General features: G+C 58.9%; 55 protein-coding genes, 2 tRNA genes and 1 riboswitch (1 of these 58 only partly in view). Of the genes, 16 read left to right on the top strand and 41 right to left on the bottom strand.

Annotated elements, in window-relative coordinates; all coding sequences use genetic code 11:
* The 4 genes from TRL7639_RS18310 to TRL7639_RS18295 all read right to left on the bottom strand — a co-directional run.
* On the bottom strand, positions 1 to 1008 hold the 5' portion of the coding sequence (locus tag TRL7639_RS18310) for a glutamate--cysteine ligase (RefSeq protein ID WP_085797332.1). It extends 363 nt beyond the left edge of the window; 1008 of the gene's 1371 nt are visible here — the first part of the coding sequence; it begins with the start codon at positions 1006 to 1008; its stop codon lies off the left edge, out of view.
* Between the two features lie 67 nt (positions 1009 to 1075).
* On the bottom strand, positions 1076 to 1603 hold the full coding sequence (locus tag TRL7639_RS18305) for a hypothetical protein (protein ID WP_085797331.1): 528 nt from the start codon (positions 1601 to 1603) through the stop codon (positions 1076 to 1078).
* Positions 1600 to 2445, bottom strand: coding sequence for a GNAT family N-acetyltransferase (locus TRL7639_RS18300; RefSeq protein ID WP_085797330.1), 846 nt, complete (start codon positions 2443 to 2445; stop codon positions 1600 to 1602). Before TRL7639_RS18300 ends, TRL7639_RS18305 begins: the two co-directional genes overlap by 4 nt.
* Complete coding sequence (locus tag TRL7639_RS18295; protein WP_085797329.1) at positions 2442 to 3167, bottom strand: 16S rRNA (uracil(1498)-N(3))-methyltransferase; 726 nt, start codon at positions 3165 to 3167, stop codon at positions 2442 to 2444. Before TRL7639_RS18295 ends, TRL7639_RS18300 begins: the two co-directional genes overlap by 4 nt.
* Before the next feature lie 12 nt (positions 3168 to 3179).
* Here TRL7639_RS18295 and ubiA point away from each other — a divergent pair, with 12 nt between their 5' ends.
* From ubiA to TRL7639_RS18280, 3 genes are all read left to right on the top strand, one after another.
* Positions 3180 to 4142 (top strand): 4-hydroxybenzoate octaprenyltransferase, encoded by a 963-nt coding sequence (ubiA, locus tag TRL7639_RS18290; RefSeq protein ID WP_085797328.1) that lies wholly within the window; start codon positions 3180 to 3182, stop codon positions 4140 to 4142.
* A gap of 65 nt (positions 4143 to 4207) precedes the next feature.
* The gene (locus TRL7639_RS18285) at positions 4208 to 6136 is read left to right on the top strand and encodes an OmpA family protein (RefSeq protein ID WP_085797327.1); all 1929 of its coding nucleotides are present in this window, start codon (positions 4208 to 4210) and stop codon (positions 6134 to 6136) included.
* A 1-nt stretch (position 6137) separates the two neighbouring features.
* On the top strand, positions 6138 to 6449 hold the full coding sequence (locus tag TRL7639_RS18280) for a hypothetical protein (RefSeq protein ID WP_085797326.1): 312 nt from the start codon (positions 6138 to 6140) through the stop codon (positions 6447 to 6449).
* Between the two features lie 253 nt (positions 6450 to 6702).
* Here TRL7639_RS18280 and TRL7639_RS18275 read toward each other — a convergent pair whose 3' ends face one another.
* From TRL7639_RS18275 to pgsA, 3 genes are read right to left on the bottom strand one after another with little or no spacing between them, the layout of a single operon-like run.
* Entirely contained in the window at positions 6703 to 7146 is a 444-nt protein-coding gene (locus TRL7639_RS18275; protein WP_085797325.1) for a molybdenum cofactor biosynthesis protein MoaE, read from the bottom strand.
* A gap of 4 nt (positions 7147 to 7150) precedes the next feature.
* Positions 7151 to 7396, bottom strand: coding sequence for a molybdopterin converting factor subunit 1 (gene moaD / locus TRL7639_RS18270; RefSeq protein ID WP_085797324.1), 246 nt, complete (start codon positions 7394 to 7396; stop codon positions 7151 to 7153).
* Positions 7397 to 7399: 3 nt separating this feature from the next.
* Complete coding sequence (pgsA, locus tag TRL7639_RS18265; RefSeq protein ID WP_085797323.1) at positions 7400 to 8062, bottom strand: CDP-diacylglycerol--glycerol-3-phosphate 3-phosphatidyltransferase; 663 nt, start codon at positions 8060 to 8062, stop codon at positions 7400 to 7402.
* 143 nt (positions 8063 to 8205) lie between these two features.
* Between pgsA and TRL7639_RS18260 the strand changes: the two genes are divergently transcribed.
* Positions 8206 to 9102, top strand: a complete 897-nt coding sequence (locus tag TRL7639_RS18260) for a DMT family transporter (protein WP_085797607.1) — start codon at positions 8206 to 8208, stop codon at positions 9100 to 9102.
* A 152-nt stretch (positions 9103 to 9254) separates the two neighbouring features.
* Here the strand turns inward: TRL7639_RS18260 and uvrC are convergent, their stop codons facing one another.
* The 8 genes from uvrC to TRL7639_RS18225 form a co-directional block, all read right to left on the bottom strand.
* Positions 9255 to 11129, bottom strand: a complete 1875-nt coding sequence (gene uvrC, locus TRL7639_RS18255) for an excinuclease ABC subunit UvrC (protein ID WP_085797322.1) — start codon at positions 11127 to 11129, stop codon at positions 9255 to 9257.
* Positions 11130 to 11419: 290 nt separating this feature from the next.
* Entirely contained in the window at positions 11420 to 12199 is a 780-nt protein-coding gene (locus TRL7639_RS18250) for an SDR family oxidoreductase (RefSeq protein WP_085797321.1), read from the bottom strand.
* 24 nt (positions 12200 to 12223) lie between these two features.
* A complete protein-coding gene (locus tag TRL7639_RS18245) occupies positions 12224 to 13186 on the bottom strand; it encodes a calcium/sodium antiporter (RefSeq protein WP_085797320.1) in 963 nt (320 codons plus the stop codon).
* The gene (locus tag TRL7639_RS23130) at positions 13183 to 13356 is read right to left on the bottom strand and encodes a hypothetical protein (RefSeq protein WP_165759848.1); all 174 of its coding nucleotides are present in this window, start codon (positions 13354 to 13356) and stop codon (positions 13183 to 13185) included. The genes TRL7639_RS18245 and TRL7639_RS23130 overlap by 4 nt, the downstream gene beginning before the upstream one ends.
* Position 13357: 1 nt before the next feature.
* The gene (locus tag TRL7639_RS18240; protein WP_085797606.1) at positions 13358 to 14155 is read right to left on the bottom strand and encodes a S49 family peptidase; all 798 of its coding nucleotides are present in this window, start codon (positions 14153 to 14155) and stop codon (positions 13358 to 13360) included.
* 158 nt (positions 14156 to 14313) lie between these two features.
* Positions 14314 to 15075, bottom strand: coding sequence for an ABC transporter permease (locus TRL7639_RS18235; protein WP_085797319.1), 762 nt, complete (start codon positions 15073 to 15075; stop codon positions 14314 to 14316).
* Positions 15072 to 16001: an ABC transporter ATP-binding protein gene (locus TRL7639_RS18230; RefSeq protein ID WP_085797318.1), complete on the bottom strand. Its 930-nt coding sequence runs from the start codon at positions 15999 to 16001 to the stop codon at positions 15072 to 15074. Before TRL7639_RS18230 ends, TRL7639_RS18235 begins: the two co-directional genes overlap by 4 nt.
* 91 nt (positions 16002 to 16092) lie before the next feature.
* The gene (locus TRL7639_RS18225; RefSeq protein ID WP_085797317.1) at positions 16093 to 16605 is read right to left on the bottom strand and encodes an SRPBCC family protein; all 513 of its coding nucleotides are present in this window, start codon (positions 16603 to 16605) and stop codon (positions 16093 to 16095) included.
* Between the two features lie 176 nt (positions 16606 to 16781).
* On the opposite strand from TRL7639_RS18225, the gene TRL7639_RS18220 reads away from it, so the two are divergent.
* Entirely contained in the window at positions 16782 to 17762 is a 981-nt protein-coding gene (locus TRL7639_RS18220) for a DMT family transporter (RefSeq protein ID WP_085797316.1), read from the top strand.
* 80 nt (positions 17763 to 17842) lie between these two features.
* Positions 17843 to 18925, top strand: a complete 1083-nt coding sequence (locus TRL7639_RS18215; RefSeq protein ID WP_085797315.1) for a CaiB/BaiF CoA transferase family protein — start codon at positions 17843 to 17845, stop codon at positions 18923 to 18925.
* A gap of 64 nt (positions 18926 to 18989) precedes the next feature.
* Here the strand turns inward: TRL7639_RS18215 and hemE are convergent, their stop codons facing one another.
* Complete coding sequence (hemE, locus tag TRL7639_RS18210) at positions 18990 to 20033, bottom strand: uroporphyrinogen decarboxylase (RefSeq protein WP_085797605.1); 1044 nt, start codon at positions 20031 to 20033, stop codon at positions 18990 to 18992.
* A gap of 104 nt (positions 20034 to 20137) precedes the next feature.
* Here hemE and hemC point away from each other — a divergent pair, with 104 nt between their 5' ends.
* The 3 genes from hemC to TRL7639_RS18195 all read left to right on the top strand — a co-directional run bounded on the left by hemC (position 20138) and on the right by TRL7639_RS18195 (position 22643).
* A complete protein-coding gene (gene hemC / locus TRL7639_RS18205) occupies positions 20138 to 21097 on the top strand; it encodes a hydroxymethylbilane synthase (RefSeq protein ID WP_085797314.1) in 960 nt (319 codons plus the stop codon).
* An 83-nt stretch (positions 21098 to 21180) separates the two neighbouring features.
* Positions 21181 to 22125: a fatty acid desaturase family protein gene (locus tag TRL7639_RS18200; protein WP_085797313.1), complete on the top strand. Its 945-nt coding sequence runs from the start codon at positions 21181 to 21183 to the stop codon at positions 22123 to 22125.
* Between the two features lie 104 nt (positions 22126 to 22229).
* Positions 22230 to 22643: a hypothetical protein gene (locus tag TRL7639_RS18195; protein WP_085797312.1), complete on the top strand. Its 414-nt coding sequence runs from the start codon at positions 22230 to 22232 to the stop codon at positions 22641 to 22643.
* Positions 22644 to 22813: 170 nt separating this feature from the next.
* Here the strand turns inward: TRL7639_RS18195 and hemF are convergent, their stop codons facing one another.
* The 4 genes from hemF to clpS are packed head-to-tail and all read right to left on the bottom strand — an operon-like array spanning position 22814 to position 25877.
* Positions 22814 to 23698, bottom strand: a complete 885-nt coding sequence (gene hemF / locus TRL7639_RS18190; RefSeq protein WP_085797311.1) for an oxygen-dependent coproporphyrinogen oxidase — start codon at positions 23696 to 23698, stop codon at positions 22814 to 22816.
* Positions 23699 to 23711: 13 nt separating this feature from the next.
* Complete coding sequence (locus tag TRL7639_RS18185) at positions 23712 to 24512, bottom strand: SDR family NAD(P)-dependent oxidoreductase (RefSeq protein ID WP_085797310.1); 801 nt, start codon at positions 24510 to 24512, stop codon at positions 23712 to 23714.
* A 36-nt stretch (positions 24513 to 24548) separates the two neighbouring features.
* Positions 24549 to 25526, bottom strand: a complete 978-nt coding sequence (locus tag TRL7639_RS18180; protein WP_085797309.1) for a class I SAM-dependent methyltransferase — start codon at positions 25524 to 25526, stop codon at positions 24549 to 24551.
* Positions 25527 to 25535: 9 nt separating this feature from the next.
* A complete protein-coding gene (gene clpS, locus TRL7639_RS18175; RefSeq protein ID WP_085797308.1) occupies positions 25536 to 25877 on the bottom strand; it encodes an ATP-dependent Clp protease adapter ClpS in 342 nt (113 codons plus the stop codon).
* 86 nt (positions 25878 to 25963) lie between these two features.
* Between clpS and TRL7639_RS18170 the strand changes: the two genes are divergently transcribed.
* From TRL7639_RS18170 to thiC, 3 genes are all read left to right on the top strand, one after another.
* Entirely contained in the window at positions 25964 to 26671 is a 708-nt protein-coding gene (locus TRL7639_RS18170; RefSeq protein WP_085797307.1) for an HAD family hydrolase, read from the top strand.
* 210 nt (positions 26672 to 26881) lie between these two features.
* Positions 26882 to 28297 carry a D-alanyl-D-alanine carboxypeptidase family protein gene (locus TRL7639_RS18165; protein ID WP_085797306.1) on the top strand — a complete coding sequence of 472 codons (1416 nt, stop codon included), beginning with the start codon at positions 26882 to 26884 and terminating at the stop codon, positions 28295 to 28297.
* A 347-nt stretch (positions 28298 to 28644) separates the two neighbouring features.
* Positions 28645 to 28766: riboswitch (TPP riboswitch) on the top strand.
* A gap of 113 nt (positions 28767 to 28879) precedes the next feature.
* Complete coding sequence (thiC, locus tag TRL7639_RS18160) at positions 28880 to 30679, top strand: phosphomethylpyrimidine synthase ThiC (RefSeq protein ID WP_085797305.1); 1800 nt, start codon at positions 28880 to 28882, stop codon at positions 30677 to 30679.
* Between the two features lie 114 nt (positions 30680 to 30793).
* Here thiC and TRL7639_RS18155 read toward each other — a convergent pair whose 3' ends face one another.
* The 8 genes from TRL7639_RS18155 to TRL7639_RS18120 form a co-directional block, all read right to left on the bottom strand.
* Entirely contained in the window at positions 30794 to 31555 is a 762-nt protein-coding gene (locus TRL7639_RS18155; protein WP_085797304.1) for a LamB/YcsF family protein, read from the bottom strand.
* Complete coding sequence (locus TRL7639_RS18150) at positions 31552 to 32565, bottom strand: 5-oxoprolinase subunit C family protein (RefSeq protein WP_085797303.1); 1014 nt, start codon at positions 32563 to 32565, stop codon at positions 31552 to 31554. The genes TRL7639_RS18155 and TRL7639_RS18150 overlap by 4 nt, the downstream gene beginning before the upstream one ends.
* On the bottom strand, positions 32562 to 33311 hold the full coding sequence (locus tag TRL7639_RS18145) for a 5-oxoprolinase subunit B family protein (RefSeq protein ID WP_085797302.1): 750 nt from the start codon (positions 33309 to 33311) through the stop codon (positions 32562 to 32564). The genes TRL7639_RS18150 and TRL7639_RS18145 overlap by 4 nt, the downstream gene beginning before the upstream one ends.
* A complete protein-coding gene (locus TRL7639_RS18140) occupies positions 33298 to 34221 on the bottom strand; it encodes a hypothetical protein (protein WP_085797301.1) in 924 nt (307 codons plus the stop codon). Before TRL7639_RS18140 ends, TRL7639_RS18145 begins: the two co-directional genes overlap by 14 nt.
* A gap of 15 nt (positions 34222 to 34236) precedes the next feature.
* Positions 34237 to 35556: a TRAP transporter large permease gene (locus tag TRL7639_RS18135; RefSeq protein ID WP_085797300.1), complete on the bottom strand. Its 1320-nt coding sequence runs from the start codon at positions 35554 to 35556 to the stop codon at positions 34237 to 34239.
* Positions 35557 to 35560: 4 nt separating this feature from the next.
* A complete protein-coding gene (locus tag TRL7639_RS18130) occupies positions 35561 to 36091 on the bottom strand; it encodes a TRAP transporter small permease (RefSeq protein ID WP_085797299.1) in 531 nt (176 codons plus the stop codon).
* Positions 36092 to 36155: 64 nt separating this feature from the next.
* Positions 36156 to 37133: a TRAP transporter substrate-binding protein gene (locus TRL7639_RS18125; protein WP_085797298.1), complete on the bottom strand. Its 978-nt coding sequence runs from the start codon at positions 37131 to 37133 to the stop codon at positions 36156 to 36158.
* Between the two features lie 35 nt (positions 37134 to 37168).
* A complete protein-coding gene (locus tag TRL7639_RS18120; protein ID WP_085797297.1) occupies positions 37169 to 38425 on the bottom strand; it encodes an NAD(P)/FAD-dependent oxidoreductase in 1257 nt (418 codons plus the stop codon).
* 123 nt (positions 38426 to 38548) lie between these two features.
* On the opposite strand from TRL7639_RS18120, the gene TRL7639_RS18115 reads away from it, so the two are divergent.
* The gene (locus TRL7639_RS18115; RefSeq protein WP_085797296.1) at positions 38549 to 39070 is read left to right on the top strand and encodes a winged helix DNA-binding protein; all 522 of its coding nucleotides are present in this window, start codon (positions 38549 to 38551) and stop codon (positions 39068 to 39070) included.
* An 11-nt stretch (positions 39071 to 39081) separates the two neighbouring features.
* Here TRL7639_RS18115 and TRL7639_RS18110 read toward each other — a convergent pair whose 3' ends face one another.
* Positions 39082 to 40209, bottom strand: coding sequence for an enolase C-terminal domain-like protein (locus TRL7639_RS18110; protein WP_085797295.1), 1128 nt, complete (start codon positions 40207 to 40209; stop codon positions 39082 to 39084).
* Between the two features lie 105 nt (positions 40210 to 40314).
* On the opposite strand from TRL7639_RS18110, the gene TRL7639_RS18105 reads away from it, so the two are divergent.
* Both TRL7639_RS18105 and TRL7639_RS18100 read left to right on the top strand, forming a co-directional pair.
* Positions 40315 to 41223: a LysR family transcriptional regulator gene (locus TRL7639_RS18105; protein ID WP_110647182.1), complete on the top strand. Its 909-nt coding sequence runs from the start codon at positions 40315 to 40317 to the stop codon at positions 41221 to 41223.
* An 82-nt stretch (positions 41224 to 41305) separates the two neighbouring features.
* A tRNA-Ser gene (locus TRL7639_RS18100) sits at positions 41306 to 41395 on the top strand.
* Between the two features lie 302 nt (positions 41396 to 41697).
* Here TRL7639_RS18100 and putA read toward each other — a convergent pair.
* Complete coding sequence (gene putA / locus TRL7639_RS18095) at positions 41698 to 45171, bottom strand: bifunctional proline dehydrogenase/L-glutamate gamma-semialdehyde dehydrogenase PutA (protein ID WP_085797604.1); 3474 nt, start codon at positions 45169 to 45171, stop codon at positions 41698 to 41700.
* Positions 45172 to 45294: 123 nt separating this feature from the next.
* Here putA and TRL7639_RS18090 point away from each other — a divergent pair, with 123 nt between their 5' ends.
* Entirely contained in the window at positions 45295 to 45762 is a 468-nt protein-coding gene (locus TRL7639_RS18090; RefSeq protein WP_085797294.1) for an Lrp/AsnC family transcriptional regulator, read from the top strand.
* A 342-nt stretch (positions 45763 to 46104) separates the two neighbouring features.
* On the opposite strand, the gene TRL7639_RS18085 is transcribed toward TRL7639_RS18090, so the two are convergent.
* From TRL7639_RS18085 to TRL7639_RS18035, 11 genes are all read right to left on the bottom strand, one after another.
* A complete protein-coding gene (locus TRL7639_RS18085) occupies positions 46105 to 46716 on the bottom strand; it encodes a class I SAM-dependent methyltransferase (RefSeq protein ID WP_207559694.1) in 612 nt (203 codons plus the stop codon).
* Between the two features lie 41 nt (positions 46717 to 46757).
* Positions 46758 to 47975, bottom strand: a complete 1218-nt coding sequence (locus tag TRL7639_RS18080; protein WP_085797293.1) for a BtaA family protein — start codon at positions 47973 to 47975, stop codon at positions 46758 to 46760.
* 10 nt (positions 47976 to 47985) lie between these two features.
* Positions 47986 to 48792, bottom strand: a complete 807-nt coding sequence (locus TRL7639_RS18075) for a UDP-2,3-diacylglucosamine diphosphatase (protein WP_085797292.1) — start codon at positions 48790 to 48792, stop codon at positions 47986 to 47988.
* Between the two features lie 153 nt (positions 48793 to 48945).
* Positions 48946 to 51735 (bottom strand): bifunctional aconitate hydratase 2/2-methylisocitrate dehydratase, encoded by a 2790-nt coding sequence (locus tag TRL7639_RS18070; protein WP_085797291.1) that lies wholly within the window; start codon positions 51733 to 51735, stop codon positions 48946 to 48948.
* A gap of 228 nt (positions 51736 to 51963) precedes the next feature.
* Entirely contained in the window at positions 51964 to 52434 is a 471-nt protein-coding gene (locus TRL7639_RS18065) for a DM13 domain-containing protein (protein ID WP_085797602.1), read from the bottom strand.
* A 96-nt stretch (positions 52435 to 52530) separates the two neighbouring features.
* Positions 52531 to 53670 carry a TonB family protein gene (locus tag TRL7639_RS18060; protein ID WP_235820452.1) on the bottom strand — a complete coding sequence of 380 codons (1140 nt, stop codon included), beginning with the start codon at positions 53668 to 53670 and terminating at the stop codon, positions 52531 to 52533.
* A gap of 38 nt (positions 53671 to 53708) precedes the next feature.
* Positions 53709 to 54086 (bottom strand): ExbD/TolR family protein, encoded by a 378-nt coding sequence (locus TRL7639_RS18055; RefSeq protein ID WP_085797289.1) that lies wholly within the window; start codon positions 54084 to 54086, stop codon positions 53709 to 53711.
* 5 nt (positions 54087 to 54091) lie between these two features.
* A complete protein-coding gene (locus TRL7639_RS18050) occupies positions 54092 to 54457 on the bottom strand; it encodes a biopolymer transporter ExbD (protein ID WP_235820451.1) in 366 nt (121 codons plus the stop codon).
* Positions 54450 to 55100, bottom strand: coding sequence for a MotA/TolQ/ExbB proton channel family protein (locus TRL7639_RS18045; protein ID WP_085797288.1), 651 nt, complete (start codon positions 55098 to 55100; stop codon positions 54450 to 54452). Before TRL7639_RS18045 ends, TRL7639_RS18050 begins: the two co-directional genes overlap by 8 nt.
* Positions 55097 to 55531 (bottom strand): hypothetical protein, encoded by a 435-nt coding sequence (locus TRL7639_RS18040; protein WP_085797287.1) that lies wholly within the window; start codon positions 55529 to 55531, stop codon positions 55097 to 55099. Before TRL7639_RS18040 ends, TRL7639_RS18045 begins: the two co-directional genes overlap by 4 nt.
* Before the next feature lie 482 nt (positions 55532 to 56013).
* A tRNA-Met gene (locus TRL7639_RS18035) sits at positions 56014 to 56090 on the bottom strand.
* Positions 56091 to 56136: the final 46 nt, after the last annotated feature.

The following is a 56136-nucleotide window of genomic DNA, read 5'->3' as shown; positions in this document are numbered from 1 at the left end:
GGCCGGCAATGCGCAGAGCCTGCGCCATGGGCCACCATCGGCGCCGCGCATCTCCATGAATTTCTTGATCCGCGCCTCGGGGAAGGCAGTGGTCAAATGATCGGCCCAATCGCTGAGGGTGGGTGTTTCGCCGGGCAATGCGGGCAGCTTGCCCTCAAGGAAGTCGCGGAAGGACATGCCCAGCGCATCGATGTATTTGCCATCGCGATAAACGAAATACATCGGCACATCGAGCGCATATTGCACCCAAGCTTCGAACCCGAATCCTTCGTCAAAGACAAAGGGCAGCATTCCGGTACGAGCATCATCTAGGTGACGCCACACCAGACCGCGGGTCGATTTAACGCCGTTGGGCTTGCCATCCAGGAACGGCGAGTTGGCAAACAGAGCGTTCGCCACCGGTTGCAGCGCCAAGGCCACGCGCAGTTTCTGCACCATGTCTGCCTCGGTGGCGAAATCCAGGTTCACCTGCACGGTGCAGGTCCGGTACATCATGACCTTACCCATGGTGCCGACACGGTCCATGTAGTCGGTCATCAGCTTGTAACGCCCCTTGGGCATCACCGGCATCTGTTCGTGGCTCCAGATCGGGGCCGCGCCCAGACCAATGAAGCCAACGCCGATCTTGTCGGCGATGTCTTTCACGTCCCGCAGGTGCTGATTCACCTCGTCACAGGTCTCGTGAATGGTCTCAAGCGGTGCGCCCGACAGCTCCAGCTGACCGCCGGGTTCCAGCGAGACATTGGCGCCGTCTTTTTCCAGACCGATCAGCTTGCCGCCCTCTTCCAGAGGAGCCCAGCCGTGGCCGTCGCGCAGCCCTTCGAGTACGGCGAGAATCGAGCGTTTGCCTTCATACGGCAGGGGTTTCAGCGTATCCTTGCAATAGCCGAACTTTTCATGCTCGGTGCCGATCCGCCACTGATCCTTGGGTTTGCACCCATCGGCCAGATATTCGGCCAGTTGTTCATGGCGTTCGATCGGCCCACCGCCGGACTGAGGAATGGACATGAGACGCGCTCCCGATCCTGATTTAGCTATATCTGATCGTCAGCAGTGAGACGAAAATGCCGGACTGTCAATGCAGCCTGAGCTCGGGCGGTCGCATCGAGCGACGTTCCCAGATCACGACCGGGTGAACGCCTTTACCGCTGAGCTCATTCAGCATCCGTTCGGTGCGCAGGCCAGGCAGCGTGGCGAAGACATCGAACAGCGCCTCGGCGCCTTCGGCGTTGACGGGCACTTGTAAGGGCGGCTGGCCTGGTTGTTCCAGCACCCAATGGGCCGGTTTTGCCGTCGGATCGAGCGCCAGGCGTTCGATGGCATCTGTCGCAATAACTCCGCCTGTCAATGGGCCATAGTAGGTGATTTGCCCCTCATCCACGAGGACGACCCCCGGCCCGCCCGATCCGGTCCGAAACCGCGCGCGTTGAAAGCCCACAACGGCCAGCCCAAGGCTGACGGCGATGGCAATCCAGCCCAATCCGCCCAGCAGGCCACCGGGACCCACCACCCAGGTCGATCCGACAAAGGCCAATAAGCCTGCCGCAACAACCTCGCGCCAGCGCCATAAGGCGGCTTTGGCTTCTGGACGAATGAAACTCATGACCGGACCTCGCTTGGGGTTTGCAGCAGGGCGATGCGGTACCAACCGATCTGTTTGAACCCGATGGATTCGTAAGCGCGGGCAGCAATTGGGTTATTGGCGAAAAGGATCGCCTGTTTTGCTCCCCTTGCGGCTTCGCGTTGCAAGATCGCTGTTGTCACCAAGGCCCCATATCCTTTGCCGCGATGTTCTGTCGGCACAAAGACACCACCGAGCTGAACCACATCTTCGACATGGGCATTGATGTCAGCCATCGCAACCGGGACACCGTCGATCAACAACACTTCGGCCCGTCCATTGTCAAACGCTGCACGCCCGCGCGCTGCAGCCTTGGATCGCGCATCGGCTTCGGTCTCTTGACCAGTGTCCTCAAGGTAGTGTGCAAACCACCGCTCCAATGGGCCAAGATCGCTTTCTAGCAACGCGCGACTGTTCACGCGGGTCTCGGATAGGTCGGCCAGCTCCATCTGATACAGCGGCTCGTCGTCCAGCATCTTGAGCTTTGCCTTACCAAGCCCCAATCCGCGCAACGTCACGTCGACCTGAGCCTTTTCGCCGGTCATTCCAAGAACGGTATGGCCAGTGATCGCATGGCCAAAAGCCTGAGCCGCCTCAAGCGGCATGTCGGGCATCTGTGCCATCACATAACCAACTTTGGACAGGCCAAAGACCCCAACCTGCCCATCAGCCTCCCATACAAAGGCCCGGGTAGAATGGGGATGATCCGAAAACCCCAATCCGTGCGTCGCAAGATTGCTGCGCAGAAACATCGAGGTTTCGATGTGTTGGTCCAGAAATGCGTTGATCCGAGGTAGATCTTCGATCTCAGCCTCGCGGATCATTCCCAATCCCCCAGCGCCTGCTGCCAGATCGTCATCGCAGCCACGGCCGCGGTGTCAGCCCGCAGGATACGAGGACCAAGGCTGACCACATGGGCAAAGGGTAAGGCCGAGAGACGCGCGCGTTCGCGGTCGGAAAACCCACCCTCGGGCCCGATCAGGATGGCCCAGGGTTGGCCCGGAGTACTGGCGGCCAGACGTTTTGCCGCGCCCACCTCGGCCTCGTCACAGAACATCAATTGTCGACCATCGGGCCAGTGATCCAGCAGTCGGTCGAGTTTCTGCAACTCGGCCACTTCGGGAACATAGGTGCCACCGCATTGCTCGGCGGCCTCGATCGCATGCGCCTGGAGCCGATCCTGGCGAATACGTTCCGAGTTGGTGAACTCAGTCTGCACGGGCACAATCCGCGCCGCGCCCATTTCCGCTGCCTTTTCAACGATAAAGTCGGTGCGTGCCTTCTTAATCGGTGCAAAAAGCAGCCAAAGATCGGGTGGCATCTGCAGCGGTTTGGTCTGCTGTACACAGGCTAAAACCCCGGCGCGCTTGCCGGCCTGTTCCACGTCCGCCAGCCATTCGCCATCGCGGCTATTGAACAGCAGCACCTGTCCGCCCATGCCCAGGCGCATTACACCAAATAGGTAATGCGCCTGATCACGATCCAAAGGAACCGATTGCCCATCCCCCAAAGGGTGCTCTACATACAGTCTGATCTTTGCACTCATGAAAGCCTACATATGCAAGGCAATGCCCCAACACCAGATGGTCAGGTCTCAGACGCACCACAAGACAACTGGGTCGACCTGTATGCCCCGGCCTGGAGTCGCCCCTATCTGCGGCTAAGCCGTGCGGACCGACCCATTGGCACCTGGCTGTTGTTGATCCCCTGCTGGTGGGGTCTGGCGCTGGCGATCTTTGACGATCAAACTCCACGCCTGTTCGATCTGTGGATCGCTGTTGGCTGTGGTCTGGGTGCATTCCTGATGCGAGGCGCGGGCTGTACCTGGAACGACATCACCGACCGTGACTTTGATGGTCAGGTCGAGCGCACACGTTCGCGCCCCATCCCCTCGGGTCAGGTGAGTGTGAAGCAAGCCCTGTTCTGGATGATCCTTCAGGCGTTGCTGGGGCTGGCAATACTGCTGACATTCAATCGTGCTGCCATCGCGCTTGGTGTGCTGTCGCTATTACCTGTGGCGGTCTATCCATATGCCAAGCGGTTCACCTGGTGGCCGCAGGTGTTCCTGGGGCTGGCGTTCAATTGGGGCGCCTTGCTGGCATGGACAGCACACAGCGGCTCTCTGGGCGCGCCTGCGGTGCTGCTGTATCTGGCCGGGATCGCCTGGACGCTGTTCTACGACACCATCTATGCGCATCAGGACACCGAAGACGATGCGCTGATCGGGGTGAAATCCACCGCACGTCTGTTTGGCACGGATACCGCGCGCTGGATGAAGTATTTTCTGGTGGCCACCGTCAGCTTCATGGGGCTTGCCGTGATCGAGGCCGGTCTGCCCGACGCTTCGCTGTTTGCAATGCTTGTCGCTCTTGCAGGACCTTGGGCCATGGGGTGGCACATGGCCTGGCAACTGCGTGGATTGGACATTGAAGACAACGCAAAACTGCTGCAACTCTTCCGGGTGAATCGCGACACCGGCTTTATTCCGCTCATCTTCTTTTGCGCAGCCTTGCTCGCGTGATTGCACATAACGCGCTAGGAATGTAAGACATCCGCCAAAGACCGGACGGAAAACGACCCAAAGACATGCGCCTTCCCCTCTCGATTGTGGTCGCCCTGACCTTTGCCCTGGCCGCCGGGCTATGCCTTGTTGCTGCAAGCTTTGCCGTCACAACCGTCGAAGAGAATTCTGAAATCGTGGTACGCCGCGCCTTGGACCGCAACGGCCATGACTGGGCCGAGGTACAGGCCAACGGGTTGCAGGTCATCATGACCGGCACCGCAAAGGACGAGGCCACGCGGTTCAACGCCCTGACAGTGGTTGGGGACGAAGTCGATCCGTCACGTGTCATCGACGAGATGCGGATCGCACCATCGGCCGATCTGGCTCCGCCCCGCTTCTCAGCCGAGATCCTGCGCAATGACAGCGGAATTTCGATTATCGGCCTGATCCCCGCGCAGTCAGACCGGGACGAAATCATCGAAGAGCTGATTTCGCTGGCCGGCGAAGACAACGTCACTGACTTGCTGGAAACTGCTGACTATAGCGTGCCGGGTGGGTGGATCGACGCCATGGGGTTCTCGCTCAAGGCGCTGTCGATGCTGCCCCGATCCAAAGTTTCAGTGGCCGCCGGGCAGGTGTCGATCACTGCGATTTCGGACAGCGCCGAAGCCAAGAAACAGCTCGAGGATGCGCTAAATCGCGCGGCTCCTCCGGGTCTGCGGATTGGAATCGACATTGCTGCACCACGCCCTGTAATCACCCCGTTCACAATGCGGTTCCTGATTGACGAAACAGGTCCTCGGTTCGATGCCTGCTCGGCCCAGGATCGAATTGCGCAGGCCCGTATTCTGTCCGCAGCCCGTCAGGCGGGGATGGAGGGCTCGCCCTCGTGCACCATCGGCATGGGTGTTCCCTCACCACAGTGGGCCCGCGCCTCGGAGTTGAGCATCAGCGCCCTTGCGGAACTAGGCCAGGGCACCGTGACGATTGCGGATGCGGACATTACACTCGTTGCGGCTCAGGGGACCGACCAGGGGCGCTTTGACCGTGTTGTGGGCGAGCTTGAAGCCGAGCTGCCCGATGTCTTTGCCCTGCATGCGGTGCTGCCAGCACCAGAAATCTCCGATACCGCTGGTCCGCCGGAATTCACGGCAACGCTCAGCCCCGAAGGGTTGGTGCAGCTGCGCGGCCGCTTGAACGACGACAACCTGCGCCACATGGTCGACAGCTATGCCAAAGCTGCCTTTGGCACCGACGCTGTCTATACCGCTGCTCGCGTCGTACCTGATCTGCCGGCGTCGTGGCCGGTGCGTGTTCTGGCAGGGCTTGAGGCCTTGTCGATGCTGGCTAACGGCGCGCTTACCGTGACACCTGACAACGTGACTTTAAGCGGCGTAAGCGAGCAGGAAGATGCAAGCGCGCAAATTGCTGGCTTGCTGTCCGACAAGCTGGGCCAAGCGCAGACCTATGACCTGTCCGTCACCTATCGCGCGCCGCCCGAACCCAACGACAAGGCCCCCGACCCCGAGGTCTGTGAAGCCGAGATCGCCCTCGTTCAGGAAACGGGCAAGATCGCGTTTGAGCCCGGCTCGACCACCATCGCGGCAGCGTCTCTCGACACGATGAACAAGATCGCCGACATCCTGGACGCCTGCGGGCAGATCCGGCTCGAGATCCAGGGCCACACCGACAGCCAGGGGCGCGAAGAAATGAACCAGCAGCTGAGCCAGGCCCGCGCCCAATCGGTTTTGAACGAGCTGCGTTCACGCCGTATTTTGACGTCCAGCTACGTCGCCGTAGGCTATGGCGAGAGCCAGCCCATCGCAGACAACAAGACCGAGGACGGGCGCGAAGCAAACCGCCGGATCGAATTCCGGCTAATCCGGCCAGAGGCGTCGAACGAAGAGGCGTCGACGCTGGACGCCATCGCCGAAGAGGCGCCGAGCGAAGCGACAGAAACCGGTGCAACCGCGGAAGAAGACGCATCGCAAACGGACGCAGAGGACCAGTGACATGAACCGTACAGAATTCATCATCACCACCGCTATTATCCTCTTTGTGGCCTTTGCCATGGGATGGTTTGCCAATTGGCTGGTGCATCGCTTCACCCGTGTCAAACAAAGCGACGTTGCTGATCTGGATCGGATGAGCCAGGAACTGCACGAGGCCGAAGAGACCCGCGATCAGGCGATCACCTACTTGCAGCAACGCGAAGCGGAGCTGACCAACCAACTGACCCAGACCGAGGCCGAACTGAGCGCTGCAATGGACGGTTTGCGCGCCGCCCGCCAAGAGGCCGAAGAGCTGCGCGCGCGCGTGGGATGATCGGCCAGGTAGAGCGGTCAATCTCGGGTCTGCTCCCTCCCGCCGTCAATCGGTCGCCCGAAACGTCCTTTCGCTTTGGACAGAAACAGAAACCACAAGCGTAACCGCGCCGAGCCGACAGGCGAGGCGCCCGGCCCAAGTCCGCCAACGATTTCGGCGTAGCCGGGATCAGTGCGGGCGCGGGAGCCCCCCCTTGCTCGCTCCGTACGTCCGCTTGGAGAGCAAGGCGGAAACCGCCCGGGTTCGCTTAGATTTACCAGCGTTTCAGAGCGTCTTCGTCGGCATCCTTGGCCGCAACCCAATCCGCGCCAAGGCCAGTGATTTCCTTTTTCCAAAACGGCGCACGGGACTTGAGGTAGTCCATCAGGTACTCGGCCGCCTCGAACGCGTCCTTGCGGTGTGGCGCGGCCGTGGCCACCATCATGATCCGGTCCCCAGGTGCCAGGCGCCCGTGACGATGGATCACCAGCACATCACCTAGTGACCAACGCTCTTTCGCCTCGGTCGCGATCTTGGTCAGCGCCTTTTCCGTCATCCCCGGATAATGCTCGATTTCTATCACATCCAGATCACCCTGCGCCAAGTCGCGCACAACGCCTGTGAATGTGACGATCGCACCGTTGGCCGTGTCCGCCTCGGCAAAGGCGTTGGCCTCGGCCCCCAGATCAAAAGCCTCTTCCTGAACCGCGATCTTCACCGTCTCAGCCCCCTGTCATCGGCGGGAAAAACGCCACTTCGCGCACCCCTTCCAGAGACGCATCAAAATCCGACAATTCTTGATCCAGTGCAACGCGCAATGCGCTCAAATCGGAAAAGGCGACGTCATAACGCTCTTCACGTGCGCGCAACTCGTCCACCAGCTGCGCCACGGTGGTCGCGTTGGTCTCGACCTTTTCCTTGGGCAATCCGACACGCTCGCGCACCCAGGCGAAATACAAGATGTCCATGGCCTAGCCCTCTCTCACATGCGGCAACGCCTTGCGGTAATAATCCACCCCGGTGATCGCAGTCAGACCCGCCGCGATCCAGAGCAGGGCAAGACCAACCCACCAGCACAGCTCCATACCGGTGAGTTTCCACCGCAATCCCAAAAGGTCCTCTTCGCGGCCCGACAGGATATCGTCGATCATCTGAGGGTCCATGCCCCAAGCGCTCATTCCCAGATAGTGCTCGAACACACCCTGACCAAACAGAACCGCAATGGCGACCATCTGAGCCGTCGTCTTCCACTTTGCCAGATTGGTGACCTTCAGCGTTCCGGCCGTATCGCCCAGATACTCGCGCAGACCCGAAACAAAAACCTCACGAAACAGGATCAAGGTGGCGGGCAGCACCAGCCAGGGCGACATCGACGAATAGCCCACAATGACCATCAACGCGATGACCACCATTGCCTTGTCGGCAATTGGATCCAGCATCGCACCCAGTTTGGTTTCCTGTTTCCACGCCCGCGCCAGATAGCCATCGAACCAATCGGTGACCGCAGCTGTGACAAACAACGCAAGCGCAAACCAATCGGCATAGGGGCGTGTGAAATACAAAAACATAACCGCCACGCCGGGGGCGGCAATCAGACGAAGCACGGTCAGGATATTGGGCAAGTTCCACGTCATGGGCGGACCCTACATCGCGGGTTAGAAACATGAAAGGCGGGCTGCAAAAAATCTGACACCTGCGGCGGCAAAACTCAACCTCGGCCCTGTCCGGCCTGTCTTGGGCGTGCTAGCCGGGCTGCATGTTCGCCAAGGAGCCCACGATGAAGCCCCACATTCCCGTTGATCCCAAAGCCAACCTGATCGGCAGTGCCTGGATGGTTGTGGCCATGTTGGGGTTCGCGTTGGAAGATGCGATGATCAAGAGAGCAGCCGCCGACCTGCCGGTCTGGCAGGTGCTGGTGATTTTCGGCCTTGGCGGGGTGGCTGTGTTTGCAATGTGGGCTTGGGCCATCGGCGCGTCGTTGTTGCACCGCGATGTCCTGTCCCGCCCGATGAAAGTGCGGGTCCTGTTCGAGGTTCTCGGGCGGCTGTTCTATGTACTGGCACTGGCCTTGTCGCCTTTGTCGTCGGCCACTGTCATCTTGCAGGCCACCCCCCTTTTCGTGGTCGCAGGCGCCGCGCTCTTTTTCGGGGAAACCGTTGGCTGGCGCCGATGGGTGGCGATTGTGTTGGGCATGGCTGGCGTTGTTGTCATCATCCAACCAACCGGAGACAGCTTTTCGCCGCTCTCGATCCTGGCCGTACTTGGCATGCTGGGTTTTGCGGGACGGGACCTGGCCAGCCGCGCCGCGCCTGCCACTTTGGGCACCCAGGTGCTGGGGTTCTATGGCTTCCTGTCCATCGTCGTAGCCGGGTTCGGGTATCGGTTTTGGGAGGCCGCTCCTACCACGCCCATCAGCACGGCAACCGCGCTGTCCTTGGCCGGAGCCGTGACCATGGGCGTCATAGCCTATGCGTCCTTGATGAAAGCCATGCGAACTGGTGAAGTCTCGGCCGTAACCCCCTTCCGCTACACACGGCTGCTCTTTGGGATCGGCCTTGGCATCGTCCTGTTTGGGGAACGACCCGAGCAAAGCGTCTGGCTGGGCAGCTTGCTGATCGTGCTTTCAGGCCTCTACATCCTCTGGCGTGGTCGCCACACCACATCTAACCCTTAGGTCGGCAACAGTGGCGGGGATACTCCCGCCCGTCGTCAATGTTTCTGGCGAAACATCTCCTCCCGTTGGGCCAGGCTCACGCGGGCTTTGCCCGCATGAGCCTGGCCCCCTGCCGTCCGCAGGACGCAAGACCGACAGGTCGCGCAGAGAGTTCAGCCCTTGTCGTGGAAAAAGTCGTAAATCGTTTCCGCCAAGGCATCCGAAATCCCGTCCACTGCCTTGAGGTCTGCCAGATTAGCCCGGCTTACAGCCTTGGCTGAGCCAAAATGTGTGAGCAGAGCCCGTTTGCGGGTCGCCCCAACGCCAGGCACCTCGTCCAAAGGGGTGGCCCCGATGGCCTTTGCTCGTTTGGCGCGGTGCGTTCCGATAGCAAAGCGGTGCGCTTCGTCGCGCAAACGTTGGATGAAGTACAACACCGGATCATTGCGCTTCAAAGCAAAGGGGCGTTGACCGGTGCGGTGGAATTCTTCCTTGCCGTGATCCCGGTCGACCCCCTTAGCCACCCCCACCATCGGAATGTCTTCGACCCCGTGCTGTGCCATGATCTCATGTACCGCACTCACCTGCCCGGCCCCACCGTCGATCAGCAGCAAATCGGGCCACAGCCCCTTGTCGCGGTCCGGATCTTCCTTCAGCAGGCGGGTAAAGCGGCGATGCAACACCTCTTTCATCATGCCGAAGTCATCCCCCGGCGTCAGGTCATCTCCCTTGATGTTGAACTTGCGATAGGCGTTTTTCATCCACCCTTCTGGCCCGGCCACGATCATCCCACCAACAGCGTTGGTGCCTTGAATGTGCGAGTTGTCGTAGACCTCGATCCGTCCCGGTGGGCCATCCAGGTCGAACGCTTCAGCCACCCCTCGCAGCAGCTTGGCCTGTGTCGCGCTTTCCGACATGCGTCGCGCCAGTGACTCGCGCGCGTTGCGCAAGGCGCCCGCCACCAGCTCCTGTTTTTCGCCCCGCTGTGGCACCAGGATTTCGACCTTGCGGCCTGCCTTTTCGGACAGCGCCTCTTGCATCAGATCGGCGTTTTCGATGGCGTCCGACAGGATCAGCTGTCGGGGCGGTTCCTTGTTGTCATAGAACTGGCCCAGAAAGGCCTCCATCACCTCGGCCGGAGAGACATCCGCCCCCACGCGCGGATAGAAATCCTTGTTGCCCCAGTTCTGGTTGGCGCGAATAAAGAACACCTGAACACAGGCCTGACCGCTTTCCATATGCAGGCCGATCACATCCGCCTCGGTCACGCCGCGCGGGTTGATGCCTTGGCTTGATTGCACCTGAGTAAGCGCGCGGATGCGGTCGCGCAGGCCAGCGGCGCGTTCAAACTCCATCGCTTCTGATGCAGCCATCATCTGCTCGGCCAACTCCTCTTGCACTTTTGTGGAGCGGCCAGACAGGAAGCGCTCGGCATCCTTGACGCTCTCGCGATACTCATCTTCCGAGATCAGCCTCACACAGGGACCAGAACAACGCTTGATTTGGTAGAGCAGGCAAGGCCGCGTGCGGCTGTCGAACATGGAATCCGAGCAGTTGCGCAGCAGGAACGCCTTTTGCAGCTGGTTAAGCGTCCGGTTCACTGCGCCAGCACTTGCGAAGGGACCGAAATAGGCGCCCTTCTGCTTCTTCGCGCCGCGGTGTTTCTTGATCTGCGGAAAGTCGTGATCCTTGGCCACCAAAATGTTGGGAAAGCTTTTGTCGTCCCTGAGCAGCACGTTGTATTTGGGCTTGAGCTGCTTGATCAGGTTCTGCTCCAGCAGCAGTGCCTCGGTCTCGGTCCGCGTTGTCAGGAACATCATCGAGGCCGTGTCGCGGATCATCCGCTCGATCCGGCCTGAGTGGCCGGGACGAGAGTAATTCGACACCCGCGCCTTGAGGTTGCGCGCCTTGCCGACATAGAGCACGCGACTTTCCGCATCGAGCATCCGGTAAACACCAGGCGAATTGTCCAATGTCCTGAGATACCCCTGAATGCAGGCGTATCCAGTGGTTGTTGCTTCGTCGGTGGGGGTGCGCGCGTCGGTCATGTCACTGAAATATGATTCTCTGGCTCTGGCTGCAATCTCGGGACGTTCGGATCAAGAGAAAACAAATCCACGATTCCTGTGGATAAGTATGGAGATATCTTTCACCCAGGTGCAGAAACCCGTTTAAAACTAGGCGCTCCGCTTGTTTGCACAAAAAATAGGCACAAACATAACATATTGATTTATATGAAATCTTTTTGCATCGCGTAGCAAGGCCATGAAAACAAAGACATTTTTGTAACGCTTTGGTAACAGTTTTGGGAGCGGTGCAAAACTTGCACGCCGAAGGCTCATTCTGGGCCTAGAACGTCCGGTGTTTTCCACCCCAGATGCTGCCCGCCATCCACACAGAGAATCTGCCCGGTGACCGCAGGCGCATCCAGGAAATAGCCCAAAGCGGCGGTGATATCTGCGGGGTTTGCGCCCCGCCCCGAGATCGTGTTGGCCCGCTGCACGGCAAAGTGCTCGGCGGTTTGACGGTGTCCTTGCACGGTCGGCCCTGGCCCGATGGCGTTGACGCGAATGGCCGGTGTCAGCGCTTGCGCAGTTGTGCGCGTCAAAGCCCAGAGACCCATCTTGGCCAGGGTATAGGTCATGAATTCGGGCGTCAGCTTGTTTACCCGCATGTCGACCATGTTCAGGATCAGACCCGTCGCAATAGGCTCACCATTCTCATCCGTAGACGCCTGCAGCCCCTGATCCGCCATGGCTTGCGTCAGCACAAACGGCGCACGAAGGTTGCTTTCCATGTGGCGATCCCAACCGGCGCGGGTCGCGCTTGCGATTGTATCGTATTCAAAGATCGACGCGTTGTTGACAAGACATGTGATCGGACCGCCCAAAGCTTTGGTCGCGCGCGGCAACAGGGCCTGAACCTCTGCCTCGTTCAGCAGATCGGCCTGCAGGGCGATGGCCCTGCGGCCTTTGGCCTGGATCTCGGCCACGGTATCCAGCGCGGATTGCTCGGACGAGGCATAGTGCACTGCCACGTCATACCCGCGATCCGCCAAATAAAGCGCCATTGCGCGGCCCAGCCGGATGCCAGCCCCCGTAACCAAACAACGTTTCATCGCAATTCCCTTTCGACAGCTGTCTTAGACAAGCACCGCGATCACATAGGTGAAATAGAGGACCGACAGGATTACCCCCCAGATGCGGGTGATATCACGCTTGAAGAACACAAACGGGATCAACAGCAACGATGCACCCAGCATGACCCAAAGGTCGAACTCCAGGAACTCCTCGTCCACGGGAATGTCCCCGACAAACAGTGTTGTAAGCCCAACGATGGCCAGCAGGTTGAACATGTTCGACCCAATGACATTGCCCAGCGCCACATCGGCCTGCCGACGCAGCGCGGCCATGACCGTGGTGGCAAGTTCAGGCAAAGAGGTTCCAACCGCAACCAGCGTCAGACCAATCACCGTCTCGCTCACCCCATAAGTCCGCGCAATGATCGAAGCGTTGTCGACCAGCAGATGCGCGCCCATGGGTAGACCAATCAACCCAAGGATCAGATAAATCCCGATCCGCCAATAGGGCATGTTCGGGTCCGCATCTTCCAAGCCATCCAGTTCTTCTTCGTCTTCATCGACGCAGCCTTGCCTGCGATGCGCACGCGCCTGACGAAAGGCGTTCAGCAGCACCAGCGCCAATGCGGCAAGAAGAATCAAACCGCTCCAAACCGTGAATGTTCCGCAAAACGCCAACGCGATGAACAGCACTGTGGCGATCAACATGAACACATAGTTGCGGCGCGTGTTGCATTCGCTGGTGTGCAAGGTTGCCAACAACGCGGGGATGCCCAACACCAGCAGAATATTCGCCGTGTTCGACCCCACAACGTTACCCAAGGCAATCCCGGGCGCGTTTTCCTTGACCGCCTTGATCGCGATCAGCAACTCGGGCGCCGAGGTGCCAAAAGCCACGATTGTCAGGCTGACGATCAGGGCAGGAACACCCAGACGCAGGCTAAGGTTCACCGCGCCACGTACCAGGGCATCACCGGCCAGAAGCAGGATGACCAGGCCCAGACACGAGAGAATCCAGGGCATCATTTTTTGCCTCCATGGCCGCAGCCGCAGGGGCCTTTGCCGATCTTGTAACGACCGCATTTGCGACATTTGGCCGAAGCAAGGCGCTTGCCGCCGGGCAACCAGTGCAACTTGCCGAACATGGCCAGCACGACCATGAACACCAGAAATATCGCGACGATCTTGATTATCATGTCAGAGGCCGAACCGCGCGTATGCAGCGCGCTCCTCTATCCCCGCAACCGCATCTTGTACCACCGAAGCGCCAAAGCGCGACCAGAACGGCTTGCGCAGTCCATAGCGACGGAACCGCACCTTGTCCCCGAACCGTTCCTGCATTTTGGGTTTCAGATGCGCGATCCCGTCGATCAGCCCCAGTTCGGTCGCCTTGCGCGCCAACCAGATCTCACCTGTGAACAGGTCCGTCTCGGTGCTCAGCTTGTCGCCACGTCGGGATTTGACGTGGTCAATGAAATTGCCGTGGATGTCGTCCAGAACGCCCTTGAGGCGTTCGACGTCTTCCTTTTTTTCCGGGCTGAACGGGTCAAGCATGGATTTCGACTGCCCGGCCGTGTGAACGCGCCGTTCGAATCCCTGGCGCGCCAGAAAGATATGCGCGCCGAACCCGGCCGAAATCACGCCAATCGAACCCAGAACCGAACTGTCATCGGCCCAGATTTCATCCGCCGCCGCCGCCAGCCAATAGCCGCCCGATGCAGCTACATCCTCGACAAAGGCGAACACGGGGATGTCCAGCTCATCTGACAGCCGCCGAATGCGCGCACCGATCAGAGAGCTTTGAACGGGTGACCCGCCGGGGGAGTTGATTTCCAAGGCTACCGCAGCCGGTTTACCCTTGCGAAACGCCTTTTCCAGAACAGGCGCCAAAGAGGTATCGTTCAACGCGCCGCGCCCGGCCATACCAATGGCACCAGACAGACGCACAACAGCCACCATGGGCGGCTTTTTGAAAAACGGCAGGCTCAGCTTCATGACAGCCGATGTAGATTGCCACCTGCCGACAAACAAGACGCAGGCCGGGACAGAAACGCGACGGCAACAAATTTCCCACAATTCACGGGCAAAATTGCAACGACGCCAATCGGCGTCAGTTGCGATATTTTCCATACCTGCTTGAGTCTACGCCGCGTTCAGCTGCGGATGCGCCAACCTGTTCGGAAAATCAGCCAGATGATCCCAAGGCACAACATCGTGAACCCAAGGATAGCCAGCAGGCTCAGCCCGATCGGTACATCCGCAATGCCGAAGAACGACCAGCGGAAACCCGAGATCAGATAGACCACCGGATTGAACAGCGTGACGGTCTGCCAGATGGGCGGCAACATCGAGATGGAATAGAACGATCCGCCCAGAAAGATCAGCGGTGTTACGATCAGAAGGGGCACCAATTGCAACTGTTCAAAGCTCCCGGCCCAGATGCCGATGATGAAGCCCAACAAGGCAAAGCTCAGGCAGGTCAGGACCAGAAACGCCAGCATCGCAAAGGGATGCTGAATGCTTACATCCACAAACAGCATCGACGTCGCCAGAATCACCACACCAATAAACAGCGCCTTGGTTGCCGCCGCCCCGACATAGCCGCAGACGATTTCAAGGAAATTCACTGGAGCCGAGAGCAGCTCATACACCGTGCCGATGAATTTCGGGAAATAGATGCCGAATGAGGCGTTCGAAATGGATTGCGTGATCACAGACAGCATGATCAGACCCGGCACGATGAACGCACCATAAGATACGCCCTCGACCTCTTGGATGCGGCTGCCAATGGCAGCCCCAAACACCACGAAATAGAGCGATGTGGAAATCACGGGCGAGATAAAGCTCTGTGCCAAGGTGCGGAAGAACCGCGCCATTTCGAACCGATAGATGGATGCGATTGCGGTCCAATTCATGCCCGTTCTCCTGAAACCAGATCGACAAAGATGTCTTCAAGGCTGCTTTGGCGGGTCTGTACGTCGTTCAACACCAACCCGGCTTGCGCCACATCGTTAAGGAGCGCCGTGATCCCGGTCCGTTCAGCCCGCGTGTCATAGGTGTACAAAAGCGCCTGCCCGTCCCGGATCAGGGTCAGATCATGATCAGCCAGCGAAGCAGGAATGTCCGAGATCGCCTCGGTCAATTCGACCTCAAGCTGTTTTTTGCCCATTTGGGCCATCAGCGCATCTTTGTCCTCGACCAGCAGGATCTGACCGCTGTTGATCACGCCAACGCGGTCGGCGATGGCTTCTGCCTCTTCGATGTAGTGGGTGGTCAGGATGATCGTCACGCCGCCCTTTTTCAGTTCGGCCACGATTTCCCACATGTCCTTGCGCAGCTCGACATCGACACCGGCGGTGGGTTCGTCCAGAAACAGGACGCGCGGCTCATGTGCCAGTGCCTTGGCGATCAGCACCCGACGTTTCATTCCGCCCGACAGTTCCTTGGTCGCATTCTTGCGTTTGTCCCAAAGCGACAGCTTGCGCAGGATCTGTTCCAGCAATGCATCATTGCGCGGCTTGCCAAACAGGCCCCGAGTAAATCGCACCGTGTTCCAAACCGTTTCAAACGGCTCAAGGTTGATCTCTTGCGGCACCAAACCGATCATCTGTCGCGCTGCGCGATAGTCGGCTTGGATGTCATGGCCACCCACGCTCACCGTCCCCGAAGTGGGGGTGATGATGCCGCAAATGGTCGAAATCAAAGTGGTCTTGCCAGCGCCATTTGGCCCCAGCAGCGCGAGGATTTCGCCCTCGCGAATATCAAGCGAGACACCTTTGAGCGCCTCGAACCCACCGGCATAGGATTTGCGCAGGTCTGTGATGGACAGGATGTTTGACATGACTGCTCCGTTGTTTCGGGCGCAACCCTAGTCGTGGCCCCAAAAAAGGAACAGGGCGCAGGCGCACAGGCCCCTGCGCGCGGATGCAGAGTTAATCGCGCCCCCTCAGCTTGCCCAGCCAGGACTTCTTTTCTTCACCGGTCTCTTCGCCTGCCTCATCAGCAGGCCCTTCAAGCTGCTCTTGCAGGTTGGCAAAGAACTGATCCGCCATCTTCTTGGCAAAGCCGTCGATCAACCGGCTGCCCAATTGCGCCAGCTTGCCGCCCACCTTGGCCTCAACGTCATAGGCCAGCTCGGTTCCGCCCTCGACCGGGGTCAGGGATACGCTAGCGCCCCCTTTGGCAAAGCCGGCGGCGCCGCCCTTGCCCTCGCCCGCGATGTTCAGGCTCTGGTTCTCGACCATATCTGACATGGTCACGGCCCCTTTGAACGTGGCTTTGACCGGGCCCACCTTTTGCACCACCGTCGCCTCATACCCGTCCTGCGGGTTGCCGCTCAGCTCTTGCGCGCCGGGAACACAGGCCTTGAGCACGTCGGGGTTCAGCAAGGCCACATAAACTGCTGCGGGTTCCGCCTTGATCACGCGCTTGTCGCTCATCTGCATGGGTCTGTGCTCCTTGGTGCGGGTCGATGGGTCATCAATGTCTAATCCAGCCAAACATAGCCGCCAACCCCACGAAGGCCAGCTATCAAAACAGAGATAGACAAACGTCCGATCTGTGATAGCGGTGGCAACAAGCCACAGGGCAATTCACCGGCCCTGTCGTTTTGGAGCACCACATGTCAGCGTCACCAGCGACCCGCCCCGGCGTGGGCATTGCCTTTATTCTGGTCGGAATGTTCGCGATCTCGATCAACGACATGCTGATCAAACAGCTTTCAGGCGGCTATCCCTTGCATCAAACGGTGTTCTTGCGTTCGTCGATTGGCATCATGCTGTCGATGGTCTTTCTCTACTTCGAGGGTGGCGTTTCTTTGCTCAAGACCCGCCACCCCACCCTCCACATCATCCGATGCTTGATGGTCGTTGCCTCGAATATGAGCTTTTTCGTGGCTCTTGCGACACTGCCACTGGCGGATGTTACCGCGTTGTTTTTTGCAGCCCCCCTGTTCATCACCGTCCTGTCGATCCCGGTTTTGGGAGAGAAGGTCGGAGTTATGCGCCTGTCGGCTGTTGTTGTCGGCTTTGCAGGGGTGATCCTGATGCAACGCCCGTGGGAGGGCAGCGACAGTGCCACCGCAGACCGTATCGTGCTGTTGCTTCCGGTTCTTGCGGCGCTGACTTATGCCATCAACCAGGTGATGACCCGCAAGTTGGGGGCCACGACCAAAGCCTCTGCGCTTGCCGTCTATATCCAAGGCATGTTCATCATCGTCTCGGTTGGCTTCTTCGTATTTGCTGGGGACGGGCGCTATGCTGAGGGGCTGGAAAACGCCAGCTGGGTCTTTCTACTGCGGGCATGGGTCTGGCCGGAAACGCAGGATTGGTATCTGTTCATCGGACTTGGGTTGAACTCGGGAATTGTCGGCTATTGTCTGGCCCAAGCCTATCGCATGGCCGATGCAGCCACTGTGGCACCGTTCGAGTACATAGGGCTGCCGCTGGCCGTGTTTTGGGGTTGGCTGTTTTGGTCCGAGTTTCCCGCACCTGCCGTATGGGTTGGTATGGCGATGATCATGGGGTCCGGCCTTTTTGTCTTCCTGCGTGAGAAACAAAAAGCACGCCGCGTGGCCCGGGCCGAGATCAAGGGCCGCTACTGAACGCCACGTCGTATCAGCAGATGCTTGCATTCGGACGGGCGCGCAGGAACCTTGCGCCCAGGGAAGAGGGAGCAACACACATGCTGAACGGCATCCGTATCATCGAAATCGAAGGGCTTGGGCCAGGCCCCTTTGCCGCCATGCTGCTGGCCGATCTGGGCGCCGATGTGATCGTGGTGCACCGAATGGGCGGTGCCGTGACCCCGGGCATGCCCGAACGTTCGCTCTTGGATCGTGGCAAACGGTCGATTGCGCTTGACCTCAAGGATGCCGATGACCTGGAAACGCTCAAGGCGTTGATCGCCACCGCCGACGGGCTGATCGAAGGGTTCCGTCCCGGCGTGATGGAAAAGCTTGGGGTCGGTCCGGAAGTATGCCACCTGGTGAACCCGCGCCTGGTCTTTGGCCGCATGACCGGCTGGGGCCAATCCGGCCCGCTAGAGACGGTGGCAGGTCACGACCTGAATTACATCTCGCTTTCGGGTGCGCTCTGGTACGGCTCAGCCCCTGGCGACGCGCCACAAACGCCCGCCACACTGGTGGGCGACATCGGCGGTGGGGCGATGTATCTGGTTGCAGGCCTGCTGGCGGGCATCCTGAATGCGCGTACCACCGGCGAAGGGACCGTGGTCGACGCCGCCATCTACGACGGCTCGGCCCATATGATGAACCTGCTCATGAGCCTGCGCCAAACCGGCAACCTGTCCGGCACGCGCGGACGCAGCCTGCTCGATGGCCCACACTGGAGCCGCACCTACCGCTGCGCAGACGGGGGTTACATGACAGTGCAATGCCTCGAGCCAAAGTTCTACGCGCTTTTCCTGGACCTCATGGGCCTCGCAGATGACCCCGACTTCCAGCAGCAATACAACCCCAAACTCTGGCAAACCCTGACCGACCGCCTGACAGGCCTATTTGCCAGCCATCCGCGCGATCACTGGGCCGAGATTTTTGTGGGAACCGATGCCTGCGTTGCCCCGGTTCTCAGCCCCGAAGAGGCGCAATCCCACCCGATGAACGCCGCCAGACAAACCTGGCAGGCCCCCGATGACACATTGCAAGCCGCTGGCGCCCCGCGGTTCTCAAACTACGAATGGTCGCCACGCCCCAGCCCAAAACGTGGCGAGCACGATGCCGACATCCGCGCCAGCCTGAAAGGCTGACGTCCTTCTTTCTTCTTGGTGAAAATACGGCGGGGGAGTCGCAAAGCGACGGGGGCAGAGCCCCCTATCCGCGCGCCCCTTCGCGCACGGTGTCGATCATCAACTGCACGTTGGCGGGATCAGCATCCGGTGTGATCCCGTGACCCAGGTTGAAGATATGCGGCCCACCTGAAAACGCCTTTACGATCGCGCGCGTCTCATCGATCAGATCCTGACCGCCTGTCACCATGTGGCGCGAGGCCAGGTTGCCCTGCACGCAACCGTCAACCTGAACGTTCCTAGCGGCCCACTCGGGCGAGACGGAATTGTCCAGCGCAACGCAATCGACACCGGCCGCCCTGGCAAAACCCACGTATTTATCACCCGCTTCGCGCGGGAACCCAATGATCGGAATATGCGGATACCGCTTTTTTAGTGCCGCCGTTATCACCCGGGCGGGCTCCAACGCGTATTTGTCGAATGCTTCGCCCTTGAGCGACCCAGCCCAGCTGTCAAAGATCTTGACCACTTCTGCGCCCGCCTCGATCTGCATTGAAAGGTATTCAATCGTCGCTTCGGTGATCCGCCCAAGCAACGCCTCGAACACAGCCGTGTTCCCCTCGCGCAGCGCATGCGCCGGGCCTTGGTCCGGGGTGCCCCGCCCTGCGATCATATAAGTTGCAACGGTCCAGGGCGCGCCCGCAAAGCCGATCAATGTGGTCTCGGACGGCAACTCGCGCGACAGGATGCGGACGGTTTCATAGATCGGGTTCAGGGTCTCGTGAATGTCACTGGTCGGTTTAAGCGCGTCGAAATCTGCTTGAGACGTGATGGTCGACAGGCGCGGACCCTCGCCAGTGACAAACCACAGATCGGCCCCCAAGGCCTGCGGAACCAGCAGAATGTCGGCAAAAAGAATCGCGGCGTCAAAGCCATAGCGACGTATCGGCTGTAGCGTCACTTCGGCGGCCAATTCAGGGTTGTAGCAAAGCGACAGAAAATCCCCAGCCTGTGCGCGGGTCGCACGGTACTCGGGCAGATAGCGCCCGGCCTGCCGCATCATCCAGATCGGCGGCACATCCTGTACCTCACCCGCCAACGCCTGCAGCAGTTTCTTTTGTTCGGCCATGCTCATCCCCATTTGCGTTTAGACACCCGGTTCTGCCTTTGGCGGCAATTTGTCAAGCAACGCCCCCATTGTCAGGGCAATGTGACGCGACTAAAGCAGGGGGTATGACAGCACAGCTTCCTACCCCCGCGTCCCCGCTCAAGATCGGCACCCGTGGCTCTCCTCTGGCCTTGGCCCAGGCCTATGAGACCCGCAATCGGCTGATGGCCGCGCATGACCTGCCCGATGACGCGTTTGAGATCGTGGTGATCACAACCACCGGCGACAACCGCGCCATGATCGACGCAGATAGACCGCTCAAAGAGATCGGCAACAAGGGGCTGTTCACCAAGGAAATCGAAGAGGCGATGGTACGGCGCGACATTGACATCGCCGTGCATTCGACCAAGGACATGCCGACCGTGCAACCGGCCGGGCTGATCCTGGATACCTTCCTGCCGCGCGAAGATGTGCGCGACGCGTTCATCTCACCCGGCGCATCCTCGATTGCCGATCTGGTGACAGGCGCGACTGTTGGAACCTCGTCCCTGCGCCGTCGGGCACAACTGCTGAACCGGCGGCCCGACCTGAAGGTGGTGGAATTCCGCGGCAACGTGCAGACCCGCCTGAAAAAGCTGGCCGATGGCGTGGCCGAATGCACGTTCCTTGCGCTTGCAGGCCTCAACCGGTTGGACATGGCCGACGTGCCCGCGACTGCGATCGCCCCCGAAGATATGCTGCCTGCCATTGCCCAAGGTGCGATCAGCATCGAACGCCGCGTCGACGATAATCGCACCGCCGATCTGCTGGCCACCATCCATGACCATGAGACCGAGCAGCGTCTGAACGCGGAACGTGCCTTTTTGGCCGCGCTCGATGGCTCTTGCGAAACCCCCATTGCCGGGCTGGCCGAGATTGATGGCACCACCCTGCGTCTGCGCGGCGAGGTGCTGCGCCCGGATGGGTCCGAAGTGATCCGTGATGATCAAACCTGCGCAGTCGAAGACGGTGCCAAACTGGGACGCGAAATGGCCGCCAAACTGCTGGCACAGGCGGGCCAAGGGTTTTTCGAATGGCGGTCGTAACGTCACAGAAGTTGTGACGCCGCGCCGAATTTGACAGACTGTCTTGGCGTTGGGACCGTCGAAAGGACGGAGGAGGACCCACCATGACACCTGGAAAGGCGTATCTGAGCACCGAAGAAATCCGCCCGCTGGCCGAGCGGTCGGACGCCATGGGCGTCTGGCTGACGTTGCATTGCTGGGGCACGATTGCACTGGCTTTGGCACTCTTTGGACTTTGGTCCAACCCTGTGACATTCCTGATTGCGGTCATCGTGATTGGCTCGCGCCAGCTTGGCCTGGCGATCCTGATGCACGAGGCCGCACACAATGCTCTGTTCAAAAGCCGCAAGCTGAATGACCTGGTTGGCGAATGGCTCTGCGGACGCCCGATCCTGGCCGAGTTGGCCGCTTACAGGCACTATCACCTGACCCATCACCGTTTCACGCAGACGGACAAAGACCCCGATTTGGTTTTGTCGTCCAAGTTCCCGACTTCGCATGCATCACTCAAACGCAAGTTCAGCCGCGATCTGACCGGTCGCACCGGGTCCAAGCAGCTGTTGGGTCAGATCATGAGATCTTTCCAATTGGCAGGCGACAAAGAGGCGATGGAATCTGCGGCCTCGGATTTCGCGCAAAGTTTCAAAGCCCCGCAGTTTTGGAAATCGATGCCCGTGTTCATTGGCGTCATGGTCATTATGGGCCTGATCGGTGATTGGTGGTGGGGGCTGGCCTTTTGGCTGCTGCCCTACTTGACCTGGTTCCAGTTTGTCCTGCGCGTGCGCAATATCGCCGAACACGGTGCAACCGAGCAATCCGAGAACCCCTTGCAGAACGTGCGCACGACGATGGCCGGGCCGCTGGCGCGGTTGCTGGTGGCGCCTTATTGGGTCAACTATCATCTTGAACATCACATGGTCATGCATGTGCCCTGCTATAACCTGCCCAAGATGCATGAGGCCCTATTGGGCAAAGGGCTTGGCCCCCAGATGAAGACCGCCGACAGTTATGGCGCCTCGCTGCGCGAGGCCGGATGGCGATCTGCATAGGGCGATAAACTCCGCTCACGTATTTGCGGGGTTTCTGGTCGCGCGCCGCAATCAGATTATGATCTTGAGGTACGCTAGTACTCAGTTTTCGAAAGGTAACACCCATGCGTATCAGAACATCGCTGCTGCTGGCCGCGGCCTTGATTGCCCCCACCTTGGCCGCCGGATTTCAGGCCATAAACCGGTTCGAGGTCTACCCCGTCAACAAAAGCGGCGTCTTCGAAGTGGTGAACCGCCACGGCTCGGCCCCCAAGGATTTCTGGTGCGGTGCTGGCGATTACGCCATTCGCGTATTGCGCAGCAGCGCAACCCAACGCATCTACCTGGTGCAACCGGTAGGGCCTGCGGTAACGGTTCAAGGCCGCAAAGGCGTTCAGTTCGCGCTGAACCCACCGCAGGGGGCCGACACATCGACGGGATACTCGGTTTCCGTAAAGAAAGTCGGGGACAACATGCCCGCGCATATGGCCCAGAACTATTGTTATGACCGCATCGAAGACGAACTCTGGCCCTGGTAAACGCCGGATTGTAAACCTTGGCGGCTCCTGAACGGAACAGGGGCCCCAAACGCCACCCGCCGAGCGAAGCGAGGCCCGGCCCAACCGGAGACGGGCATCTTTGATGCACGATCGACGGGCGGGAGCCCCCCCCCCTGCCCCCGAACCACTACAGAACGTTCAGGTGAAGTTTAAACCCACTTTGCCAAGGGTGGCAGGCTCATCAGCACGGCATCCGGGTCGTGGCCGGTCTCAAGACCAAACTTGGTGCCCCGGTCATAGACAAGATTGTATTCGGCATAGAGCCCGCGATGCACCAGCTGTGCATCCTTGTCCGCATCGGAAAACGCCATTTCGCGCCGACGCTCGACCAACGGCACAAAAGCAGGCAGAAAGGCGCGCCCGATGTCCTGAGTCAGCTCAAAGTCCGCCTGCCAGTTGTCGGTGCAGTAGTCGTCCATAAAGATACCACCAACACCCCGCGCCCGTTTGCGGTGCGGGATATAGAAATACTCGTCCGCCCATTCCTTGAGCCGCGGATAATGCGCCAGCCCGTGCGGGTCGAGGTGACGCTTCTGCTCGGCATGGAAATGTGCGGTATCCTCGTCGTATTCCAGACAGGGGTTCAAATCCGACCCGCCGCCGAACCACCAGGCATGTGGTGTCCAGAACATGCGCGTGTTCATATGCACCGCAGGCACGTGGGGGTTGCGCATGTGAGCCACCAGAGAGATCCCGCTGGCCCAGAACCTCGGGTCCTCTTTCATGCCGGGGATGCCCTTTCGTGCCGCCATGGCTGTCTGCGCGCGCTCGCCAAGTGTGCCGTGCACCTCAGAGACGTTTACACCGACTTTTTCGAACACTCGCCCGCCGCGCATGACGGACATCAACCCGCCGCCTGCGTCCGATCCGTCATCGGCCATGCGTTTGGTCGGGGTCACCTCGAACCGGCCGGGCTCCATCTCGGAGAAGGGGCCTGTGGAATGGCTCTCTTCCAGCGCTTCAAAGCAAGCGACAATCTCATCACGCAGGCTGCGAAACCATGCGGCGGCGGTGGTTTTTTCTGTCTCGAACATGAGGCTCTTTTTCTTAGTGTGCTGCGGCGCCAACGGGATCGAGCAACGTGCGTCCCCCGTCCAGTGTCAGGATCTGTCCCGTCATGAAGGCGGACGCGTCCGAGGCCAGAAACTGCGCTGCCTCAGTCAATTCTGTCGGCGAGGCGATCCGTGACAGCGGGGTGTGGTTTTCGATATCGGTCCGCGCGTCGCGGTTGTCCTTGAGCGCGTTCTGCAACGACGCGCTCATGACCGAGCCCAGCGCGATAGAATTCACCCGGATGCGGTTCGGCGCCAGGGCCACCGCCAGCGACCGGGTCATCTGATCCAATGCAGCCGATGACACCGAATACCCAAGTAACTCGGGGTGCGTGCGTCGCGCAGCTATAGAGGACAGGTTGATGATCGAGCCTGCCGTGCCTTCGTCCTGATCCTCGGACTGCTTGATCATGCGCTTGGACACTAGCTGGCTCAGCCGCAGGGCAGGAAAGAGGTTCTGATCCAGCAATGTGCGGACCGAGGCATCGTCTGCATCCAGTGGGTCCGACGGGGCCACTTGACGCGCGCCATTTACCAACACGTCAATCTGATCAAAGGCATCCAATGTGGCCGACAGCAGATTGGCAATCGTCAGTTTTTCACGCAGATCTCCTGCGAAATAGCGCACATTCCCTTCATCCGCCTGTTCGCCCAATTCACTGATCAGGCTTTTCTCGTCCATGTCCGCGAACATGACGTTTGCGCCCATTTCAGCAAAATGGCGCCCGATGGCCAGACCAATGCCATTGGCAGCGCCGGTGACGATTGCGGTTTTGCCTGCGATGGAAAAGGACATCCGAATCCTCCTGGTTTGAGCCCACGTTAGCGGCGATCAGCGCCGGGTGCGAGCAGGACGGGTGGCGTGCAGGATTTTGAACCGATTGTCGCCTGCGACTTCGTTGACCTGCCCGAATAGCTCGGTCAGCGCGGCCTCGTAAGAAAGGTGGCGGTTGGCCACCAGCCAAAGCTGCCCCGAAGGCGCCAAGAGACGCGCAGCCGTAGCGATGAATCCGCGCCCCAGCGCCGGATCAGCCGCACGGGATGTGTGAAACGGAGGATTGGTGACAACTGTGTCCACAGGCTCGGCCGCCCGCCAATTCAGTGCATCTGCCCAGTGAAATCGTGCGCGTGAATCGGTGATGTTTGCCCGCGCACAGGCAAGTGCAGTTTGGTCGGCCTCGACCAGATCCAGCTGTTCGACTTTGGCGTTCTTCAGGACCTGGGCGGACAGAAATCCCCACCCGGCGCCCAGATCAACCACCCGACGGCCCAGCTTGTCCGGCAAGGCCTGTGACAGCAGGGCCGAAGCAGGATCAATGCCATCGGCCGAGAAAACACCTGGCGCGGTTTGGAACCCGTCGACAACCTGGGGTCCGGGCGCGATCCAATCAGAAAAATCAGACTCTTGCCCGCGAAACCAGAAAATCTTGCCATGTGCTTTGGAAATCGGGCCAGACACATCAACCCGCTTGCGGATGTCCTTGATCAGGCTGTCGATACCATCTGTCTTGGCCCCGTCGATCACCACCCAGCCTGAACACCGCAGGCAGGCCCGCGCCACAAGATCCCGGGCCAACGCCTTGGCGCGCGACACAAAGACAATCGCCAGATCGCAGGCGTCATCGCTGTCGGGTACACAGGCAAAACCCTGCGCCTGAAAATGATCGTGAAACGGTTTGAAGGGCTGCACGATCTGCGCGGTCTTGGGCAACACGCCCAGATCGTGATCCGGGGTCGGCAAAACGACCGAGATAGCATCACACGGCAGCAGATCGCCCGAATCGAGCGCCAGAGACAAGCGGACAGACATCGGCGCGCCTTACTCTTCGCGTTCCATGGTACATTGCAACGGGTGCTGGTGACGGCGGGCGAAATCCATCACCTGGCCCACCTTGGTCTCGGCAATCTCGTGACTGAACACGCCAACCACGGCGACGCCTTTCTTGTGGACCGTCAGCATGATCTCGAACGCTTCGGCATGTGTCATACCGAAAAACCGTTCCAAAACATGGACCACAAACTCCATCGGGGTGTAGTCGTCGTTCAGCAGCAGCACCTTGTACAGCGGCGGACGCTTGGTCTTGGGCCGGGTTTCGACAATCACCGAGGTGTCGCTGTCGTCGCCTGGGTTGTCCGACATCATCAAGGGTTGTAGCAACATCGCGCAGAACAGTCCGGTTGGGGAGTTGGTTTGGTATAGTGGCTTATATAACCTTCCATCGGGTTTAGAAAAGGGAAAGCGAACAGGTGTCAACGGATCGTAAACTCACCACTGTTGGTTTCGATGCCGACGACACCCTTTGGCACAACGAACGCTTCTTTCGCCTGACTCAGGATCGCTTTGCCGAATTGCTGGCCGAGCATGCCCAACCCGACCATCTGGCCGACCGTCTGCTTGAAGCCGAGCGCCGCAACATCGGGCACTATGGCTATGGTGTGAAAGGGTTCGTGCTGTCGATGATCGAAACCGCGATTGAGGTGACCGAGGATCGCGTGCCCGCCTCTGTCATCCGCGAATTGATTGAGGCTGGACAGGACATGCTGGACCACCCAATCGAGTTGCTTCCACACGCCGAGGCAACGGTGAAAGCAGTGGCTGAAACCCACCGCGTCCTGTTGATCACCAAAGGCGATTTGTTGGATCAAGAACGCAAGCTTGCACAATCGGGCCTTGGCGATCTGTTCGACGGTGTCGAGATCGTGAGCGAAAAGACACCCGCATCCTACGCGGCGATCTTTGCCCACCATGGTCATGGTCCCGAGCATGCGATGATGGTTGGCAATTCCATGCGCTCGGATGTTGTTCCCGCGATCGAGGCCGGCGGATGGGGAGTATACGTTCCGCACGGACTGACCTGGGAAATCGAACATGCCGAAGCCCCTGTGAAGGAACCCCGGTTTCGCGAATTGGAAGACCTGGGCGGTTTACCCGCGCTTTTGAACAGGTTGAGTTGATCCGGCCATTTCCCGCCGCCACATTCTTGCCACAATGGCCGGTGTTGCGGGCCTGATCGCCACGGCCGCTACATGTGGTTTTTCCTTGAACTGAAATTCGACAGGCTGCCTGCAACCTCCGGGTTTATTTTGAGGAATCTCTGTGTTAGCCTGTGTGTAACTAATCAATGAGCCAGCCGAAAAATCGGCGGCCAGAGGCAGACAGAGGCAATGATCGTGCAGGTTCGGCGTACAAAGCCGGCCCGTTTGGGCCTTATTTTTCTAGCAGCCGTTTGGCTGTGCATTCTGATTCCGCTCAGCGCGCGGGCAGCCCCCTATGCGGCCATGGTGATTGACGCGCGCACGGGAGAAGTTTTGCATTCACGTAATGCCGACACGCGCCTGCACCCTGCCTCGTTGACCAAGATGATGACGCTCTACATCGCGTTCGAGGCGGTGCGAAACGGCGAAATCACACTCGATACCAAAGTGCGCATAACCCAAAAAGCCGCCAGCGAACCGCCATCGAAACTGGGCCTGCGGTCGGGGCAGCGCATTGCGTTCCGCTATCTGATCCGGGCTGCTGCCGTGAAATCGGCGAACGATGCGGCCACAGCCATCGGCATCGCGATCAGCGGGTCCGAGGCTGCATTTGCCCGTCGCATGACCCGCACGGCCAAGGCACTCGGAATGACGCGCACCACGTTCAAGAACGCGCATGGCCTGACCGAAAGCGGTCATATGTCGACCGCGCGGGACATGACCACGCTGGGGCGGCATCTGCTTTATGATTACCCCCAATACTACAACCTGTTTTCGCGCAAATCGACAAACGCGGGAATCAAATCGGTGAACAACACCAACCGCCGTCTTCTGGCCGCTTATCAGGGCGCAGACGGGATCAAGACAGGCTACACCCGCGCGGCGGGTTTCAACCTGGTGGCCTCTGCCAAACGGGGCAACGAGCGCATCATCGCAACCGTGTTTGGCGGCAAATCCAGTTCGTCGCGCAACGCCAAGGTGGCCGAGCTACTGGACCTGGGCTTTCGCCGCGCACCGTCGCGGGCGCCAATCCGCAAGCCGAGCCGTCCTGCCTATGTTGGCAACACCACAGCGGGCGGCAGCGGCAAGACGATTCGCTTGGCCGGTGCACCCAAAACCAGCCTACGTCCGCAATCTCGTCCCGCAGCAGGCGCTGTTCTGGTGGCTGAAGCCGCCAAGCAAAACCAAGACAGCATCCAGGCCAGCATTAATGAAGTCATAGCCGAGGTTGGCTCGGTGGCGCCTGCAGCCCCGGGAACGCGACCCGCGCTGCGGCCAGAAAACCTGGTTCTGACTTCGGTCGACCCCGAGCCGGCAGCCGCACCGCAGCCTGAGCAAGAGGTTGTGACCCGCTTGTCGACATCTGGCGGTCATCACTGGGGAATCAACGTCGGACGCTATACCAACCGCTATCAGGCCGAGAAAGTTCTGTTGCGCACTGCCCTAGCCGAGATGGCAACACTCGACGGGACCTTGCGCAAGGTCGATCAATCGACCCGTGGTTTCGACGCAACATTCCAGGGCATGACGCGCGATCAGGCTGATCTCGCATGCCGCCGCCTGAAGGCCCGTAACGTGACCTGCTTCATGATCGGCCCATCATAGAATTTACCACCAGCACTACCTCGTAAGATTTGACCGCGGAGCTCCGCGGTCATTTCTTTTGGGGTGACCCTTGTTGCGTTGGAGGGGGAACTCCCGCCCGTCGTCGATGTTTCTGACGAAACACCTCCTCCCGTTGGGCCGAGCCTCGCTGCGCTCGGCGGTTGGCGAATGGGGCGAACCGGTTCCCCGATCGGGACCACGCCGAGCCGAAGGCGAGGCGCCTGGCCCAAGGCCGCTAGCGGTGCCGACAAAGTCGGGATCGCTCGGGTGCGGGAGGTCTATCTGAATTGGTCTTATCAGCACTCTAGAACTGGAGCGTGGCCTTTGCCGTGCATATCGGTTACCCAAAGCGCACGCAGGGGGGTCCCACCTAGGGGACTGAGAGGCTGACGGTGCATCACGCACGGCGACGCGACCCTTTGAACCTGACCCAGTTGATACTGGCGGAGGAAGCTAGGGCATCGCAAACGCCGGGATCATGACCCGCCGCCTTGCCTGAGACGAGAGGGCCGTACACCCTCTTTTGCATCCAAGCCCACGTCATCTGTGTCTTTTTGAGTGAAACGCTTGAGGAGCACTGACATGAACGTCCCCAATCCAAAGATCACCACAGGTGGCTTGCCTGCCGCGCGCAAGATCTATGTGTCCGGCACGCAGCACCCCGACATCCGGGTGCCGATGCGCGAAATCTCGGTTCACCCGACCGCCGGAGAGCCGCCCCTGCCGGTTTATGACAGCTCGGGACCCTACACCGACCCGGACGTGCAGGTAGACATCAAGCGGGGCCTTGCCCCCCTGCGCCGTGCCTGGATCGAGGCGCGTGGTGACGTCGAAGACTACCAAGGCCGCGAAATCACCGCAGCCGACAACGGTTTTGTCGAAGGCGACCGGCTGACGCCCGAGTTTCCTGTCAAACCACGCCCGCTGCGCGCCAAAGATGGCAAGGCAGTCACACAATTGGCATATGCTCGCGCGGGCATCGTCACGCCAGAGATGGAATTCATCGCCATTCGCGAAAACCAACTGCGCGAAGCGGTGGTAGAGGCGCGTGACGGCAACGACTGGGGCGCCAACATCCCCGACTACGTCACACCCGAGTTTGTAAGGGACGAGGTTGCCGCAGGCCGCGCTATCATCCCGGCCAACATCAATCACCCCGAAAGCGAACCGATGATTATCGGCCGCAATTTCCTGGTCAAGATCAATGCCAACATGGGCACCTCAGCTGTTACGTCCAGCATGGAGGAAGAGGTCGACAAGATGGTCTGGTCGATCCGCTGGGGTGCCGACACGGTGATGGACCTGTCGACTGGTCGCAACATCCACAACACCCGCGAATGGATCATCCGCAACAGCCCTGTACCCATCGGCACCGTGCCCATGTATCAGGCGCTGGAAAAGGTGAACGGCATCGCCGAGGACCTGACATGGGAAGTCTTCCGAGACACGCTGATCGAACAGGCCGAACAGGGCGTCGACTACTTCACCATCCACGCAGGCGTGCGCCTGCACATGGTGCCGATGACCGTGAACCGCGTGACCGGCATCGTCTCGCGCGGCGGCTCGATCATGGCCAAGTGGTGCCTGCATCACCACAAGGAAAACTTCCTTTACGAGCATTTCGACGAGATATGCGACATCTGCCGCGCCTATGACGTGTCCTTCAGCTTGGGCGACGGTCTGCGCCCCGGTTCCATCGCGGATGCCAATGATGAGGCCCAGTTTGCCGAGCTGGAAACTCTGGGCGAACTGACCAAGATCGCCTGGGCCAAGGATTGTCAGGTGATGATCGAAGGACCCGGTCACGTCGCCATGCACAAGATCAAAGAGAACATGGACAAGCAGCTGGAGTGCTGCCACGAAGTTCCGTTCTATACGCTTGGGCCGCTCACCACGGATATTGCACCGGGCTATGACCACATCACGTCCGGCATTGGGGCGGCCATGATCGGTTGGTTTGGCTGTGCGATGCTTTGTTATGTGACGCCCAAAGAGCACTTGGGCCTGCCGGACCGGGACGATGTCAAAACAGGCGTGATCACCTATAAGATCGCCGCCCACGCTGCCGATTTGGCCAAGGGTCTACCGGGGGCGCAGCGTCGCGACGATGCCTTGTCACGGGCCCGGTTCGAATTCCGCTGGGAAGATCAGTTCAACCTGTCACTCGACCCGGACACGGCACGTGAATTCCACGATCAGACCCTACCCAAGCAGGCCCACAAGGTCGCGCATTTCTGCTCCATGTGCGGGCCCAAATTCTGTTCGATGCGAATTTCGCATGACATCCGCACCGAGGCGCAGAAAGAGGGGATGGAGGCGATGGCTGCCAAATTCCGCGAAGGGGGCGAGCTTTACATGCCAACCAAGGAGCCAGCCGAGTAGTCGATTCCAAAGGTTGCGTTGACACGCAAGCCGATCGCGGGTGGCGCGAAACGCGCCGCCCATGGGGGCGGTCGGCGCGTCGCCACGCTGCGCGCGGCCAGGAACAATAAAAACTTACCTTTCGAACTTGGTCACCTCGACCCCACCCTCGGTCAGGCAGCGCTTTACCGAGCGGGCAATCTGCAACGCCGTCGCGCCATCGCCATGCAGACAGATCGTATCGATCGAGGTCTCCAGCCGCTTTCCGCTCTCAGTGATGATCGCGCCTTTCTTGACCATTTCCAGAATGCGCGGCCCTGCGACATCCGCATCATGGATGACAGCCCCCGGCAGCGACCGATCCACAAGTGTGCCGTCATCATTGTAAGCCCGGTCGGCAAAGATTTCGCCAACCCATTTGCATCCCAACTCGCGCACGGCCTCTTCCTGCTTGGTCACGGCCAGCACCATCACGATGATATCCGGATCCACGTCCAGCGCGCCCTGATAGCAGGCCCGCGCCATGTCCAGATCAACCGAGCACATGTTGGCCAGCGCCCCATGCAATTTCAGATGCCGCACCTTGGTCCCCACGGCCTGCGCCATGCCCATCGCCGCGCCGAGCTGGTAGCGCACCAGATTGCGCAATGAGGCATGCGGCACCTTCATGTTGCGGCGACCGAACCCTTGCAGGTCGGGAAAGCCGGGATGCGCCCCAATACCGACGCCGTTTTCCGCCGCGATTGTCATGGTCTTGGCCATCACATCCGGGTCGCCCGCGTGAAACCCGCAAGCGATGTTGGCCGAGGTGATCACCTGCAACAGGTTCTCATCATCACCCATCTTCCAGGGGCCGAAACTTTCGCCCATATCCGCGTTCAGATCGACTTGGGTCATTCATTGTCTCCTTTGTCGGTGGCCGAAACCACACCGCTGATGAGTTGGTAGGACAGAAGGTCCGAAATGTCATTCGGATCACGCACCAGGGGCTCGACCTTACCAGGCAGGCGCGCCAGATCGCGCGTGAATGCGGCCTGCAACTCCGCCGCCTCTTCGAGCGTCACATACTTGAACCGGATCGCACCCCCTGCCGGGGTCTGCGCCGCGCGCGGCAAGTCACACGGCAACACGGTTGCAATCCGGGGGTACCCTCCGGTTGTCTGACATTCGTTGAGCAGGATGAAAGGGTTGCCGGTGCCCGTCATCTGGATATCACCTGGCGTGATCACCTCGGACAGGATATTGAGCTGGCCTTTGGCGGCAAAGCCCTCGCCCGCACTGTCCAACTGCATTCCCATGCGGTTGGCCCTGGGGCCACGGGTGAACTCTGTCTGTTCGAACCGGTCCAGGGTCGCATCATCAAACAGGTCACTCTGGAAGCTGCGCACAACATGCAGGGTGCCGCCTTGAAATCGGTCGGACACGGCAATCTTTTGCGCGGCATCCCCAGTGTCTTGCCCAACAGGCAGCATGTCGCCCGCTGCAACCACCTGCCCGACCTTGGCTGTCAGATGCACCGCACGCGAACCCAGGAAGGGGTCCGAAGAAATCCCGCCGCCCACGTGCAGATATCCATAGCTGCCCCGCGAAACGGCCCCAAGGCTCAGGCGCTGCCCCTTTAGCAGCTGGTGCGAGGCGTTCCAAACCGCAGGCGTTCCATCAATGCTGCACGCCATCGGCGCCCCGGTCAGGGCGATGCGCATGTCTTGGGACGCTTCGAATTCGCCCCCCATCCCCGCCATTTCCAACGCTGCAAGCTGCGGCGACTGCCCCAGCAACGCCGCGCCCTCGTGCAAGGCCATCAAATCGGCGGCACCCGCCCGCGAGAGCCCCTGGTCCAGATAACCCGCGCGCCCTTGATCCTGGATCGTGCACGCGGGACCAATGCGAAGAACACGCAAACTCATGCCTCGATCTCCTCGATCTGAGCACCGCCAAAGCCGTCTTCATTGCGGGTGCGGATCTCGTCCAACTCGTCAGGTGTGATCGACACAAACTGCATCTCATCCCCCGGGTTCAGTGCAAACGTCGGCGCGCGCCCCGGCTGAAAGCAGCGAAACGCAGTCTGACCTACGTGCCGCCATCCGGTTGGGGTCGGTCCGGAAAACAACACAAACTGCGAGATCGCCAGCACCAACGCACCCTCAGGCACCATGGGGTTCAGCTCTTTAAGGCGCGGAATGTCGAACGCAGGCTCCAGCGGCCCAAGGTATGGCTGACCCGGCGCAAACCCGATTGTGAGCACCCTGACACGGGACGCCGCGAGTCTTTCAACAGCGTCCGAGGCCGACAGGCCCGCGGCCGCAGCCGCATCTTCGAGTTGCGGCGCAAGGTCTGTTCCATAGACCGTGGGAACACGCCAGAACTTGCGCCCCTTTGGCAACCGCGCCGCGTACCAATCTCGGTCGTCCAGCAATCGAAGCAACCAAGCCTCGCACTCGGCATGGCTGAACTGCGAAGGGTCGAACCGCACATAAGCCGACGCCAGCGAGGTCGAGGTTTCGATCACGCCCGCCAGCCGCTCGGACTCCATCATCCCTCGAAAAGCCAGAGCAGCGCGGTTCGATGTTTCGGTCATCGTTTCCGCAAAAGTCACAAGCATCCCGTCCAGCCCGACATTGCGCACTACAGGGAATGGATCAGCGTGGGTCATAAAGCCTCCGCAACAGGGTTGGGGTCAGGTACATGGGAAACTGGTAACACCCCAGAAAAATCAACAACGGTTCGGTTATCTCGGGCGAAAGCGCCACAAAGAAAAGAGCAAAGTTCCGGTTACCCGAAACGATCGAGATCGGAACGGCGTCCGTGTGTCCTTTGGCCTTCAGCAGCACATAGGCTACGATCTGCGCGCCAAAGTTGATGGCAAAGGCCGCGACCAACCAAAAGGCAAGCTCTGCCGGATCGCGTGCAAAGGCCGGGCGGATCGCCGACATCAGCGCAATCACGATGACCGCCAGCGCAATCACCGTAAGCCCGTCCACCGCGCTCCGCGCATCGTCCGACAGCTTTGGGAACCCGAAATGCCGCAAGGCAAACCCCAAGGCCGCCGCGATCAGGATCACCACCAACAGACGTCCTGCCGCCAGCAGTGTGGCCTGCAATCCGCCAAGCTCGGGCAGCAGATACATCACCGGGACACAGGTCAGCGGCAAGATCGCCGTGCCCAGGATTAAAAGCCTCAGCGCTGGGGCGGGCTCATGCCCCAACAGGATCGAAAAATTCGCCGATCCCGTCACCGAGGGTGCTGCCAGCATCAGGACGATGGCCATTGCCAGGGGGGTGAACGGCGCCCCGAAAGCCCACAGCCCGAACAGGAACGCCAGTGGCAAGCCCAGTTGCAGACACAGCGCCGTGACGGCGGTGTTGCGCAGATCGCCAAGGTTCCCCATCGCCTCACGCGGGCCGATCCGGAACGCCGTCAGAAAGAGCAGCAAGGCCACCATTTCCGGGATCCAAGGCCTGAGGATGATGGCCAAGTTGGGCAATGCCAACCCCGCCACCAATCCGATGATCAGGCCAAACTTTCCATGCCGGGCGATGAACGCCAGCCCATTGCCGAACATGTCACGTCCTCTGCCTTAGCCGCCTGGCCCAGACCGTAGGTTGTCGGGCAACCAGGTTGCAAGGTCGGGGAAAGCGATCAGGACAAAGACCATCAGCACCATGATCATGAACATCGGGAAGGCCGCGCGGGCGATGAAGCCCATCTCGTGCTGCGTCATTCCTTGCATCACAAAGAGGTTGAAGCCGATGGGCGGTGTGATTTGTGCCATCTCGACAACCACCACGATGAAGATGCCGAACCAGATCAGGTCGATGCCCGCCTCGCGCACCACAGGCTCCAGCACGGCCATGGTCAAGACCACGGTCGAAATCCCGTCCAGGAAGCAGCCCAGGATGATGTAGAACACCAGCAGGACCATCAGCAGCCAGAACTTGGTGAACTCCCAGCCTGCGATCAGCTCGGCCAGTTCCTTGGGCAGGCCGGTCTTGGCCATTGCGAACTTCAGGAACGCAGAACCCGCCAGAATCAGCGCAATCATGGCCGAGGTCCGCACCGCACCGATGGTGCTGTCGCGGAAGGTCTGCCAGTTCAGCGACCCTTGGATCAGTGCCAGGACCCATGCGCCGACCACACCGATGGCCGCAGCCTCGGTCGGCGTTGCAAAGCCCAGGTACATCGACCCGATCACCGTAAGGACCAGCAGGATCACCGGGATCAGAAAGCGCGAGTTCTTGAGTTTGTCCATAAAGGACATCCCGTCTTCTTGCGACGGGTTCCAACTCTTGGAGAGTTTGGAATAGACCGCCACATAGATCATGAACATCGAAGCCAGAACCAGACCTGGCAGGACGCCCGCAAAGAACAGTTTGATGATCGAGACACCATCAATGGTCACGCCGTAGACGATCAGGGTCAGCGACGGCGGGATCATCAGACCAAGTGTCGCCGCACCGGCCAATGTGCCGATGGTCATCGTCTCAGGGTAGTTGCGCTTGCGCAGCTCGGGGATCGACATTTTGCCCACGGTGGTCAGGGTCGCAGCGGACGAGCCCGAGACGGCCGCAAAGACGGTACAGCCGACGATATTGGCATGCACCAAGCCACCCGGCAGTTTTGCCATCCAAGGCGAAAGGCCTTTGAACATATCCTCGGACAAGCGCGTTCGGAATAAGATCTCGCCCATCCAGATGAACATGGGCAGTGCCGCAAGTTCCCAGGATTTCGAGGCCGACCAGATCTGGCTGACCATGTCCTGGCCGATGGTGCGCGAGTTGGAAAACAGTTCCAGCGCCACCCAGCTGACGCCCATCATGGCGATACCGACCCAAACGCCGCTGCCCAAAAGCAGGAACAGAACGGCGAGGAAGATCACGACAAGTACGACATAATCCATTGCCTCAGACCTCCTGCGTTTCGACGTTGTCGTGTTGGATGCGGTGCTCACCCTTGAAAATCAGGTGCAACAAATGATCGGTCAGCGCGATGGCCAGGATCACACCGCCGATCACCATGACCGATTGCGGGATCCACAGCGCAGTCTTGTCTTGCGCCTGGCTGACATCGTTGAACTTCCACGACCAGAATACGAACTGGCGTGCATGCCAGCAGAAATACCAGACCACAGCGGCAGAGACGGCAAAGCACCAGATATCCACATAGCGCTTCATACCCGGTCCAACCGCATTGAGCAGCAGCGACACCCGGATATGCGAACCGCGATTAAGCGCTGCTGCAAAACCCAGGAACGAGGCCGCTGCCATGAAATAAGCCGCATACTCTGGCGCGCCGGGGAACACCTCGGACGACCAGCGGGCCAGCATTTGCAGCAGGATCAAGGCCAGGATGGCGATCATACAGAGCGCCGCGAGTATCTCTGAAAGTCTGTATATGTAATCGAGAACTGCCCTAAGGCCGCGCAGAACGCCCATGATGTCACCCTCCCATCGGATGTAGTTCGGGCGGCACGTGACGCGCCGCCCGGTGTTCCAGTCGTTACTGTGACGCCTTGAAGGCATCGACGATGGCTTTGCCTTCGTCGCCGGCGGCTTCAAGCCACTCGTTGGTCATGGTAACGCCGATTTCTTTCAGCTCGCCCGTCATCTGCTCGGACGCCGGACCAACGCTCATGCCCCCGTCACGCAGACCTTGCAGCGTGAACCCGGTGTATTCCTTGGCGCGCCAGTTGCCCGCGTACTCCGCCAGCTCGGCGCAGCCTTTGATGACGTTCTTGTGGGCGTCGGCGGTGTCGGCCCAGACTTCGGAGTTCACCATCACGTAGTTGCGCGGCAGCCAGGCATCCACTTCGTAGAAAAAGCCCAGGCTTTCCCACACTTTGCGGTCATAGCCGGTCGAACCGGACGAGACCATGGATTCCGCCACACCAGTGGCAAAGGCCTGGCTGATTTCAGCCGCTTCGATGGTTACGGGCAGCATGCCGGTCAGTTCTGCCAGACGCGAGGTGGCGTTGTTGTAGCTGCGGAACTTGATACCTTTCATTTCGGCAACCGAGTTCACTTCGTTCTTGAAGTACAGGCCCTGTGGCGGCCACGGAACAGCGTAAAGCAGCGTCAGGTTCTGCTCGGCCAGCAGCTTTTCGATCGACGGCTTGGCCGCTTTCCACAACTTGGCACTGTCATCAAACGAGGTGGCCAGGAACGGGATCGAGTCAAAGCCAAAGAGCGCGTTTTCATTCTGGTGACCCGACAGCAGCCGCTCACCGATGGGCGCCTGACCGGTCTGGATCGCGCGTTTGATGTCAGCTCCTTTGAACAGCGAGCCGGACGGGTGGGTCACAATTTCAATCTCACCACCGGTGCCGGTGGTCACGCATTGTGCAAACTCTGCGCCGGTCGCCGAATGGAAGTTCGACGCCGAATAGGCCATCGGCATGTCCCAGGTTTCCGCCGCGGCAGGCAACACACTGGCAGCGGTCAGCGCCGTTGCAGCCATCAGGTTGGTAAAGGTCTTCATTGTCTTCTCCCTTGGTTGGACTGTCTTTTTTGGTTCTATCCGGCCTTCGTGTAGCGGGCCGGTGAATAGATGCTCAGATCAATGTTGGGCGCTTTGCCCGAAATCAGTTGCGCCAGGATGCGGCCCGTCTTGGGGCCCCCGGTCAGGCCGATGTGGTGGTGCCCGAACCCTGTGTAGGCCCCTTTGAGATGCGGCAGCTCTCCGATCACCGGGATCGAATCCGCCGGTGCAGGGCGATGTCCCAGCCATTCCGTCACATGCGACGCCCGCAGCCCCGGAAACACCGCACTGGCATTGCGACGCAGCAGGTCTAGCGGCGCCTCGGACGGCCCCGCCTCCAATCCGCCGAACTCGACCGTACCGGCCAGACGCAGGCGCCCCTCCATCGGGGTGGCCACGAATTTATACGCCGCGACCATGACAGGGGTCTTGGGCATCACGGTAGGTTCCCAGAATTCCAAATGATAGCCGCGCTCGGCCTCGAGCGGAACGTCGAGCCCCAGTTTTTTCGTCAACGCCCCGGACCAGGCCCCCAACGCGACGACCGCTGTATCGCAGGGAATTGTCTCACCACCTGCACGGACGCCGGTGACCTGGCCGTTCTCACGCGCGATGTCTTCGACATCCGCAATGATCAGCTTGCCGCCCTGAGACACGAAATGATCCGCCAGATCCTTGATGTACTGCCCGGGATCGCGAATGCGGCCATGATCCTTCAACCGCGCAGCAAAACCCAAATCGGGAGAGTAGACATCGTCATACGCGCGGAAGGCCTGCCCCTCTAACTCATCCCATTGGAACCCGTTCGTCTTGCGCAGGCCCCAGCCAAAGGAATCCGTGCCATAGTGCGCACGGTCATTGTAAGCAAAGAGGTAGTCGGTCGGCACGATCCAATGCTCGGCCCCCGTCCCCTCGGCCAATGCCAAGTGATCTTGCAGGCTGTCGCCAACAATGGGTGTCAAAGCCTCAGCGATCCGCCGGGTGTCATCGGCGTTGGCATGGCTAAGGTATTTGGTCAGCCACGGAAGAAGTTTGGGCAGATACCCCCACTTCAGGAACAGCGGTTGATTGGGGCTGAACAGCATCTTGGGTGCTTTGGCCAGCAGGCCGGGCCCCGTCACCGGCACGATCGAACAAGACGCCAGGATGCCGCCGTTGCCATAAGACGTCCCTTCGGCCGGCCCCTTGCGGTCGATGATGACCACCTTGTGCCCTTCCCGTTGCAGCCAGATCGCGGTCGAAACACCAACGATGCCCGCCCCGATCACAACAACGGTCTTGCTGTCCTGCATCACACCCCTCCCCCGGCTGTGAATTGACCTGCGTCTGGTGATTCCAATGTCGTAAGCATGTCACCTTTTCGCGATACGTCAACAAAATGTTGACAAATTATCATCGTTTGCCATTCTTTACCCATGACCAAAACCTCTGACACCCTTGGCCCCGTTGTTTCCTCGGCCCATCTGGCCGAAGGGAGCTTTCCCGAAGTTTCCGAGTTCGAGTTTGGCCTGATCATTGCCAACAACGCCTTTTCGCGCTGGACCGAACGCGCCATGGCTGCGGCCGGGCACCCCGAACTGTCGGCGCTGGACGTTCTGGTTCTGCACACTGTGCGCCATCGCGGGCGCCCCAAGAAGCTGGCCGACATTTGCCTGGTGCTGAATGTCGAAGACACACACAACGTCAACTACGCGGTCAAAAAGCTGAAGAAATCGGGACTTGTGAGCGACGGACGGCTGGGCAAGGAAAAAACGGTTGAGGCGACGGATCAAGGCATTGCCGTGTGCGACCGCTACCGCGAGATACGCGAGAACCTGTTGCTTAGCGCCATGAACGAGCTTGGCTTTGAACCTGAGCAGCTCAGCCGCCTGTCCGCGCTGATGCGCCTGATGTCTGGCCAATACGACCAGGCCGCGCGCGCCGCAACGGCCTTCTGACATCCTACCGCTCATGACGACGTCCTGACGGAAAAACGTTTCATCTTGTCCAGGTCCGGCCGCGCGCCCAAGCCGGGCGAATCCGGTACAACCACCTGACCATTTTCCACCTGAAACGGCGTTTCCAGAATATCTTCGGTCAGGAAATAGCTGGCTTGATAGAATTCGCAGCCCAGCGTGATCTCAGGTGTTGCAGCGATCATGTGGGTGCCGGCAAGATGCGCCAATCCCGCTTCGAACATGTCGCCGCCATAGGCCATCAATCCGTTGGCCGCTGCGATCCGGGCGACCGACTGGCCTCGGGCAAGCCCGCCGGACTTCATGATCTTGATCGACACGCCGTCACAGATCCCTTCACGGGCGGCGCGGACCATATCCTCGGGGCCAAAGACGCTTTCATCCGCCAGCAACGGCACATCCGTCATCCCGCGCAGTTGGGCCATCATGTCGAAGTGATGAAAACGCACAGGCTGTTCGATGAAATCGGGCTGAAACTGCGCCACATCAAGAACGCGGGGAATCGCCTCTTCGATCTCGAGCCCTTGGTTATAATCGACGCGCACGCCAAATTCGGGGAAGTCCTGCGCAATCCGTTCCAGGCGCATCACATCAAATGCATGATCCTTGAACCCGGTCTTGAGCTTGATGAGGCCAACGCCATCCGCCCGCAAACGCTCCATCAAGGCGATATCCGCGTCGAAGTCCGGGTTGGCGATGGAACAGCTGAGCGGGATGGTGTCACGGCATTTGCCACCCAGAAAGGCCCAAACCGGCAGGCCCGCAATGTGTCCGGCCAGGTCCAGCAAGGCGGATTCAAGCGCTGCCTTTGCCTCGGTGCAATGGGCCACGGCGCGCTGCGCCTTGGCCATGATTGCCGCCCGATCGCCAACCTTCTGCCCAACCACCAGCGGGCGCAAATAACGATCCAACGCGGCATAAGTCGCCTCGGGCGTACCTGTGAACACGGACCAGGGCGAGGCCTCGCCAAACCCCTGATCGCCACTTTCAGACGTCAGACGGAGGACGACGATCTCGCACGATCCCTCGACCCGACCGATCCCATGATCGCGTGCCGAAACAACCGGCACGGCCAAATGCCAAACATCAAACCCCGTAATGGTTTGCGACAAATCCGACATGCAGCCCCCATCCTTTTGCGCGCATGTGAATTTTGGGCAAGCCGAGCCATCATTTCCAATACTATTTTCTACCCAACCCATAAGTTTGAATGATATAGATCAGGCATGAATGCTTCTTTCCGCCAGTATCAGGCCTTTCATGCCGTCATCGAGACCGGCACCGTCACTGGGGCTGCTGCCCAATTGGGCATCTCACAGCCCGGCATATCGAACTTGTTGAACCAGCTCGAGCGGGCGACGCGGCTCAAGCTGTTTGAACGCAATCGGGGTCGCCTGGTGCCAACGCCCGAGGCCGCCTTGTTGTTTGATGAGATCGACACGCTGGTGCGTGGTTTGGATCACGTGAACCAGGCGGTGATCGACCTGCAAAATCAGCAAGCCGGGCAACTGCAGATCGCCACCAACCACTCGCTGGCATTTGGCTTTATGCCGTCGCAATTCCGCAAATTTGCCGAAACCCGCCCCAACCTGACCATCTCGTTCCAATCACAGTTTTCGACACGTGTCCAAGAATGGGTGATGGCCGGCCTGTTCGAGATCGGGATTTGTGAGCTGCCCTTGCGTCACGACGGGCTAGAGGCCCGCAATTACTACTTCGAAACGCTGTGCGCCGTGCCCGAAGACAGCCCCCTGGCGGAGCATGAGGTGCTGACGCCCAAAATCATGGACGACTATCCTTTCATCGTCATCGGCTCCGAGCACATGGTGAACCGCCGCGTCCGCGAAGCGTTTCAGACCCATAACGCGAAATGGCGGATCACCTGTCACACGGACCTGTTTCGCAACGCCCTGAACCTGGTGAAACACGGGTTTGGCGCCACCTTGATTGATCCCTTTACGCTGTCCAGCGACGACGGCCAGGGCTACGTCCTACGCCGATTCGAGCCGCACATCCTTCTGGACATCGTCATCGTAACCGCCCGCGACCGCCCGATTTCCGCAATCGGACGGCAGTTCATGGACCAGGTGTCGGAACAAATGGAACAGATGGCTGTGCGTCGTGGTCGCAGGTGAAAGACACTGGATGTCAGCCGAGTTGGCAGAACGTTCAATTTCGCTCTTGTCCTTCGTTTCGGAAAACCATAAACGGGTCAGCGGAGACGTGGCCGAGTGGTCGAAGGCGCTCCCCTGCTAAGGGAGTAGGCGGGAAACCGTCTCGAGGGTTCGAATCCCTTCGTCTCCGCCACCACACAACTAAGATGCGATCTTTCGGCGCTGATGGGCCTTTTGCCAAATAAGACGCTCACTATTCTGTGCTGATGCTATCAGTTCAGGTTTCGGTTGATCACGGTGTCTATGCCTTGAGATAGGTCACATCGAGTTTGACCGTCTTCGCATGGGACAGCTACAGGGAAACGGTCATGGTATCGCCCATTCTCAGAGCTGCGCATTAGGCAAAGCAACAAAAACCGATGCAACCTGAACTTAATCGCACCGGTTGATCAGGAGAAAACCGTCAACCCAGGCTTCTCCTGATCAAACGCCCTGTCAACTCGCCTGCGCCAGAAGCGAGGCGTTGCCTCCTGCTGCCGTGGTGTCGATGCAGACGTGCCGCTCGAGATAGCAGCGGTCGCCAAAATCCTCGTCATTGATCAGAGGGATGAGCGCACCATCGCGTGTCGCCAGGACCTTGCGCATCCGTCGCAGCTCGTCTTCGGGTGCCCAGGATACCACTGCATCGAACCCGGTCAGATGGGCCAATTGAACTGGATCGACGGATCCATCGACTTGGCTTTGGCCTTTGGCTCCTGGTGCGACGACGACAGCAGTACATCCATGCGCGCGCGCAATTTCAGCCTGCTGTCGGGCAGCTTCAAGCGTTGGCCCCAAGCACAAGAACACGCCGCGACCATAGGTGGACAGCACGTTGGATTCTCCTGTAGGCCCAGGGAGTTCCTCTTGACTCAGCGATGCGCGCGCGGGGCGAGGTGTCGTATTTATGGCCTCTTGAACGGCGCTTTCGCTGGCAAAGGCAGGTCGGCTGAATTCGATGCTCCGTGTCTTTGGCTGCGCGAACCGTTTCACATAGGATGGACCACCAGCCTTGGGTCCCGTGCCAGACAGGCCTTCGCCGCCAAACGGCTGAGACCCCACAATCGCACCGATCTGGTTGCGGTTGATGTACATATTGCCAACGTTCAGCTGAGAAGTGACCTGTTCAATCCGATCGTCAATGCGCGAATGCATGCCAAAAGTCAGACCATATCCCGTGGCATTGACGGCAGCGACAACCGCGTCCAGGTCAGAAGCCTTGTAGGTCGCGACATGCATGACCGGGCCAAAAATCTCTTTTCCCAGATCGGCAATGCCGTTTACTTTCAGCACCGTAGGCGGAACAAACGTTCCCTCGGCAGGCGTCGCCAGTTCTTTCAGCACGCGACCGTTCGAGCGAGCCAATTCGATGTATTCGCGGATTTCATCCAGCGCATCTGAGTTGATGACCGGCCCCACATCGGTGCGATAGTCCCAAGGGCTGCCGACAACAAGCTCGTCCATGGCACCAAAAAGCATCTCAAGAAAGGGTTCGGCCACGTCTTCCTGGACGTATAGCAACCGCAGCGCCGAACAACGCTGTCCTGCCGACTGAAAGGCCGAGGCCACAATGTCCTTGATCGCCTGTTCCGGCAAAGCGGTTGAATCTACGATCATGACGTTCAATCCACCGGTTTCCGCAATCAACGGCGCGCTTGGCACGATCTGTTCCGCCATCGCACGGTTAATGGTCTGAGCGGTCTGAGTTGAACCGGTAAAGCACACGCCCTTAATGCGTGGGTCGGCCGTGATCTTGGCTCCAACCACCGAACCACGCCCCGGCAACAATTGCAGCGCCGAGCGGGGCACGCCCGCTTGGTGGATCAGATCGACGGCAATGGCCGCAGTAATCGATGTGGGATCCGCCGGTTTTGCAATTACTGCATTGCCAGCGGCCAGCGCCGCCGCGATCTGACCCGAGAAAATCGCCAAGGGGAAATTCCACGGCGACACACAGGCCACAACACCGCGCGCGGGATTTGTGAGTTCTGTGCCTCTCGCCGCGTAGTATCTCAGGAAGTCGACGGCCTCGCGCACTTCGGCGATCGCATCCATCGGGGTCTTGCCTGCCTCGCGCGACAAAGCCGCAAACAATTCGCCAAAGTTTTTTTCGTAAAGGTCGGCGGCCCGTCGCAGCGTTTCGGCACGCAATTTGGCGTCCTGATCCCACGGGGCCGCATGCAACAATGCGGTTTCGACGTCTTCAGCCGAGGCCTGAATGACGACACCAACCTTATCATTGTGGTTGGATGGGCTGACAACGGGACGTTCGATTTTGCTTTTGACATCGCCATTGATCAGCGGACCAACAGTCCAGAAATGATCTCGGAACGGGTTGCGCGCAGTTTCAATTGCAGCGACATCATCAACGTCGTGCAAGTCCCACCCCCGAGAGTTTGGACGCTCGTCACCATAGAGATCCCTCGGCAATTGAACCGCCGCATTGTGGTCCCCTGCCCCAAAAGCTTCGAACGGATCTGCGGCAACGGTTTCTGCCGAAACGTTCTCGTCCACGATCTGATTGACGAAGGACGAGTTGGCTCCGTTCTCCAGCAGGCGACGAACGAGGTAGGCCAGAAGATCACGATGCGCGCCAACCGGGGCATAGATGCGGCAACGGGTACTGTTTTCCTTCATCACCAGGTCGTGGAGGCTTTCTCCCATGCCGTGCAAACGCTGGAATTCATAAGCTCGGGTATCATGCGCCATCTCTAAAATCGCAGCTACGGTATGCGCGTTGTGCGTCGCAAACTGCGGATAGATCCGGTCCGTCATTCCCAGCAGTTTCCGCGCACAGCAGATATACGAGATATCGGTGGCGACTTTGCGCGTGTAGACCGGAAAACCAACCAGACCTTCAACCTGAGAGCGCTTGATTTCGGTATCCCAATAGGCGCCTTTCACCAACCTAACCATAATTTTTCGATCAAGCTTGCTGGCCAGCGTATATAGCCATTCGATCACCTGAGCAGCACGCTTACCGTAGGCTTGCACAACAACGCCAAAGCCGTCCCAACCTGCGAGCGATGGGTCACTTAGAACCTCTTCGATGACATCCAACGACAGCTCGAGCCGGTCGGCTTCTTCCGCGTCAATGTTCAACCCCATCCCAGCGGCTTTTGCCTGTTGCGCGAGCTGCAGTGTAACGGGCACCAATTCACGCATGACGCGCTCTTTTTGGCCCACTTCGTATCGGGGGTGCAGTGCGGACAATTTGATCGAAATACCCGGGTTTTCACGAATGTCGCCCGAATGGCACTGATCAGCCAGCTTGGCAATCGAGTCAGAATAGGCATCCAGAAACGCCTTCGCGTCCTTTGCTGTCAAAGCGGCTTCGCCCAGCATGTCGTAGGAATAGGTGTAACCTTCGTTCTCTTTCTTTTTTCCACGCTTGACCGCTTCGGCAATGGTTTCACCCAACACAAACTGTGCGCCCATTTCCTTCATGGCGCGACCAACGGCAGCACGGATCACAGGTTCGCCAAGACGTTTCACCGCACCTTTCAGTGTGGCCACAACACCCGTTCCATCCTGCAAAACTTTGCCTGTCAGCATCAGAGCCCAGGTTGAGGCATTTACAAGAGATGACGAAGATTGGCCAAGGTGTTGCCCCCAGGAAGAAGGTGCAATCTTGTCTTCGATGAGTGCATCAATGGTTTCCGCATCCGGGACACGCAACAGCGCCTCGGCCAGGCACATCAGCGCCACACCTTCATTTGTCGACAGACCATACTCGGCCAGGAATACCTCCATCAGGCCCGGATTGCTGCTGCTACGGATGGCCTTGACCAAATCGGTCGCACGATTGCGGGCGGTCGCTCGTTCAACGGCTGTAACCGGGTTTGTCTCGGTGAGCTCCTGCAAAACCTCAACTTCATTGCGAAGATGATTGCGGCGGAGACGGTCGCGGATCTCGTTCATGCTGAACATCATGTCTCTCCAAAGGAATACGTTCGAGCAATCTTACCCCACATCAAAAAGTCATGTTGACTTTACTTTTGCCCCTCTGTGCCTATATGACTTAATTTCAAAGCAAGATCAGGCCAATAGATCATGAAACTGCAAAATGAAAGTCTACTAGACCGCCACGATCAAGAGATGATACGGATTCTCAGCCAGGAAGGTCGAATTCCAGTGACGGAACTGGCGGCCCGTGTGGGTTTATCCAAGACCCCTTGTCAGGTCAGACTTAAACGGCTGATTGCAGAAGGCGTCATTCTAGGTTTCAAGGTCATGCTTGACCCCGTGAAACTGGGCATGGAGCAGGTCGTTTTTGTAGAGGTTAAATTGACCGACACAACTGAACGCGCGCTGTCAGAATTCAATGCAGCGGTCCAGCAAGTGCCCGAGATCGAACAATGCCACATGATCGCTGGTGCTTTTGACTACTTGCTGAAACTCAGAACCCAAGACATGAGACGCTATCGCGAAATTTTAGGTGGCGTAGTTTCTGCGCTGCCACATGTAGGCAGCACTTCGACGCACGTATCCATGCAATCGGTCAAGGACGAGGCGTATTGATTCAAGGATCGGTTTCTAAGTGACTTAGGGAACTCTTACCGTGTTCCGGAAAAGCTGTCGAACGTGCAAGCAGCCAGACAATCAAAAAAAACCTCGAAGGGCTTAGCAGTTGCAGACAGCAACTTGGAAGGATCGACCCACTGACAAGAGGCGTACCAGACTTTGCTAGCCATCGATCTGGGTCGCAGCCGAGGCCGCGGTGCCGGGCGTGTTGAACAGGATCGCAGTAATCGAGGCGCCCCAAAAGCTAGCGCCTCGTCAATTCTTGCTGCGCATCGAGCGCATGCAAAAGCCGAATTCCCGTCCTGTAACGCAATCAAGAACCTTGGCTTCACCGAGCAGTTACCCAGGGCGTCGCACGATCCCGTACTGCGCATATCCACGGTAGAGTTGCCGGTGGTGAACCGATCCTGAATTTGATTGCGCGATCTGCTTCAGTACCGCCTGTAAATCCCGCCGTGGTGAGACGTGAAACTTGGCAAGCCAACGGTTGAGCCCCACCTGAAACATTTTGGGCCAGCCACCTTGGTCCGAAAAGTCGACGATATGTAGCTCTCCGCCGGGCGCGAGTTGACCATAAGCATGCTGAATCGCAGCTTCCCACTCGGGAATCATCGAGACACCATAAGAAATGAAGATACGGTCAAACCCTGGTCGTCCGAACAGCTGCTCGCCATCAAAATTACACGCGTCAGCTTGCGCCAGTTGTATCTTTTCCTCCAGCTTTCCACGCGCTGTTTCCAGCATCTGAGATGAGATATCGAGCCCGTAGAACTGGCAGCGAGGATAGTGCTGGGCCGCCAGTTGCAGGTTACGCCCGGTCCCACAGGCGACCTCGAGCACATGGTCGCCATCACGGGGCACCATTTCGGCAATCAAACGATCCCGGCCAAACAAATAGTATTTTCGCGTGACGTCATAAATCAGCCGCTGATGGCGGTAGGTTTGGTCCATCAAACTGGCGTGAGCTGTTTGAACAGTGCCCTGCATGGCTGTCATCCCTTGAAACGATAAAGGTGAAATGCACCGTAGATGGCTGAACGATCCCGCGTGGTACCACGTTCTGAAGCGTCAGCATCATAGATCCAGCGTGTCAGAACATCTGCTGCCACACGCTCGTGCAAGATGTCGGCAGCACCACCGGTACGAAAGATCACGCGGGCCCCAGGCACGGCAGTGCGGGTGATTTCGGTCCACAACGCGTTGAGTTGCGTGTCATTCATCCAATCCTGAGCATCCAGAAGGACATAAGCTGATTTTGAGTCGTCAGGTTCGGACGCCAACAGATCGGTCAGCGAACGGTTTACGATCCGGCCGCGCTCGGCATGGTCGCGTAGCGCGTCGAATTTGGCCGCTTGCAAATAGGGCGGTAGCGATCCGTCGGGCGCCGGATCATAGCTGCGGCCAAAAGCCTGCCAGGCAAAATAGTTCTCGCGGATCGGAAAGTCGCACATCAGCTTGCGCACGCGCTCGCGCAGGACCGGCAGGACGTCGCCATGTCCATCGGCGGCCAGCTTGTCGTATTGGGCAGGCGGGATACCAAGGCCAAACAGAGAAGCCCGGAAACCGGCAAGTTTACGCACCAGCCACATATCGAACAACGGTGCGATCTTGCGATCGAAATAGATCTGCTGCTCCTCAAGCGTGCGTGCGGCCAACAGGCCCGAGAAATCAACCCGACCCAAGCGCGCCAGCAAATGCACCGCACTCAGAAAACGCCCCAAAAGCCCATGGCGATAGAACCCGTTCGAAAAGACCGAGATCCGGCGACGGAACGGCTGTCGCGCGTCCCAGAACAATCGGGTTGTGGCATCTAACTGAGGTCGAACATAGCGATCATAGAGCACCTCGTTGCTGGCCATGTCGGCGCGGCCAAAGAACTGATAGAACGCGGCATGATCTGGCAGGCTGCGCGCGGCTGTCAGCTTGAGCCGCCCCAGGGCGACATGAGCAGGTGACAGGTCCACAGCCGTGACCGACGCCGGGCCAGCCGTCAGGTAGGACAACAGATTGCAGCTGCCCGAGGCGATGCAGACAACGTTGTCATCGGCTGTCAGTTCCAATGCCTCCATGTCGACGACCGGGTCCTCCCAAATTTGTGGGTACACCAAGCCCAGAAACAGGCGTGAAAACAACCGTTCGAGCCGTCCGGTGGTAACATCGCCATGTTGCAGAACGGCGGCGTCCAATTGGGTTTGAGCGGTGGCAGTCATCGGGCAGACCTTACGTTGTGTGTTCCAGTTGTTTTTCCGAACGCCGCGCTCGGCGGGCGCGGTCGCGGTGGCGTGCACGGCGGGCCGTACGCTCCCAGTCGATCAGCGAAAGCCGACCGTCTTCCAACTCGACCACGGCGGTGCAGCTTTCGACCCAGTCGCCAGTGTTGACATAAGCGATCCCGTCCATGTCACGGATCGCGGCACTGTGGATATGGCCGCAGATCACGCCATCATATCCGCCTCGACGGGCTTCGGCCGTCAGGACGTTTTCATATTCGCTGATAAAGTTGACCGCCTGTTTGACCTGGTGCTTGGCCCATTTCGAAAGCGACCAATACTGACCGCCCCACAGGTGGCGCATGCGGTTGATGCGCGTGTTCAGCCACAGCATCAACTCGTACGCCCGGTCGCCCAGATGGGCCAGCCACTTGGCGTTGACGACAACTGAATCGAACTGATCACCATGAGTGACCAGATAGCGCTTGCCATCTGCGGCGGTGAAATCGGCAGAGTGGACAACTTCGATCCCGCCGAAATGCGTCCCCTGATAGAGCCGCAGAAATTCATCATGATTGCCTGGGATCAGATGGATCGCGGCGCCATCATGGGCCTTGGCGAGCAGCGCCTGCACCACGTCATTGTGCGCTTGCGGCCACAGGAACCCTTTGCGCCGGATGCGCCAGGCGTCGATAATGTCACCCACCAGATAATAATTGTCCGCCTGGTTACGGTCGAGGAAATCCAGCAAAAGATCAGCTTGACACCCAGGAGTGCCCAGGTGGATGTCAGACAAAAAGATGGTGCGGTATTTCATGCGCGCGCCCAAAGTCAAAGAACTTGGGCGTGGCCTATCGGACCAAGTTAACAGTACCGTGACGCTGCGCCGGACAGGGTTGTCGCACCCCACCAAAGCAAAAGGGCGGCGAACCCCGTGGATCCGCCGCCCCTTTGATTTCACTCTGGTGCTTTAGAAGTGCACTGAACGGGCACCTGCCGGTTTTTCCATCGGCGGCGCAAATTTTGTCAGGTCGATGCCTTCGACGGCTGTCTTGTATTCCTCAAGCGTCGGCGTGCGGCCCAGGATGGCCGACAATACCACCAGCGGGGTCGATGCCAGCAGCGATTCACCCTTTTTGGTCTCGCTGTCTGCCACAACGCGGCCCTGGAACAGGCGGGTCGAGGTCGCCAGAACAGTGTCGCCTTTGGCCGCCTTTTCCTGGTTGCCCATGCAGAGGTTACAGCCGGGACGCTCGAGGTACAGGATGTTCTCGTACTCGGTCCGGGCCTGTTCCTTGGGGAACAAGTCATCGAACTCAAAGCCCGAATACTTCTGCAGGATTTCCCAATCGCCCTCTTCTTTCATCTCGTCGATGATGTTGTAGGTGGGCGCCGCAACAACCAATGGGGCTTTGAATTCAACCTTGCCATTGGCAGCTTCGAGGTTCTTGAGCATTTGCGCGACGATCTTGATGTCGCCCTTGTGCACCATGCACGAGCCGACAAAACCCAGGTCCACCTTCTTTTCCGCGTTGTAGTAGCTGATCGGGCGAATGGTGTCGTGCGTATAGCGTTTGGACACATCTGCGTTGTTCACATCCGGGTCAGCGATCATCGGCTCAACGATCTGTTCCAGATCCACAACCACCTCGGCGAAGTACTTGGCGTTGTCATCCGGGGACAGCGCAGGTTTCTCGCCCGACTTGATCTCGGCAATACGGGTGTCCGCAATCGCGATCAGCTTGGCGAGCATGCCGTTATCATGCTCCATGCCCTTGTCGATCATGATCTGGATGCGCGACTTGGCCAGCTCTAGCGAGCCAATCAGCGTCTCGTCATTCGAGATACAGACAGACGCCTTGGCCTTCATCTCGGCCGTCCAGTCGGTGAAGGTGAATGCCTGGTCGGCCAGCAGGGTGCCGATGTGCACCTCGATCACGCGACCTTGGAAGACGTTGTCACCGTGCTGCGCCAGCATCTGCGCCTGGGTGGCGTGCACCACATCACGGAAGTCCATGTGATCGGCCATCTGACCTTTGAAAGTCACCTTGACCGATTCCGGGATCGGCATCGACGCCTCGCCAGTAGCCAGTGCCAGAGCAACGGTACCCGAGTCCGCGCCGAATGCCACGCCCTTGGACATACGGGTGTGGCTGTCGCCTCCGATGATCACCGACCAGTCATCAACGGTGATGTCGTTGAGCACCTTGTGGATCACGTCGGTCATGGCGTGGTATTCGCCTTTGGGGTCACGCCCGGTAACCAGACCAAAGTCGTTCATGAACTTCATCAGACGCGGGGTGTTGGCCTGCGCCTTGGCATCCCACACGGATGCAGTGTGACAACCAGACTGATAGGCGCCGTCCACGATGGGCGACACAACCGTCGCTGCCATGGCTTCCAGCTCTTGCATGGTCATCAGGCCGGTGGTGTCTTGCGAACCAACGATATTGACCTTGACGCGCACGTCCGAACCCGCGTGCAGGGTCTTGCCCGGCGTGGTTCCCACAGCGTTGCGATTGAAGATCTTTTCAACGGCGGTCAGACCCTGGCCCTCGTGGCTGATCTCTTTCGACGGCGCGAACACGAGCGGTGCTTCGACGCCCAGAGTTTCCGCAGAAAATGTCTGCAGTTTTTTGCCGAAGACGATCGCGTAAGACCCGCCCGCTTTCATGAATTCCATTTTCTGCGGGGTGAAGGACGACGATACATCAACCAGCTCTTCGCCGTCTTCGCTCAGCAGCTTGTGGGTCTTGGTGTTGATCCGCAAAACGGTGCCAGTTTCGACCGAGTACTTCTGTTCCAGGATCGGGTTGCCGTCGTTGTTGAGGATCGCGTTGCCGTCCTCGTCAACTTTCTTAACCCAGTTTTTCAGGTCCAGACCGATGCCGCCGGTCACGCCCACGGTGGTCAGGAAGATCGGCGAGATACCATTGGTGCCCGCCACAACCGGCGCGTAGTTCACGAAAGGCACATAAGGCGACGCCTGCTTGCCGGTCCAGAGCGCGACGTTGTTCACGCCCGACATCCGCGACGAGCCAACGCCCATGGTGCCCTTTTCCGCGATCAGCATCACACGTTTGCCGGGGTGCTGCAGCTTCAGCGCCTCGATCTCTTTCTGCGCCTCTTCGGTGATCATGCACTTGCCGTGCAGCTCACGGTCTGCGCGCGAGTGCGCCTGGTTGCCGGGCGACAGCAGGTCGGTCGAGATATCACCTTCGCCAGCGATATAGGTGACAACTTGCACCTCGTCGTCGAGATCGGGAAGCTTGGTAAAGAATTCAGCCTTGGCGTAGCTGTCCAGCACATCCTTGGCGATGGCATTACCTGCCTGATAGGCGGCAGCGAGCCGCTCCATGTCGGCGTCATACAAGAACACTTGGGTCTTCAGAACCTCGGCAGCCGGAACCGCAACAGATTCGGTGTCACCCAATGCCAGGTCCAGCAGCACGGCGACCGAGGGACCGCCTTTCATGTGCGACAGCAGCTCAAACGCGCGTTCAGGCGCAATCTCGTCGACGGTGACGTCGCCCAGAATGATCTCTTTCAGGAACTTCGCCTTGACACCCGCCGCGCTGGTTGTGCCCGGAAGTGTATTGTAAATGAAGAACTTGAGCGAGTCCGCGCGGTGCTCATTCCCGGTGTCCTTGATCTGTTCGATGACCTCGGACAGCAGCGCGCCATCGTCGATGGGCTTGGGGCTCAGGCCCTGTTCTTTGCGTGTTTCGATCTCTGTGAGGTAGTCTGTATACAGGCTCATGGCTATCCCGGCGATTTGGCGTTGACGAAGCTAGAGCCCCGACAATCGGACCTGTCCGAGCGTCGGGATTGCTCTTTGTATGCGGCGGTATACCATTTAGGAGAGGTTTGCAACATGTTCCGCCAGCGGCGCGTTGTCCTGCCCTTTAGGGTAACAGGGTCATCAACACTGAACCTGAGCCAAGCGAAATGGGACCCATTGACGCTGTATGTCCATAAATAGAGGGGATCAGCGGTATTTCGCAGCGGTGATGAACTCTCCGAATGCCTCGCACCAGATCAACACCGTGTCGAACTGTGTCACGTCCACATCTTGGGGGATGTCCAACATCACACCATCAAATGTCTTGACCGGCCCGATCCGTTGCGCGCGGTCCTTGACCGCCCAGAACCCGTCCTCGTCTTCGACAAACTCAGGCACCAGATACATCATGTAATCTGGCCCCGGCGCCAGTTCCCCTTGATGCACAATCTGCGCATCGGTGATACTAACGGTCCCCTCCCCCCAATGGAGGAAATCACTGCCCTTGAGATCTCGCGTGAACTCGGCCGTGAACAGCGCGTCTTGGGCATTTTGTTCCAACACGGCAGCGTCTGGCGACTTGGGCGCGGTGAGGATCGGCAGAAAATAGACACCAAGCGCAAAACCCACGGCCAAAGCCCCAGCGTGTGTTGTTAGTAAAATGGCAAGACGAAGCATGATGGCGATCCTATCAAGAAACATCGGATGTCGGGCTTTTAGCACCTCTTGAATGTGTTTTCCCAGCTAACAGGTCACGTTTTGAAACGCGTCTGATCAATTGATCCGATAATAGAATGACATCGTGCGGCTTTTGCCACCGGGCGGTTTGGGGAAAGGGGCCGCGGCTCGCACCTGTGCCTTGGCCGCGTTGTCGATCTTTATCGAGCCTGAACTGTCCACAATGTTGACCCTGGCCAAGGAACCATCTGGATTGATCTCGAAGTAGACTTGGGCATGGCCTCTGCCCGGCACGTGGGTCGTCGGCGCATTGTTGAGATGTACCAGCACACGGCCGGCGTAATTGGTGGTGTCCGAATTCCCACCCCCCCGCGCGCTAGGCTGTGTCCCTACGTCGGCATCTGCAAAGGCATCCACCCCCTGGCGACGATAGGTGGCCAGAGGGGACTCGATCGCCTGTTCAGGGAACCGGAGGGCATCAAAATTTTGCGCATTGTCAAACAATCGATCCGGTGTTTTTTCGACCGCTGCAGAGGACCGCGACGGCGCACGAGGACGGATGGACCTTGCCACGGCCAGCGTAGATTCCTCGTTGGTTTCGAGGGCATTGTCCAAAAGCGGTTCAGCTTGTTCCACCCGCTCGGTGTTGTCAGGAACTACAGGATCAGATTCGAGCGGAACAACAGGGACCGTGGAGCTTGAGACTGGATCCTGAATGTCCTGCGGGTCAACCTCTGTAACCTGTTCGGTCTCGATGCTCTCGGTCGGATCTGGAGAAACGTCTTCAACCTCAACATCGCTCTCAACTGGTGGCGCAATTGGCGCCTCTGCAACGGCATCAGGTTCCAGCGGGGGCGTCACATCTTCCTGAGCATCCGTCCCTTGTCGCGCGCCGATATCCTCGGCGGTATCTGTCGTTGGCTGTACTGGCTCCGCCGGTTCCGGACTTACCTCTGACGCACTCCCGATATCGGGGGAAACAACCTGCTGCGGGTTCTCAGATGCGACCAAAGCTTCGCTGGTGGGAATGTCTGCCGCCTCGGGTTCCGGCGGCGTTTCCAGCGGAGGCTCCGGCTCTTCCACTTTCTCAGGCTCCACCGGTTCAGCAATATCTTCTGCTAGCTCCTCAAAGGTCGTGCCAACCGGTACAGAATTGTCTCTTGTTTCCGGCGCACCTTCAGGTCCACCAACCCGAAATGTGAACCCCAGTCCAAGCAGATGGATGACAGCCGACAAAAGCAACGCAATCGTTGCGATGACAAGTGAGCGGCGTATCACCGCAAAGCCTGCTCGGTCACAACGAACACTGACGTCGCCCCCGACCTGCGCAGTTGACCCGTAACTTGAATCAAGCGTTGCCCGGACACATCCCGATCTGGAACAATACGGACTGGACCGGCTTGATGTAGTTCCATGTACGCATTTGGTTCAACTGCAGTTCCGCGATAATTCAGCGAACCGTCTTTCCGCAAAACCAAAGCGTCTGGTGGCTCTCTCCCCTCAAGTTGTGACGTATCCACCAGAGTCAATTCCGGATCCAATGGAGGCGCTACCGTTCCAGCAATCAGAAAGAAGACCAGCATCAGGAAAACAACGTTGATCAGGGCAATCGTGGAATCCCGCTTTCGTCGCGGAGAAGCTTGTCGGATCAAAGGCCCTACTCCAGCACCAAAACATTCAGCCCGTCACGGCCGCGCAATTGCACCAATAGGTCGATCACGGACTGTGCGTTCACATCTTGATCCAGACTGACAAGGACCTGACCTTCCTCAATACTGCCTGCCAGCTCATCCAGAGGCATCGGGGCTCCGTTTACCAGCAGCCGCTCGGACCCAAGCTGAACAAACGTGCGTTTTGTAGGCTCGCTGCTGCTTCCCCCGCCCGAGGTGGCGTTGCTCAACTCGATCTCGCTGTACTTGGAAAACGTCGATGACAACATGAAGAAAAGCAGCAACAGAAAGATGATGTCGATGAGGGGCGTCATCGACAGGCTGCGGCGTACAAATGGGGCCGCGTTACGCATGTCCCGGAACAGCAGACACGGCCGCCGTCATACCCGGGGTCGGCACCAAAACCGCCCGTAGCGCTTTATCAGCAAAGACCCTTTCGCGCGCAGTACGGCTTTCCAGCCACGCCAGAACCATCGACGTTGGCATCGCAACAGCAAGACCCACCGCCGTGGTAATCAAAGCCACCCAAATCCCCCCGGCCAAAATGGACGGATCCACTGACGAACCAGCGGTCTGCAGACTTTGAAAGGCTTCAATCATGCCCAAAACCGTACCGAACAACCCAAGCAATGGCGCAAGTTGCGCAATCGTATCGAGCAGCCGAAACCCACGTTCGAGACGGGCAAGCGCCAATCCAGCCTCGGCATCCAGACGCACATCAAGATCAGCTGTATCCGGAGTCTGCATTGCGACATCCACAAGTGGTGCCAGGTAACTACGGCTTTGCCCCAAGCGCGCTCTGGCGGATTGCCAATCCCCCATTTCCCAAAACACCAAGGCGTCAGACAACACTTTGTGGCGTCCAACACCGCAGGCGGAAAACTGCCACAGTTTGTAAAGCGTCACAGCCAGAGTGATGATCGACATGACGATCATGATCCCGACCACGGGCCCGCCAAGAGCAAGCAATTCTTGCAGAACGGCAATTGGGCTCATCCCAACAACTCCACACCAATACGGCTTTTTAAGCTGAGCGAGCTTTGGCACAATGTGCTCTCGACACCCCCCACCACACAAGAACTCGTACCATTGATCAGAGCCTGCCCCAGGTCACCACAGGCCATGTCTGTCAAATCGAACTGACGCACCCGGGGACGATCCATCGGCAAATCACGGAAATCAAAGAGCTTCAGGCTGACGACGCTCCCTGTGCTATCAAAGATTACCGTTTCAAAAACGGCCTTCTCGATCTGCTGCCCGGTTGTGTTCTTTGCGACAAATGACAATCGGCAGGCAGAGCCAACATCTTCAACTGTGTTCAGCTCCAATACAAGATCCGCGATCTGTTCCGCGTACACAGAGACCGCGCCGCTGAGCGTCAATGATATGGCGGATAAAGCCAAACCGACCTTGGCTGCTCTCTTCATCTATACACTTCCCTTAAAACTGAACTTTTCTTGTCGCTAAACTAAGGGGAAGTGCCACCACATCCAAGCCGACAAGAACAAGTTTGCGCGATCCGCGTCCGCACCGGCTGTTTCCAGCTGCTAAACGGGGAAGCTTGCATGCTGAAAAAGGGCGAGAGAAATCATGAGCGACCTGTCCAAAGGAGAAAATCCGTTGGAAGAGATCGCCTGATACAGGCCGTCACCGACAGCGGCCGCGCTGTGTGAGCAGTTTTCCGAGGGTCATGGCAAAAAGCACTGCAAGCCCAGCACTAATTAACTGAAATCAGCCTCCGCCAAACCCGGGGCGGTTCAGAATGGCTCCAGTCCGATATAAGATCAACAGCGGTCTTGCCTGTCCGTCACAACGCGAAACGGCCTCGACAGTGCTTCTACGAAGCTATGGTCAAGCGCAAGAAGCGCCTGATGAGGCGCCGTTACGTCGGTTTTATCTATATATATATTGGTTGCGGGAGTAGGATTTGAACCTACGACCTTCAGGTTATGAGCCTGACGAGCTACCGGGCTGCTCCATCCCGCGACAGTTGACCGAGCTTGTTGTGCTTGGTCTGGATATTTCATCGAAT

Origin of the sequence: Falsiruegeria litorea R37, from assembly GCF_900172225.1 — a bacterium.
Taxonomy (GTDB): Bacteria; Pseudomonadota; Alphaproteobacteria; order Rhodobacterales; family Rhodobacteraceae; genus Falsiruegeria; species Falsiruegeria litorea.
This window is presented reverse-complemented; position numbering and strand designations above follow the sequence as displayed.

Coding starts and splice junctions, on each gene's coding strand:
- TRL7639_RS18305 (WP_085797331.1), bottom strand. CDS start 1,603: ATGAGTTTCATTCGTCCAGAAGCCAAAGCCGCCTTATGGCGCTGGCGC.
- TRL7639_RS18300 (WP_085797330.1), bottom strand. CDS start 2,445: ATGATCCGCGAGGCTGAGATCGAAGATCTACCTCGGATCAACGCATTT.
- TRL7639_RS18295 (WP_085797329.1), bottom strand. CDS start 3,167: ATGAGTGCAAAGATCAGACTGTATGTAGAGCACCCTTTGGGGGATGGG.
- ubiA (WP_085797328.1), top strand. CDS start 3,180: ATGCAAGGCAATGCCCCAACACCAGATGGTCAGGTCTCAGACGCACCA.
- TRL7639_RS18285 (WP_085797327.1), top strand. CDS start 4,208: ATGCGCCTTCCCCTCTCGATTGTGGTCGCCCTGACCTTTGCCCTGGCC.
- TRL7639_RS18280 (WP_085797326.1), top strand. CDS start 6,138: ATGAACCGTACAGAATTCATCATCACCACCGCTATTATCCTCTTTGTG.
- moaD (WP_085797324.1), bottom strand. CDS start 7,396: ATGGACATCTTGTATTTCGCCTGGGTGCGCGAGCGTGTCGGATTGCCC.
- pgsA (WP_085797323.1), bottom strand. CDS start 8,062: ATGACGTGGAACTTGCCCAATATCCTGACCGTGCTTCGTCTGATTGCC.
- TRL7639_RS18260 (WP_085797607.1), top strand. CDS start 8,206: ATGAAGCCCCACATTCCCGTTGATCCCAAAGCCAACCTGATCGGCAGT.
- uvrC (WP_085797322.1), bottom strand. CDS start 11,129: ATGACCGACGCGCGCACCCCCACCGACGAAGCAACAACCACTGGATAC.
- TRL7639_RS18250 (WP_085797321.1), bottom strand. CDS start 12,199: ATGAAACGTTGTTTGGTTACGGGGGCTGGCATCCGGCTGGGCCGCGCA.
- TRL7639_RS18245 (WP_085797320.1), bottom strand. CDS start 13,186: ATGATGCCCTGGATTCTCTCGTGTCTGGGCCTGGTCATCCTGCTTCTG.
- TRL7639_RS23130 (WP_165759848.1), bottom strand. CDS start 13,356: ATGATAATCAAGATCGTCGCGATATTTCTGGTGTTCATGGTCGTGCTG.
- TRL7639_RS18240 (WP_085797606.1), bottom strand. CDS start 14,155: ATGAAGCTGAGCCTGCCGTTTTTCAAAAAGCCGCCCATGGTGGCTGTT.
- TRL7639_RS18235 (WP_085797319.1), bottom strand. CDS start 15,075: ATGAATTGGACCGCAATCGCATCCATCTATCGGTTCGAAATGGCGCGG.
- TRL7639_RS18230 (WP_085797318.1), bottom strand. CDS start 16,001: ATGTCAAACATCCTGTCCATCACAGACCTGCGCAAATCCTATGCCGGT.
- TRL7639_RS18225 (WP_085797317.1), bottom strand. CDS start 16,605: ATGCAGATGAGCGACAAGCGCGTGATCAAGGCGGAACCCGCAGCAGTT.
- TRL7639_RS18220 (WP_085797316.1), top strand. CDS start 16,782: ATGTCAGCGTCACCAGCGACCCGCCCCGGCGTGGGCATTGCCTTTATT.
- TRL7639_RS18215 (WP_085797315.1), top strand. CDS start 17,843: ATGCTGAACGGCATCCGTATCATCGAAATCGAAGGGCTTGGGCCAGGC.
- hemE (WP_085797605.1), bottom strand. CDS start 20,033: ATGGCCGAACAAAAGAAACTGCTGCAGGCGTTGGCGGGTGAGGTACAG.
- hemC (WP_085797314.1), top strand. CDS start 20,138: ATGACAGCACAGCTTCCTACCCCCGCGTCCCCGCTCAAGATCGGCACC.
- TRL7639_RS18200 (WP_085797313.1), top strand. CDS start 21,181: ATGACACCTGGAAAGGCGTATCTGAGCACCGAAGAAATCCGCCCGCTG.
- TRL7639_RS18195 (WP_085797312.1), top strand. CDS start 22,230: ATGCGTATCAGAACATCGCTGCTGCTGGCCGCGGCCTTGATTGCCCCC.
- hemF (WP_085797311.1), bottom strand. CDS start 23,698: ATGTTCGAGACAGAAAAAACCACCGCCGCCGCATGGTTTCGCAGCCTG.
- TRL7639_RS18185 (WP_085797310.1), bottom strand. CDS start 24,512: ATGTCCTTTTCCATCGCAGGCAAAACCGCAATCGTCACCGGCGCTGCC.
- TRL7639_RS18180 (WP_085797309.1), bottom strand. CDS start 25,526: ATGTCTGTCCGCTTGTCTCTGGCGCTCGATTCGGGCGATCTGCTGCCG.
- clpS (WP_085797308.1), bottom strand. CDS start 25,877: ATGTTGCTACAACCCTTGATGATGTCGGACAACCCAGGCGACGACAGC.
- TRL7639_RS18165 (WP_085797306.1), top strand. CDS start 26,882: ATGATCGTGCAGGTTCGGCGTACAAAGCCGGCCCGTTTGGGCCTTATT.
- thiC (WP_085797305.1), top strand. CDS start 28,880: ATGAACGTCCCCAATCCAAAGATCACCACAGGTGGCTTGCCTGCCGCG.
- TRL7639_RS18155 (WP_085797304.1), bottom strand. CDS start 31,555: ATGACCCAAGTCGATCTGAACGCGGATATGGGCGAAAGTTTCGGCCCC.
- TRL7639_RS18150 (WP_085797303.1), bottom strand. CDS start 32,565: ATGAGTTTGCGTGTTCTTCGCATTGGTCCCGCGTGCACGATCCAGGAT.
- TRL7639_RS18145 (WP_085797302.1), bottom strand. CDS start 33,311: ATGACCCACGCTGATCCATTCCCTGTAGTGCGCAATGTCGGGCTGGAC.
- TRL7639_RS18140 (WP_085797301.1), bottom strand. CDS start 34,221: ATGTTCGGCAATGGGCTGGCGTTCATCGCCCGGCATGGAAAGTTTGGC.
- TRL7639_RS18135 (WP_085797300.1), bottom strand. CDS start 35,556: ATGGATTATGTCGTACTTGTCGTGATCTTCCTCGCCGTTCTGTTCCTG.
- TRL7639_RS18130 (WP_085797299.1), bottom strand. CDS start 36,091: ATGGGCGTTCTGCGCGGCCTTAGGGCAGTTCTCGATTACATATACAGA.
- TRL7639_RS18125 (WP_085797298.1), bottom strand. CDS start 37,133: ATGAAGACCTTTACCAACCTGATGGCTGCAACGGCGCTGACCGCTGCC.
- TRL7639_RS18120 (WP_085797297.1), bottom strand. CDS start 38,425: ATGCAGGACAGCAAGACCGTTGTTGTGATCGGGGCGGGCATCGTTGGT.
- TRL7639_RS18115 (WP_085797296.1), top strand. CDS start 38,549: ATGACCAAAACCTCTGACACCCTTGGCCCCGTTGTTTCCTCGGCCCAT.
- TRL7639_RS18110 (WP_085797295.1), bottom strand. CDS start 40,209: ATGTCGGATTTGTCGCAAACCATTACGGGGTTTGATGTTTGGCATTTG.
- TRL7639_RS18105 (WP_110647182.1), top strand. CDS start 40,315: ATGAATGCTTCTTTCCGCCAGTATCAGGCCTTTCATGCCGTCATCGAG.
- putA (WP_085797604.1), bottom strand. CDS start 45,171: ATGTTCAGCATGAACGAGATCCGCGACCGTCTCCGCCGCAATCATCTT.
- TRL7639_RS18090 (WP_085797294.1), top strand. CDS start 45,295: ATGAAACTGCAAAATGAAAGTCTACTAGACCGCCACGATCAAGAGATG.
- TRL7639_RS18085 (WP_207559694.1), bottom strand. CDS start 46,716: ATGGACCAAACCTACCGCCATCAGCGGCTGATTTATGACGTCACGCGA.
- TRL7639_RS18080 (WP_085797293.1), bottom strand. CDS start 47,975: ATGACTGCCACCGCTCAAACCCAATTGGACGCCGCCGTTCTGCAACAT.
- TRL7639_RS18075 (WP_085797292.1), bottom strand. CDS start 48,792: ATGAAATACCGCACCATCTTTTTGTCTGACATCCACCTGGGCACTCCT.
- TRL7639_RS18070 (WP_085797291.1), bottom strand. CDS start 51,735: ATGAGCCTGTATACAGACTACCTCACAGAGATCGAAACACGCAAAGAA.
- TRL7639_RS18065 (WP_085797602.1), bottom strand. CDS start 52,434: ATGCTTCGTCTTGCCATTTTACTAACAACACACGCTGGGGCTTTGGCC.
- TRL7639_RS18050 (WP_235820451.1), bottom strand. CDS start 54,457: ATGCGTAACGCGGCCCCATTTGTACGCCGCAGCCTGTCGATGACGCCC.
- TRL7639_RS18045 (WP_085797288.1), bottom strand. CDS start 55,100: ATGAGCCCAATTGCCGTTCTGCAAGAATTGCTTGCTCTTGGCGGGCCC.
- TRL7639_RS18040 (WP_085797287.1), bottom strand. CDS start 55,531: ATGAAGAGAGCAGCCAAGGTCGGTTTGGCTTTATCCGCCATATCATTG.